This window comes from Subsaximicrobium wynnwilliamsii (assembly GCF_007997225.1).
Taxonomy (GTDB): Bacteria; Bacteroidota; Bacteroidia; order Flavobacteriales; family Flavobacteriaceae; genus Psychroserpens; species Psychroserpens wynnwilliamsii.
The window spans coordinates 288,358-330,395 of the sequence record NZ_VORM01000004.1 but is presented as its reverse complement, the minus strand read 5'-3'; the positions used below and the strand labels follow the sequence as shown (position 1 = coordinate 330,395).

Here is a 42,038-nt window from a genome sequence, read left to right as displayed (position 1 = left end):
ATATATATATATATATAGAGAGAGAGAGAGAGAGAGAGAGAGAGAGAGAGAGAGAGAGACGCGATTCATCGCGTCTTTGTATAGAGAGAGACGCGATTCATTGCGTCTTTGCAGAGAGAGAGTCGTGATTCATCGCGTCTCTTTTTTTTGTGATGATTTCCATCCTAGCAACAGTGTTTTCAATCGAATAGTTTGTAGCCCCCACCCCAGTATTCAATTTTGTCAATGAGATGTTTGTCACAATAAAATCATTCCAAACCACAAATCCCCGTAGAGATGCGATTCATCGCATCTACACGCAGATATTGGATTCATCCCATTCCAAAATATTTATTATCAATGTAATTTGAACAGTTTTTTTATGTAATTTTCTGATATGAAATTGTTTAAGAATAAATACCGAATTGATTCCACGAGATTAAAATCATGGGATTATGGTAGCGACGGCTATTATTTCATAACAATTTGTACTAAGGGGCGTAGGCATTTTTTTGGCAAGATAGATCGGCAGCACATGCACTTATCGGCCATTGGTCAATTGGCTGAAATATTTTTAAATGAAATCAAAACCCAATTTTCATACGCAAGAATGGATGAATATGTGGTTATGCCAGACCACATTCATTGCATCATCACCATCAACAATCCATCCCGTAGAGATGCGATTCATCGCATCTCCCAGAATACAGAACATCAACATACAGAACATCAACATACAGAACATCAACATACAGAACAGCAACATACAGAACAGCAACACACAGAAGACCAACGCACAGAAGAGAAACAAACAGAAGAGAAACAAACAGGAGATCAACATATAGAAGACCACCAAACAGAAGCACATCAAACAGAACAGCAAACAGAACAGAATCAACTGGAAATCAAAGAACTGAAAAATACAAAAAAGATGCTCATCGTAAATGAGATAAAAATGGACAAAGGGGGTTTCACAAAGGAGCAAAATCCAATGTTGCATGATAATGTATCTAAAATCGTAAGATGGTACAAAGGCAGAACCACCTTCGAATCCAGAAAATTAGGCCTTGATTTTGCATGGCAACCCCTGTTTTGGGATCACGTTATCCAAAATGAAAGGGCATTGAATAACATCAGAGATTATATCCAAAATAATCCCAAGAAATGGGAAAAGGACAAACAGAACAACCCCGGATTGAAAATGTAGAGACGCGATTCATCGCGTCTTAGACATTGAATAAACATCAGAGATTATATCCAAAATAATCCCAAGAAATGGGAAAGGACAAACAGAACAACCCCGGATTGAAAATGTAGAGACGCGATTCATCGCGTCTTTGACATTGGTCAACATCAGAAGTTATATCCAAAATAATCCCAAGAAATGGGAAAAGGACAAACAGAACGACCCCGGATTGAAAATGTAGAGACGCGATTCATCGCGTCTTTGACATTGAATAAACATCAGAGATTATATACAAAATAATCCCAAGAAATGGGAAGAGGACAAACAGAACAACCCCGGATTGAAAGAGACGCGATTCATCGCGTCTTTGACATTGAATAAACATCAGAAGTTATATCCAAAATAATCCCAAGAAATGGGAAAGGACAAACAGAACAACCCCGGATTGAAAGAGACGCGATTCATCGCGTCTTTGACATTAAGGCGTACACATTATCTTTATAAAGATGACGTTATTTTTATAAAGAGGATATAATGTTTTTTTAAGAGTATGAAGGCAAAGGGTCGTTTTTTTAAGAGATAGATGAATCGCATCTAATTTGCGAGGGAGTTGTTATAAGCCAAGGTTTATCAAGTGCTGATAACTAGAATTTTGTACAAAAGCTGCTACAAGGCAGAATTTGTCAACAGGCGAATTCGATTAATCGCCACTTTATTAATAGTTGCCATCAATCGTAACTGCATGCCAACACTTAGATATCAAGCTAATGCTAATGCGAATTTTGGCTTATCATTCTCGACTTCAAACAACTTGGTGTAATCCATGACATTTGGCACATGGTCCAATTTGCATAAAAAGGAAATAACTGCACACAGTCCCTTAAAAAGTAAATCCTTATCGGTTGGATTTTTTGGTTTTTTATGGTTGTGTCTAAATGGTAGCTCATAGTCGCAAGCTGCCAAAAAGCTAGCTTCAACCTGCAATAATTCTTGAGGCGTATACCCGTTGAATCGTCTGCCTAAACCCTGATGTACTTTACCCAGATAGTTGAGTTGTAATGACCCATGGTCGTCAGAAAGGTGTTTCCAGGAATCCTTATTGTCTAAAATATTTCCCACAGCACAACTTTTGCAACATTCAGGATGCAATGTATTATTATGAAAGGCTACGTAGAGTTTTTCAATGGCTTTTTCCAATCGATTTGACATAATTCAGAAGGTTTAAAACCTAAGATAATAAAATTATAGATGTTGAAGTCTTAAAATGCTATTAAAATATCATGAGCGCTATTTTATTTTGCCCCACTTGTGCTAATGATGCTTGGAAACTTCCAACTTGCCAATTTTCGTTATTCCCCCCAAAGCTTCGGGATATATGGGGGCATCAATTTCCACAGTGGTTTTTTAATGCTCATATTTAAGCGTAAACAATGTCTAATACATCTTTCCTTAAATGTATAAGAAAAAAAACAACTTTTACCGATCACTCTTAGCCGCTATCGGTTTGTAATCCTGTTGTGATCAATCATCTGTAACATTAGTAATTTCGGCAGTTTATAAAATTGATATGTAATAAGAAGCGAGTAGCGCTGAATGGTTGAATCGAGAATGTCATTAAAATTGCAAATCGCCATGCTCACAATTTGGAACTAACTCGATGTAAGCATATAATCATTTAAATCGCTATTAATCATGAAACACGTATTACTAATTTTCACACTGTTCTGTGCCTCGTACATGACAGTGAATGCCCAGACCAACACATGGACAGGTGCTGGTGCCAACACCAATTGGAATACCGTTGCCAACTGGAGTCTGAATGCCATGCCTACGGCAGCCAATGACGTGGTGATTCCCACGGGATTTACGGTTAATTTGAATGTTGCCGGAGACACCAAGTCGATTGTGGTGCAGGGAAATTCTACCTTTAATATGTCGAACACTTTAAGTATTCTCAACGCGTCGTCGGTGGCTGCGAATGCTACTTGCGCCTGGACCCTTGGGTCTCTCACAGGTGGCGGAACCTTAACAAACAATGGGACATTTAACTTATCTTCAGGAAATACAAAATCTATTGTAGGTGTGACCACTTTTAATAATACTGGAAATTTCAACATTCTTGACGGTGGCGATTTAAATATTACCGACGGTATCTTTAACAATCTGGCTTCAGGTATCATCGACCTGCGCGGCAACGAAGGCAATATTTCTTATACAGGTTCTGCGAGCCGTATTTTGAACAATGCAGGTCTCATAAAAAGTACCGCAACTGGGGGAAATGTTAGAATCCAAACCGTTTTGAACAATAATGGTGGTGCGATAACCGTATCAAATGGCAATCTGATTTTTGATTTTCTTGACAAAAACCTAAACGGTGGCGTCTTAAACGTTTCGGTTGGGAGTGTTTTGAGATTGACATCAACTACCAATCTTACGGGAACTTTGACTGGCGCTTTGAACGGAGACTTGGAATGGTCGGGTAATGTATCCTCAGCCGGCACAAGCACTTTCAATTTTTCAGGAAGCAGTGGCGTGAGATGGACCGCTGGAAATCTTACAGGGGGAGGCACTTTGGTGAACAAAAACCTGATTTTCCTTTCAAGCGGAAACACCAAATCAATTATTGGTGTGACCACCTTAAACAATGAAGGGGATTTCAATATCCTTGACGGAGGCGATCTAAACATTACCGATGGTATTTTCAATAATCAATTGACCGGAACCATTGACATGCAATGGGCTGAAGGCAATATTTCTTATACAGGTTCTGCGAGCCGTATTTTGAACAATGCAGGTCTCATAAAAAGTACCGCAACTGGGGGAAATGTTAGAATCCAAACCGTTTTGAACAATAATGGTGGTACGATAACCGTATCAAATGGCAATCTGATTTTTGATACTCTTGACAAAAACCTGAACGGTGGCGTCTTAAACGTTTCGGTTGGGAGTGTTTTGAGATTGACATCAACTACCAATCTTACGGGAACTTTGACTGGCGCTTTGAACGGAGACTTGGAATGGTCGGGTAATGTATCCTCAGCCGGCACAAGCACTTTCAATTTTTCAGGAAGCAGTGGCGTGAGATGGACCGCTGGAAATCTTACAGGGGGAGGCACTTTGGTTAAAAAAAACCTGATTTTCCTTTCAAGCGGAAACACAAAATCCATCATTGGTGCGACAACCTTAAACAATGAAGGCGATTTCAATATCACTGACGGTGGCGATTTTAACATTACCGATGGTATTTTCAATAATCAATTGACCGGAACCATTGACATGCAATGGGCTGAAGGTAATATTTCTTATACAGGTTCTGCGAGCCGTATTTTGAACAATGCAGGTCTCATAAAAAGTACCGCAACTGGGGGAAATGTTAGAATCCAAACCGTTTTGAACAATAATGGTGGTACGATAACCGTATCAAATGGCAATCTGATTTTTGATTTTCTTGACAAAAACCTGAACGGTGGCATGTATAATGTTTCAGTAGGAAGCAGTTTACAATGGAACAGTAATACTGTAATTTCAGGAACATTGACGGGAAACTTAACTGGTGAAATCGATTGGTTAAATGACATTACGATACCGAATGCAACTACTGGGACATTCAATTTTACAGGAAACAGCGGGGTAAAATGGTCATCTGGAAATCTCACAGGAGGGGGAACCCTTGTAAACAAAAGCCTTATTTTTCTCAGAACCGCAAACACAAAATCCATCATTGGTGCGACAACCTTAAACAATGAAGGCGATTTCAATATCACTGACGGTGGCGATTTTAACATTACCGATGGTATTTTCAATAATCAATCGGCCGGAACCATTGACATGCAAGGTGCTGAAGGTAATATTTCCTACACAGGAAGTGCTTCCCGTATTTTGAATAATTTCGGAATGCTTAAAAGAACAACTACTGCTGGAAACGCACGAATTCATACCTTCTTAAACAATAGTGGTAGTATTGATGCACAAGCTGGAACCCTTGTTTTTTCAGAATTCCTTGCATTTACCAATGATGAAGAAGGTGTTGTCAAGGGTGTCTCTACGGTAACTATTGCCAATACCGCAAATTACACCAACAATGGCACATTCTCGCCAGGCGGTTCCCCAGGGACGCTTACTTTCAATGGGGTATTTAAGTCATCAACAACCTCTGTTCTGGATGTAGAACTAAACGGCCTAACTTCAGGCACACAATACGACGTCCTCGCCATCACTGGCACAAATGCCATTTTTGATGGCGATGTGAATGTCACTTTAGGTTTTGAGCCTGTCGTTGGAAATACGTTTACCGTAGCCACCACCACAGGAACAATCACGACTAAAAGTTTGGCGACTCCCTTTACGTCAGACTATTTAGGCAAACGCTATACATTTAATGTGACCTATCCAAATGACAATGTGGTGCGATTGACAATTTCGAATATTCTGGATATTGAGGCACCAAATGTCATCACTCAAAATGCAACAGTCCAACTCAACGCATCAGGTAACGGGAGCATCACAGCGGCACAAATCAACAATGGCTCTAGCGATAACTGTTCGCTCGTAGCCGATTTGACCTATACCTTAAGCAAGTCCACATTCAACTGTTCTAACTTGGGTGCAAATACAGTAACCTTAACTGTTACAGACGAAGCAGGAAATTCTGCAAACCAAACAGCAACCGTTACGGTTGTAGATGCCATTAATCCAACGGTAACTTGCGGAGGCGATTCTACCATTGATAGCAACGGTAACTATGCCTTACCAAATTATGTTACCAATAGTACAGCATCTGCATCTGATAACTGTAGTGCAACCGTGGTTCAAGCACCAGTCGCAGGAACGTCTTTGGCAGATGGAACCTATACCATTTCTTTTGTGGCAACTGATAGCAGCGGCAATACCGCCAACTGTTCTTTTAGCCTTACTGTTGTTGATACTACTTTGGGAATCGATGATTTTGAATTGTCAGAATCAAGCATACAATTGTATCCGAATCCTGTTGGCAATGTGTTGACCATCAAAAATGTCAACAACCTGGAATTGGACAATGCACAGATTACAGATGTCACAGGAAAAGTCATCACGACTTTTGATCTTAAAAATATGGGATTGACCAAGGAAATTTCTTTGGAAGACCTTTCCAGCGGCATGTATTTTTTAAAAATCAATGGGCTCAACAGTTCGGTTACGAAACGGGTTATCAAACAATAGTGCAATTAGTTTTAGTTAGTTATCAGGTTAAAGCCATCAATGCATGTTGGTGGCTTTTTTATAGCAATATATCGATGAATCCGAAAACACCTTCATTTAATTTAAAATCTTAAAAACATGAAAAAATCAACTACATTTTTTGCAATCCTGTTGCTCACGATAAGTACTGGTTTTGCACAAACTATTGATTTTGTGAACTCCTTTGGTAGTCTTGGCTTTGAACGTCCAACAGGTTTGGCTTTAGACTCAGATAAAAATATCTATAACACCGGACTTTTCCTACAGACAGTTGATTTTGACCCTGGAAGCGGTGTTTTTGAATTAACCTCCAATGGTAGTGAAGATATCTACATCACAAAGTCTACGCCCGATGGCACTATTATTTGGGCAAAACAAATAGGTGGCACCCAATCTGATGAAAGCTCGCAATTAACGCTCGATGACCAAGGTAACATCTATCTTACAGGAACGTTTTCAGGTACTGCTGACTTTGACCCCAGTAGTGCTGTTACAGAACTCACTTCGGCAGGATTTTTTGACGGATTTATTTTGAAACTTGATACAGACGGAAACTTTATTTACGTAAAACAGTTTAGTAGCCCAATATCTTCTTTAAGAACCTCAACGATTACGATAGATGCTTCGGGAGACCTCATAGTATCTGGAAGGTTTCGCGACACGGTTGATTTTGATCCTGGTGCCGGCGTATTTGAATTAACAGCTTCTACTGCATCGGATGGAATTTTTATATTGAAGTTGACTTCAGACGGAAATTTTGTTTGGGCCAAGGGTATATTGGGTAATGGGCAGGGTAGAATAGCAGCAATAGATACAGATCAAACAGGTAATATCATTGCTTCTGGAGAATATAATAACGGTAGTAGGGATTTTGACCCAAGCTCCAATGTTTTTGTGCTCGCCACTAGGGGTATCGAGTGGGCTATGTTTGTTTTAAAATTAGATACAAATGGTGATTTGGTCTGGGCGAAACAAATTACTGGGACAGCCGAAAATTATGGTGGTGATGTTGTGGTCGATTCGGTTGGAGATATATACCTCAACGGTTTTTATCAAGGAACTTTAGATTTTGACCCAGGCAGTGGCATATTCGAACTTACCAGTAATGGATCTTTTGATATCTACACGATGAAACTCAATGCGAATGGCGATTATATCTGGGCCACATCGGTTGGTGGTCCCTCTTTTGATCTGGGCATTAATCTCGACATCACTCCCGATAACGAACTTTTGAACATCGGAATTTTTCGTGGTACCGTCGATTTTGATTCAAGTAACGATGTAAACGAATTTACGGCATTGGGCAACCAAGATGTTTTTGTATCCCGCACCGATGCCAACGGGAATTACATAGACACCTTTATATATGGAGGGCCTGATTTTGATCATGGTTTTATTATTTTGACCGATGATGTTGGAGACTATTATATTACGGGCTTTTTTGGAGGAACGTCAGATTTTGACCCAGGAATGGGCGAGGTTTTTCTTACCTCCAATGGTAATGCTGATGGTTATGTACTTAAGTTAAACAAGCCTACCCTTGATATTACAAAATCCAATTATGACAATGAAATCCAATTATATCCAAATCCCGTTCGCAGTGTATTGACCATTATAAACACAAGCAATCTAGAACTGGACACTGCTCAGATTACTGATATCACAGGAAAAGTCATCATGTTCTTTAATCTCGAAACTATGGGATTGACCAAAGAGATTTCTTTGGAAAACTTTGCCAGTGGCCTGTATTTTGTGAAAATCAATACCTTGAGTGGAGCATTAACCAAACGCATCTTGAAAAATTAGTTTTTTGATTTCAGTTATTTATTTGAAGAAGAGCCATCGATGGATGTTGGTGGCTCTTTTTTATGTTTTACGAGACTTGTGAATAACTAGTTTAAGAAATAAACGGTTCCGAAGGAATCAATTTTGCGATTATTGATAGAACGAAAGACACAACTATGACCTCAAAATAATAAAAAATTAAAATTTCAGCATTATGAAAACTACAATTACTTTACTCATATTTTTTATAGGCATGGCTTCAGTTTTTGCCCAAGACCCTGCTATACTTTGGCAAAACACCATTGGCGGAAGCGCTTCAGATGAGGTTTTGTCAATAAGCCCAACTAGCGATGGCGGATATATTTTGGGAGGTGAGTCCTTATCTAATATTTCTGGAGATAAAACAGAAGATTCTAATGGCTCTTGGGACATTTGGATCGTGAAAACAAATGAAACAGGTGCCTTGGAATGGGAAAAAACCATTGGTGGCAATAATTTTGATGGCTTGGGCAGTATATGCCAAACCGATGATGGCGGCTACTTGGTTACAGCAGATTCCGATTCTAATATTTCGGGCGACAAGACGGAAAATTCGAATGGATCTAGTGATTATTGGATTTTGAAATTAGATGCTACCGGAACTATAGTATGGCAGCATACCTATGGCGGTGGTAATACAGATTACGGACCCAAAGGACTTCAAACCATAGATGGTGGTTATATGGTTGTTGGTAGTTCAAACTCGGGAGTTTCAGGAGATAAAACCGATCCGTCAAAAGGAGAAGATGATATTTGGGTCCTTAAATTGGATCAAAATGGAGCAATTGTTTGGCAAAAAACCATAGGCGGTAATTCCTTTGATATTTTTAGTTCAATCGCGTTTGCCAATGATGGGGGATATATCATAAATACAGCTTCATCTTCAAATATTTCAGGAAACAAGTCAGAAAATGTTATCGGTAGTGATGATTATTGGGTTATCAATTTAAGCGCCGAAGGAAATGTGCGATGGGATAAAACCCTAGGAGGTACGGAGCTTGATTTTGGGGTTGATGCCATTGCAACATTAGATGGAGGCTTTCTTGTAGGGGGCTATTCAAATTCCCCGATTTCTGGCAATAAATCTGAAGATCCTGTTGGTGACTTAGATTATTGGGTCGTAAAACTAGATAGTGACGGCGCTCTAATTTGGGATAGAACCCTAGGTCGCAACTATGATGATCTTCTAACAGATATAGTAGAATTAGAGGAAGGTAGCTTTTTGATAACTGGTTCTTCTGAAGCGGATGGTACTGGCAATAGAACTGAGCCGTCCATGGGTTTGGTTGACAATTGGTTTGTGAATCTCAATGCTTTGGGAGTTATAACGGGACAAAAAATAATAGGTGGTGATCTTTCTGATTTTCCTGCAAATGTTGCCCTTAGACCAGATGGCGGATTCGTTGTCGCAACTACTTCAAACTCTAATATTGCAGGCGACAAAATGCAGGCTTCGCAAGGAGCTTATGATTATTGGATCTACAAGATGGATTCGGCTTTTTTGGGTCTTATCGATATTGCGGTTACCAAAACCATTTTATGCTATCCAAATCCAAACCAAGGTAATTTTAAAATAGATCTCGGCAAAACATACGCTAAAGTCACATTTCAAATAACAGATATCACGGGGAAAATCATCTCCACTTCAAAATATGCTTCAGTAAAAACAGTTGAGATGGAATTTGATGCGCCGGCTGGAATCTATCTGGTTGATGTAAGCCTTAACCACGGCGGTTCTAAATCATTCAAAATCATTAAATATTGAACTGTACATGAATGGCTGAAACTTACCCAATGGATAAAATGGATGTTGAATCAAAAACGAACATTCAGCCGGCCAGACCCAGCACAGGTAGGCCCTTAGGTAGATGTATACTATTTTTCGATTTTATAAGAAGTATTTTCTAAATCCCTCCAGAATGTTTTACTCCCCAAAGCTTGCCTCGACAAAAAATATCTTTCAATTCATATCTCGTGGGCCGGCCCCGAGCTTATTGATTGGTCTCAAATTAGGGTTTCAAACCCTGCAATTTCATTGCAATACTTTAGTGATTCGAAATAATCTAAAACGAGTGATTCGATACGTTTTCTTATGTTTGACTAATATAGTAGGACTTTCAGTCCTTTTTCAAAAACCTCTGTACTTTCAGTGCAGAGTGGTTTAGTTGAAGTATCATGCTTTGGACCATATCTCCAAAAAATAACCGAAGTTCTTAGGGGGATTTATACTTAAGTTTTTCATAATGCATAAGGGCTAAGCTAAACTTTTATTACTTTTGTAGCATGGGCAAAGCACTAACAAAACAAGAACTTCACAACCTTGCCATGAACCATGTGGGTAAGGATTTGGAGCAACGCGGGTTCGAGTTCATCGCCGTCAACAGTAAGTTGAAGAGGCATCCACAATTTGTGTGTATCGATAAAACCAGTCAGTACTTTTTCGTGATTGTAAAAGCCGTGCTATTACCGGCAAACCCTAACAATTATGACCTGATCTGGATGGAAACGTTCAAAAAGCACGCTTTTGAAAAGGATGCGAAAGTACTCTACGCCGGCGTGGGGATTGGGAATCCTAGCGGTGAACATTTGCCAGTGTATTTAAACGAAGAATATCTTATTGAGTATAACGGCATTCAAGTTATAGAACCCAATCTCAATTAAAGCCTCAATTTTTATGAAACATTTACCTTATTTAGTAGTCATTTTTTTATGCTTCGCTTGCAACAACGAACCCGAAAACACCAAGCTGTCTGGACCTGTTTTTGGGACTTCCTATAATGTGATTTACGATTCTACCGAAGGGTATACGAAGCAGTTTGATAGCCTGTTTACAATCATTAACCAATCCATGTCCACTTACATTCCAGATTCCGATATCTCAAAAATCAATCGCAACGAGGATGCATTTGTAGATTCACATTTTATAAAGGTCTTTGAAGCTTCAAAAGAAATATATCAAAAAACCAATGGCGTTTTCGATCCAACCATTGGTGCAGTAGTTAATGCGTGGAATTTTGGTCCCGAAGGCCGCATCCAAGATCTTGACAGTTTAAAGATTGATAGCCTTATGCTCTCAGTGGGTCTGGATCGTGTGTCGCTAAACGGTAATAAAATAATTAAACCGAAAGCGACTTTTATCGATTTCAATGCAATTGCTAAAGGCTATGGTGTTGATGTGATTGCCGATTTTTTAGAATCACAAAATATCGAGAACTATCTCGTTGAAATTGGAGGTGAAATACGCTGTCGCGGAATCAATACTGAAAAGCAACAAGCTTGGCGAGTAGGATTGGACCAACCGCGTTTTGACGGAGAAAATTCGGTTTATAAAGCCATCAACTTAAAGGATCAAGCCATGGCAACTTCAGGTACCTATAGGAAATTCAAGACGGACGCTCAAGGAAAACGTTATGCTCACATCATCAATACCAAAACAGGTTATCCTTCAAAAACAAATATTTTAAGTGTGTCTGTAATCGCTGAAAACTGCATGGTAGCAGATGCCTATGCCACTGCTTTTCAGGCGATGGAGGTTGGAGCCATAAGCTCATTTTTAGAATACCATCCAGAAATGAAGGCGTTTCTAATCATTGAAAATGAAAGTAACGAATTAGAAAACGTGAGTTTGAATGGGTTTCCTGAATAAACCTTAAAAGTTTCACGTCTAAACTTCCCTTATGGGCAGTAGTCTATAATTCATCTGCGCTTAAAAAGCATTAATTAATACCAGTAACCAGCCAATAACTAATAACATGCCGCCAATTGGCGTGATTGGACCTAAAAACCGAAGTTTTTTTCCTTTGGCACTAGATAGGACCAGCCCGTAAATACTAAATGAGAATAATAGTATCCCTATGGTGAAGCACCAATAGATTGCAGCGCTTATGCCATTGTGATTGAAGCCTAAAACCAGCAATACAATGGCATGATACATTTGGTATTTAACACCAACTTCAAAACTGTGTAGCTGTTCATTAGATAAAATGTTCTTCAAGGCATGAGCCCCAAAAGCACCAAATATTACGGATAGCATGCCAAAAAAGGCAGCAGTGGCAATTATTATTTGTTGTGTCATTGATGTAAGCGCTATTTAGTTATTTATAAACCACAGGAATAATCTCGCCTTTCGCCAAGCAGTATTTTGCTATTTCTGCTTCGGAAAGGCTAGCAGTAAAATCGACTTCATCCACTTTAAAACCAACTTTTCTTAATTTATCAAAATAATCGCGTCCGTAAACCCTTACGTGATCATATTGGCCGAAGATTCTGGCGCGTTCCTTTTCATCGGTAATGGAGTCGTCCTCAAAAGTGACTTCTCGATTAAGATCCTGCGGAATCTGAAAAATTCCAAACCCACCAGGTTTCATCACGCGGTACAATTCTTCCATGGCCTTCGTGTCGTCTGGGATGTGCTCCAAAACGTGATTGCAAAAAATCAGGTCGTAACTATTATCTTTAAATGGGAGGTCACAAATATCGGCTTTCACATCGGCAATGGGCGAAAGTAAGTCGGTTGTGGTATAATCGATATGCTTCAGTTGTCTAAAGCGTTTCAAAAAGCATTGTTCCGGCGCAAAATGCAGGACTTCTTTCTTTGGCTCTGTGCTGCTTTCCGAAGTAAAAAAATTGGTTTCTCTTTTAAGGTACAACCATAACAACCGGTGCCGCTCCAAGCTCAAAGTAGAAGGGGAGAGTACATTGTTGCGCTGGTTTCCGTAGCCATAAGGCAAAAATGTTTTGAAGCTTTTGCCATCTATGGGATCGGTAAATGTGTCTCCTGTCAAAGCTAACGCCAAAACAGGGCGCGCTACATAGCTCAACCTAATGAGGATGGGTCTGGGGATGGTGTTGAGGATGTATTTAAAAAGTTGTTTAGACACGAATTTCACGAATTTTCACCAACCATATTAAAGAATGATGCGTTTATATTTGAGACTATCTTCTCCAAAATTAATTAAAAGTCCTAATTTTAATTTTGAAGCAGCCAGATAATTTAGCGTTTGTTTAATATGGGAATCGGTAAGAGAACTGATCGCTTTGATTTCTAAAACAACTGAATCGTTAATGATAAAGTCAGCTTTGTAATAATGAGGTAAGATATTTCCTTTATAATTTATAGTGTATTTTATTTCTCTAGCATAAATCATTTCATTCTGGACGAATTCGATTTCCAATGCATCTGCATAAACTGCCTCGTTAAAACCGCGTCCTAATTGATTGTGAACCTCCATGCATATTCCAATAATTTTATAGACATCTTCTTTGTAAATTAGATTTGGCATGACGGTCCATTTAAAAAATTGATATAGCTATAAAAATTGAAAATAAAATACACAAATTAGTGAAAATTGGTGGAATTAGTGTCTAAACTCATCCTCTTCCAAAGAACTAATCCCCAAGGCCTCATGCACATAACCAAATGTGGATAAAATTTCGGGTTTCCCATCAATAATTGCCACATCATGCTCAAAGTGCACACTTGGTTTCCCGTCCAGTGTAACAATGGTCCAACCATCACTAAGCTGTTTTACCTTATGGGTTCCCAAATTGATCATGGGTTCAATGGCGACTACCATGCCTTCAATAAATTTTTTGCCTCGACCTCGACGCCCGTAATTTGGCATTTCTGGATCTTCATGCATTTTTCTGCCCAAACCATGGCCTACAAGCTCTCTTACTACGCCATAGCCTTCCGCCTCACAATGGTTTTGAATGGCAAATCCCACATCACCCACGCGATTGCCCAACTTGAGCGCGCGAATACCCATGTAGAGGGATTCTTTTGTGGTTTGTATTAGTTTTTTGGTTTCGGGAGCAACCTCGCCAATTTCAAAAGTATAGGCATGATCACCATAAAAGTCGTTAAGGATAGCACCGCAATCAATGGAGACAATGTCGCCTTCCTTCAAAGGTACATTTGTGGGTAAACCATGCACTACGGCTTCATTGATACTGCATAATAGGGTTGACGGACAATCATACAAGCCCAAAAATCCTGGGATGGCACCTTGGGCTCTTATAAAATCCTCGGCTAGCGTATCCAGTTTTTTCGTGGTCATGCCAACCTTGACTTCTTTTGCCAACATACCCAAGGTTTTGGAAACCACTAGGGCGCTTTGGCGCATCAATTCTATTTCTTCTCTTGTTTTTGCTATGATCATAATCTCAAAAATATGTGCAAAGGTAAGTATTTAAAAAGGTTTGTTAAACTATTATAAAGCCTGATTGTTCTCAGGTTCTAAACCAAATAAACCTTATATTTTTGTGGCAAACTGATTGAAAATTATGAAGAAATATAATCCAATATCGGCTGAAGAAGCCGTCAAAAAAATTAAATCCAAAGACAGAGTTTATATACAGGCAGCAGCAGCTGCACCTCAAGTCTTAATTAACGCAATGTCGGCAAGGCATGAAGAATTAAGAGATGTTGAAGTGTGCCATCTCCATACTGAAGGTGAGGCGCCTTACGCCAATCCTGATTTGAGAGATAGTTTTCACGTCAATTCCTTCTTTATAGGAAAAAACATACGGCATACCCTCAAAGCAGGCAATGGCTCATATACTCCGGTATTCTTGAGCGAATTGCCATTGTTGTTCAAACGCAACATCATAGATTTGGACGTCGCATTGATTCATGTGTCGGTACCAGACCGTCATGGGTATTGTTCTTTGGGCGTCTCAGTTGAAGCCACTTTGGCTGCGATAGACAATGCTCCTTACGTGATTGCCCAAGTTAATAAACACATGCCAAGAACCCATGGTGCAGGCATCATCCACGTATCAGAAATTGATGCTTTTGTAGAAAGTGATGAACATTTACCAGAGCATTTGATGGCAAAACCATCTGCTATTGAAAACAAAATTGGTGATCATGTCGCAAATTTGATTGAAGACCGAAGCACCTTGCAAATGGGCATTGGTAGTATACCCAATGCGGTATTGACGCGTTTGACCAACCATAAGGATTTAGGGCTGCATACCGAAATGTTTTCTGATGGCGTGATTGATCTCATTCAAAACAATGTCATCAATGGCAACTATAAGGAAGTCAATCGCGGTCGTGCCTTGTCAACATTCTTGATTGGGTCGCAACGTTTGTATGACTATGTAGATGATAATCCGTTTGTAGAAATGCGGGCTTCCAATTACACTAATAATGTTGCTGTTATAAAGCAAAACCCGAGGATGGTCGCCATCAACTCAGCCATTGAGGTGGATGTTACTGGTCAAGTTTGTGCAGATTCTATTGGCCCACACATGTATTCTGGTGTTGGTGGTCAAATGGATTTTATGCGTGCTGCCTCATTGAGTGACGGCGGAAAGGCCATAATTGCATTGCCATCCACAACGAAAAAAGGCATTAGCAGAATTGTGCCATCTTTAAATCCAGGTGCAGGAGTGGTAACCACTAGGGCACACGTGCATTATGTGGTCACGGAATATGGCGTTGCCAATCTCTACGGAAAAACCATCAAGCAACGTGTGAAATCCTTGGTAGACATTGCGCATCCCGATCATCAAGAACGTATTGATAAAGACTATTTTGAATTGATCATGCGCTAATTTATTTCCTGAAGAAAGAAAACAGCCCTTTTTTCGGTTTTACTGAAGAGAGGTCTGGTTCTTCCTTAGTAATGAGTTGATAGATTTCTCCCCAACCTAAGACACCGCCAATGTTTCGGTCGTCAATAAATAAATCGGCATTGATTTTTCTGCTGATGTTGCCATCATAAACCTCTTCAGGGAAACTGTGATTCACTGCGTAAAAGTTGATGCCATTATCCTTGCAAAACTGCACTGCTTCTTCTAGGCGGTCGCCACTTCTATAGGTCCACAAAATAAGACGATGTCCATCTTTTTGTAAGCGCTTTAAAGTTTCAAAGGCAAAAATACGGGGTTTCCCTATCCGCGGATAAGCATCATCCACAATGGTCCCATCAAAATCGACCGCAATAACTAGTTTTTCCAAAAAATTCATACTGACTCTAGCTGCTTATGACTTGGCAAAATTAAGATATTTATTCAATTTTTTCCGAAGCAATTAAACCAAAGCTGCTTGGGTCATCACTTTGGGTTGTTCCACGCCCATGAGTTTAAGAATGGTAGGAGCGATATCGCCTAAAACACCATCCTTGATTGCGGTTTTATCATTATCAATCAAAATAACAGGAACAGGGTTCGTGGTATGCGCCGTATTTGGTGATCCGTCGGGATTGATCATGGTCTCACAGTTGCCATGATCGGCAATGAGTATGGTGGCGTAATCATTTTGCAAGGCTGTTTCAATGACTCGCTTTACACAAGTATCAACCGCTTCGCAGGCCTTTATGGCAGCTTCCATAACGCCTGTATGGCCAACCATATCGCCATTGGCAAAATTAAGACATACAAAATCCACCTCGCCTTTTTCAAGTTCTGGCACCAAGGCATCGGTAAGCTCAAAAGCACTCATCTCGGGTTTGAGATCATAAGTGGCCACTTTTGGGGAGTCTCTTAATATTCGGGTTTCACCTTTGAAAGGCGTTTCTTGCCCGCCCGAAAAGAAAAATGTTACGTGGGGGTATTTCTCGGTTTCTGCAATACGGATTTGCTTTTTCTCATTTTTTTCCAAGACCGCTCCCAAGGTTTCAGAAAGATTATCCTTGGTATACACAACCTTGGTTCCTGTAAACGAAGCATCATAATTAGTCATGGTTACATAGTAGAGATCTAATTTATGCATGTTTTGCTCGCGAAAATCCATTTGCGATAAGGCACTGGTCAACTCGCGACCACGATCTGTCCTGAAATTGAAAAAGATGACCACGTCTCCATTCTTGATTGAAGTCACTGGATCGTCATCTGCATTGGTCATGATTATGGGTTCTATAAATTCGTCGGTAATATCATGATCATAACTATTTTCCAAACTTTGGGTAGCGTTACCACTGTGTTTGCCCACTCCATTTACCAAGGCGTCATAGGCGACCTTAATGCGTTCCCAACGATTATCACGATCCATTGCGTAGTAGCGTCCAGTAACTGTTGCCAATTGGGTATTTGTATTTTTGATGTGTTCTTGAAGTGAAGTGACAAAGCCAAAGCCCGATTTGGGATCTACATCCCGGCCATCGGTAAAGGCATGAACGTAAGAATGGTCTATTCCAAAGTCATTTGCAGCATCAATGAGTCCAAATAAGTGTTCAATGTGTGAATGCACACCGCCATCACTCAATAAGCCTAAAAAGTGAACATCTTTAGAGTTGTTTTTGGCATATGTAAACGCATCTACCAAAATTTGTTCATCTTTCAACGTATTGTTTTTCACTGCCAAATTGATTTTGACCAAATCCTGATAAACGATGCGACCAGCGCCTAAATTCATGTGGCCCACTTCGCTATTGCCCATTTGGCCTTCTGGGAGACCTACGTTTAAACCATCGGTTCTTAAAGTGGCATGCGAATATTTAGTGTAAAGGGAATCTATAAAAGGCGTGTTTGCATTATCTATTGCTGAAACTTTTGGGTCTGGTGATAATCCCCAACCATCTAGAATCATTAAAATGACTTTCTTGTTCATCAGTTTTTGTTTTGAATCCCAAATATAAAAAGTTTCTAAGGGGATCACTAATTTTCAAGCTCACAAAATAGCAGTCTTAAACCAATTAGCGCCCTTTTTAGCGATTTGATTTTGGCGCACGTTAATTTACGATGCAGGTTTAAGCAATTTGTTAGCAACTGTTTAAAATACTGTCATTGATTGGCTTTGACTGTAACGCTTTCGAAATTTGATCGTCTTTTTAATAGAATCACAATCAATTAAACCTTTTAAATGTATTCATCATGAAAAAAACAGCAGTAATTATCGCAATCGCATTAGGGTGCTCAATCAACGCCCTCAATGCAACAAATGAAATCGCTACGATTTCCACCAAGGAAGTTGTAGTAAATCAAACAATTAGTCCGTTTTGCCTTTCCATATTGAAAGGCGACTACGAGACCGCCAAAAAGCTAATTGATTTAGGCGCAGATATCAACGCAAAATCTTTGGGTTTAACGCCGGCAATGTATGCAGCGAAGTTTAACCGAACTGATATTCTAAAGTTGCTGGTCGAAAAAGGCGCCAAGCTCAAAGTCAAATCTGATAAGGGCATGACTGCAGAAAAATACGCCGAATTATCAAATGCAACCGATGCCTTATCGTATTTACGACAATTGGAATCTTAAACTTTGTTTGATATTTTAGATTAATTAGAATGAGTTAGCCACAAAAGCGCCTTGAGAAATCAGGGCGTTTTTAGTTCCAATAGCCTCAACATGCGAGCTTTTTTTTGGTTTTAGATATCTAAATTTAGGCTTAGATAATATATTTGGAGTTTGGAGTATGGGATTTGAGATTTGGGAATTCGTTTCTTGGAATTTCACAAACTGGACGATCGGCCTTGAGGACTTGTCTTTAGAGGAGATCAGGATTGATGTCCAGCATATGTTCTTTTAAATAGGCATTGATGAATGCTTCTGAAAAATAATCATGACCCATGAGTTGTTCCTTGCTAATGATGGTTTTAAGATCGAAGGTTTTATAGGTTTGGAGGTAGCCTTGCGAGAGTGCTCTATAGCTATAATGCCATGGCTCATATTTAAAGCCTTTTCGGGACGGCTCTTTGGTATAGACCAGGAAAAACCCGAATGATTTGGCATGGGTTTCCATCCATAGTTTTAGTTTTCGGTAGCACCCATTTTCCTCAAAATGTTGGGCTTGCAAAACTGAAGAAGGTTGTCTAACATGAGCATCGATAATGTCCAGATCTGTGCCCCAATGGTGTCTTGAAGTCCCAGGGATGGTGGAGTATTCAATAATTTTTGCAATGCCAGCCTCTGGCGAAAGACCTTGGTTTTGGTAGCGTTTGTACTTGCGTTCCCAAATGCGGTTTTGATGTTCGAAGCTTCGGTAGCTGGACACCACTTGGATTTTGATATCACTTTTTAAAGCTTCCGCAGCCATTTTTATAAAAGCCTCATTTGTCTCTTTTCGCAATTGGTAACCGGTCCCAAAAAGTTCTGGTTGACCTTTCCCAATAAGTTCTTCGTATGAGATTTCAGTATTGACAGCGAAGGATAGCTGCGGCATCAGCGCGATTCCTAAGCTGCCGAGTAATGATGCTTGAATGAATTTTTTTCTGTCCATGTTTTAGAATTCAAAATTCAAAATTCAAAGTTCAAAGTTCAAAGTTTGAAATGGGTAAGTTCAACAATCAACTTATTTTTCATTATGATTTAATCTTGCCTAATACCTAATACCTAATCCCCAATCCCTCATGCCTAAATGGTTTATTTGTGCAAAAAAAGGTGTTTAGCTGAAAAATTATTATTTGCAGACAACACACAACACACAACAGGTAACAGAAAACAGAGAACAGACAACACACAACACACAACAGGTAACAGACAACAAACAATTAAACGACCTTCGTCATCACATAATGCATCCCGACCTCTGGAATCTCAAAAGCAGTGCCAATAATGCTGTACCCATTCTTTGTGTAAAAACCCGCAGCGCTGACTCTGGCGTTGCACCAAATACGGGCTACCGATTTTAATGCCATCATTTGCTCCGTCTCTTTTAAAAGTAAATCGCCGAGCTTTTGGCCTTGAAAGTTTTCCAAAATGGCCATGCCTCTAAGTTGGTACTGTTTTACTTCGGAAAAACTTGCGTTTCCATTTTTGAAATAGGAGGCAACACCAATGAGTTTGCTGCCTTTCAAAAGTCCGTAATGAAATGTGGTTTCTAAATCATCATTGGAAAATACGCAAGATTCCATAGGTTTTCCTGCTCTCAAGACGGGGTGTCGCACTGCGTAAGTGTCTTTTGCCGAAATATCCTTTACGAAAAAAGTCTCATTTATAATTTTGCTATCCATGTATTTCCAGCGCTGATGAGCATTCAAACTTAAACAAAAAATTCTATCTTCACTCAAAAATTCTTCCGATGGACTTTCAGTTTAAAATTCTTGATGCTTCAGAAATCTTTCAAATCATTCCCATGATTCAAAAGCTTAGCAACGCGAAAAATTCCGAAGCCATTTTAAGAGAACGGTTTAGCGAAATGGTAAACCAGAATTACGAATGTGCTGTGATTTATCATCAAAAGCAGCTTGTTGGTATGTCTGGCCTTTGGTTTTCGACCAGACATTACGTTGGGAAAACGGTTGAATTGGATCACGTCTATATTGAAACGGATTATCGCAATCAAGGACTGGGAAAGCAATTCTTAGCTTGGATTTACGCCCACGTCAAAGCCAAAGGCTGCAATAGCGCAGAGTTGAATACCTACGTCCAAAATTATCCTTCACATAAATTGTATTACAATGAGGGGTTTGAGATTTTGGGGTATCACTTTTTGAAACATTTTTAAGGCTTAGTGTACTTTCGTTTCAGGCGCGATTCACATTTTTTTTTAGCTAATGGTTATTTTAAAATGTTGAGCTCGGTGTCTACCTTAACCTCATAAGCGGCCTTATGATATTCAAAAACACGAGCGTCTAAATTACCTTTTAGTACAATTGATTTGTCTTTGACCTCTAACCAACTGCCTTCCCGGAGCCCCACAACGGGTTGTGAGTTGAACTCATGAAACTCCTTGATGCGCGTTTCTCTGGTTTCGCCTATGTGTTTGCTGTTTAAATCGGGATCTTGATAATGCGGATTGATGTTAAAAGGCACAAAACCAAAGGTCTTAAAACTAGGCGGATATACGATTGGCATATCATTAGTGGTGTTCATTGTAAGGCCGCAAATATTGCTGCCTGCGCTGGTGCCTAAATACGGCGTTCCGTTTTTCACTTCGTTTTTAATGGGTTCCCAAAGTCCGTTTTTGTACAATTGGTTTACGAGCACAAAAGTGTTTCCGCCGCCTATGAAGATGGCTTTGGCTTGCTTTATGGCCTCTTTGGGATCCTCAAACTCGTGGATGCCTTTTACTGTTTTGTCAATGCTTTTAAATGGAACACTTACTTTTTCAGTATAGTCATCATATGAAATCCCGCCTGGTCTAGCGTAGGGAATGAATAAAATTTCAGGAGTGTCCTTAAAAAACAGCTTCAATTCGTCCAGAAGATATTCCAACGGGCCGCCGCCGTGAAGCGCAGAGGTACTGGCGATGATAATATTTTTCATTTGCCTTATTTTGTCGTAAATTTAGGTATATGATTGGCTTTTAACAAAAGTTTAAAAGCAAAAGGTTCAACTTTAAACTGGAATATCTTTTCTTTAACAATGCTAACTAAACGCCCTAACTATGAAACTCAAATTACTTTTATCCATTTTTCTAATGACTTCGATGGTCGCCATATCCCAAACTGTGGGACGTGTTCAGATTAACGGTAAAATTATCGTAGAAGATAGTGACGTCGAAGGTATTACCATTTTTAACACCTCGTCAAATAAAGGAGAAGCCACCGATGAAAACGGTAAATTCAAAATAAAGGCTAAACTGAATGACAATTTGGAGGTAAGGGCCTTGCAATACCAAAATTTTGATATCAAGATCACTCAGGCCATGATAGATTCTAGAAGAATTCGTGTGTTTTTGATTGAGGAAATCAATAAGCTCCCCGAGGTGCTGGTGCTCACATCCAGTTTATCAGGAAATTTAGGCACCGATGTTGAAAAAGTGAAAACCTTTAATCCTAAGCTCGACGCATTGTATTTTGGCATCAAGAAACAGGATGAATATGTGTTTTCTGATGATTACCGCTCTGAGGTTACAAACGAAGCGGTTCATTCTCAAGTGCCGCAAATGGTCAACGGTTTGAACATCGTTAATGTGGTGGACCAATTGCTACTGCCATTGTTTCGATCCAATGCAAAAGCGCAGGAAGGCGTTGAGATGCCACCAGTGCCTAATGCTGCTATAAAATATTATATGGGATCTAATTTTCTTGTCGATAATTTTGGCATTCCTGAGCATCGCGTTGAGGAATTTATTCAGTATGTGGAAGATGAAAATTTTGATTTCAATCTGCTTAATTATGGTAATGAAATGGCCTTTTTGGAAATCTTGAATAAAAAGAGCAAAACATTTCTAAACCAAGCAAGTGAAAAAAAATAGTCTCATTATGCTCTGCCTTGCTTTTCTTGGCACACTGGGAGCCAAGGCACAGCGCAAGACCATTGATGGGCAAATATTCGCCTCTGGTGAGGTGGTTGGTGTGAACATCATCAACAAAACTGCTGGTCGTTATGACATTAGCGATGACGAAGGCCGTTTTGAAATCGCTGCCCAAGTTGGTGATACGCTCATCATTTCAGCATTGCAATACATGATTAAAGAGATAGGGATTGACGCAGGCATTGTGCGTAGCAAGCAAGTGTTGGTTAATCTTGAAGATAATGTCACTGCACTTGACGAAGTGAGGGTAGGTAAGGTGTTGACTGGGAATCTGCTTTTAGACATTGGCAATAGCGAGGCAAAACGCGAACCTAATTTTTATGATTTAGGCATCCCTGGATATACAGGCCGGCGGAAGACCCAAAGCGAGCGTCGACTCAACGAAGCCACAACCGGTGGTGGGATAGTGCCTTTAAACCCGATCATCAATTGGATTACAGGTCGCACAAAACAGCTCAAAAACCGAGTCAAGATCGAGGATCAAGATCTCAGGATGAATCGCACCAGGTCCGAATTGGCCGAGGTGCTCTTTGAAATCGACAATTTGGCTGAGTTAAAACGCAATGAGTTTTTCTTTTTTGCTGCTGAAGATCCTAAGTTTCTGGAGTTAAGTAAACAAGATAATGATTTGGCTATGGTAGAGTATCTCACTGCTAAATTAAAAGAATTCAAAAGTAGGAATGAAGGTCAGTAAAGTCATAGCGATTTCATTTTTTGTGCTGAAGGTGTTGTTACTCGGTGCCCAATCTGTGGAATTACGCGGAAGGATCTCTGCAAATGCCGAACTCGAAGGCATTTATGTACTCAATATTACAGCACAAAAATTTACGGTTAGCAATAGCGACGGAAGCTTCAAGTTGCCAATTAGTTTGGGCGATGATATATTGGTAAGTAGTGTGCAATATGAGCCAGTGACCCTAAAGGTTGATCAACAAATGATGAATTCAAGGTTCTTGGAACTCGAATTAAAGGATCGAATCAATGCGCTGGATGAGGTCATTGTCGGTAAGATTTTGACTGGTAATTTAATATCCGACATTGAAAATAGCGACGCTGAGCGCGACATCAACTTTTATGATGTGGGCATTCCAGGATACACAGGCAAACGAAAAACCCAAACCGAGCGAAGACTCTACGAAGCAGATAACGGTGATTTTGTAGCCTTGTATGTCACACCTATTGGTCCTGGATTGGCCATAAACCTGCATAAAATCCTTAACCGAATTAGTGGTCGCACCAAGGAAATGAAAAACAGGGTGCGTGTAGAGGCCCAAGAGCTTTGTATGACACGTGTACAATCAGACTTTTCAGATATTCTGTTTGGAGAACATGACATCGAAGAAAGACTAAAATTTGAATTTTTTTTTTATGTTTCCGAAGATCCCAACTTCTTGGCGCTCTGTGATACTAACAATGGTATGGCCATGTTTGAGTTCTTGACTCAAAAATTGTTGGTATTTGCAAAAGACGATGAACTGGTCAAGAATTAGATTTCCCCCTATAACTTCGTCTTCATCTTCGTCTTCATCTTCTCCCGATAGCTATCGGGATCGTCTTCATTCCCGGAATTAACATTTTGTTGTTCTAAATTCCTTATAAAAATTGCTACATTTACGCATTCCATCAATTATGACGCAATTAAAAATCTTAGTATTGGCGCTCGTGCTCCCCTTGCTTTCCACAATGACAACTCATAAATATTACGTGAGCGTGACCCAGATGGAATATGTGAAGTCCAAAAAATCACTTCAAATCATCACCCGAATCGATGTATCAGATTTGCAGCTTACACTACGCGAACGTTACGATGACTCAATAACACTTACAGAAGCAGATGAAAAAGCTTCCGTCAATGACTACATTAAAAAATATTTGGCGGCCAAATTGGATATCAAAGTCAATACTAAAGAGCTTACAATCGATTTTGTTGGGAAAGAGTATGATAACGATCAAGTGGTCTGTTATTTGGAGATCCAAGATGTGGCTTCAGTAAAAACAATGGAGATTAGCAATACCGTGCTTTTCGATAAATTCCCCGATCAAAGAAACGTCCTCAAAATCAAGGTCAATGGCGAAAGATTCAATCTCGTATGCGCTGTACAGGACCAAACCCAATATTTAAACTTTTAAACCACTATAACAATTTGCAACACATGAAATTCTTCAAATACCTTAGCTTCTGCTTAGCATTTTTATCTTTAAATGCGATGGCTCAAGATCAAGATGCCGACACAGAAGCCCGAAAGCCCGGTCACACCAATCAAAACAAATTCAAGCAACTTTATGATGAGTTTGCTACGCCCAATATGTTTAGAACAGGATCTGGCGCCCCTGGACCTGGATATTATCAACAACAGGCAGATTATAAAATGGATGTGGAAATCAATGATGAGACGGCTGTGTTAACAGGAGAGGAAACCATTACCTATACCAATAATTCCCCAGACGAATTGAGCTACCTTTGGGTGCAATTGGACCAAAATGTACGTCAAAAGGATTCGCCTTCCAAAGATATCCAATCAAGCAGAATAACACCAGCAATGACCCCTTCAACATACGCTTCAAGTTATTTGGAGAAAGGTTTTGAAGGTGGCTTCAATATCGAAAAAGTGACCACTACCGATGGAAAGGCACTAGCACACATGATCAATCAAACCATGATGCGTGTGGAGTTGCCCAAACCAATGAAGACCGGTGATCAGTTTTCCTTCGATATCAAATGGTGGTATCAAATCAATGACCACGTTAAAGATGGTGGCCGCTCAGGCTTTGAGCTGTTTCCCGATGGTAATAGAAACTATGTCATCGCTCAGTTCTACCCTAGAATGGCAGTGTATAATGATGTGGAAGGTTGGCAGAATTCCCAATTTTGGGGACGTGATGAATTTGCATTGCCCTTCGGTAATTTTGAGGTAAACATTACTGTGCCAGCAGATCATTTGTTGGATGCCACAGGGGTGTTGACCAATAGGAGTGAAGTCTTTTCCAAAGACATGATGAAACGTTATGAAAAGGCGCAAAAATCCTTTGATAATCCGGTTGTGATTTCCACCCAGGCGGAAGCCGAGGTCAGAGAGAAAGGCCGTTCCACAAAGAAACAGACTTGGAAGCTTAAGGCTGAAAATGTTAGGGATTTTGGTTTTGCAACCTCCAGAAAATACATCTGGGATATGATGGCTGTTAAAATTGGTGATAGAGATATCATGGCAGTATCACTATATTCTAAAGAAGGAAATCCGTTGTGGGAAGAATGGTCTACAAGGGCAGTGGCAAGTACCCTCAAATCTTATTCGCGCATGACCTTCGAGTATCCTTATCACAAAGCGATTTCGGTACATGCTAAACGACAAGGGATGGAATACCCAATGATTTGCTGGAATTACGGCAGACCCGACGAAGACGGAAAATACGACGACCGTACCAAGTACGGGATGATAAGTGTGATCGTCCATGAGGTAGGCCACAACTTTTTCCCAATGATCGTAAATAGCGATGAGCGCCAATGGACGTGGATGGACGAGGGTCTAAACACTTTTTTGCAATATGTTGCAGAGCAGGATTTTGGCGAGAGTCATCCAACGGCTTTGTCTCCTGGAGATGTGACCTATCCATCGCGTCGTGGCCCAGCCAAGAACATTACTTATTATATGGGCGGCAACCAAGATTATATCGCACCAATCATGACCAAGGGTTTAAACACCTATCAATTTGGTAATAACGCTTATGGGAAGCCGGCAACAGCTTTAAATATTCTTCGCGAAACCGTTATGGGTCGCGAGTTGTTTGATTATGCGTTTAAAGAATATGCTCAACGGTGGATGTTCAAGCACCCAACGCCAGAGGATTTTTTCAGAACCATGGAAGATGCATCTGCCTTTGACCTGGATTGGTACTGGAGAGGCTGGTTCTATACTACCGATTGGGTAGATATAGGCATCAAGGATGTGAAAAAATATTATGTGAGCTCAGAGCCCAATCAATATGCAAGAAATTATGCAGCCAGTAGAAACATTGATCTCAGCGATATGGATCTGGTTTATATGGCAGAGGAAGGAGATGATGAATATGATGCTAAGCTCAAGGAAGGGTCTGCTGAAGAAAATTCGTCTACTCTGAAGGAATATATGATGGATAACTTCACGCCCGAAGAACGCAAAAACATCGAGCAACCTAAGTATTTCTATACGGTTACCTTTGAAAAACCAGGGGGATTGGTCATGCCAATCATCGTGGAATATACCTATGCAGATGGCAGCGCTAAAACCGAAACCTATCCTGCACAAATTTGGAGATTGAACGATAAGGAAGTGAGTAAGGAAATCGCCTCACAAAAGGAAATCATCTCCATCAAGATAGATCCTAAATTGGAAACTGCCGATATTGATACCGCAAACAACTCATGGCCAAAAGAGGTTGAGGAAAGCGATTTTGATAAGTTTAAAGATAAAGTGAAAGATTAATTTAAAGCATCTAATTTAAAAGAGCCCATTGAAAAATTGGCTCTTTTTTGATTAAACACTTTTTTAATCTGAAACTATAAACACTTATAAAACTTTGAACTTCTTGAAATCCAAAGAGGTTTTTTCCTCGTATGTTTTATGAATCGCACAGGTCTGAGCATATTGTAAAGCCTTTATATTATAAAAATTTAGGACGCGCTTTTCAGCCTTGATGTTGTTTGTTTTCATTGAGAATCTGCAGGAGCGAGTTCAAAATAAAAGATAAGGCGCTTTTCTAAACAATTGGGGAAGTATGATCTAATCGGCATGTTTTCTAGAGAATTGGACAATGTTTTTTGGTAAAAACCAGCATCGGCCGTCGTGTAATTTACAATGTGTTTGACATACGAAAATTGAAAGAGAAGCAGCTGTTATGGATAACCTGTTATTTCTATTTTCTAAGCACAAATTCAAATCAACAATAAAAATTTATGAATGGCTCCCTTAAATTTAAGATTATAAATGTCTTTATTAGGTGTCAACTAATTATATTTGTACCGTGATACAACTAGCAACATTCTTATTTATAGGTACTACGGAAGTGATCTTCATTCTCTTCATCTTAGTCATGGTCTTTGGTGCAGACAAAATACCTGAAATCGCCAAAGGGATGGGCAAAGGCATGCGAATGCTTAGAGACGCCTCGACAGACATTAAGTCTGAAATCACTAAAACGGCCAACAAACAAGGTATCAATACCGATGTCACCAAGGATATTCAAGGTGAGATCACTAAGGTCAAGGATGAGTTGGAAGGTTTTACGGGTTCTGTAAAGCGCCATAGTAAGTAAGCTTCACTTATAACAGTAGTCTTTTTTCTTCGGAAGGCTTTTTTTGCGTCAAATATCAATTTATAGTTTTCTGCTTATCGTCAATCCATCACGAATGGGCAAAATAACGGTTTCAATGCGCTCATCTTGTTTTAAGAGCTCATTGTAAGCCATGACGATTTTTGTTGAATCATCTTTCTCTGCAACCGGGGCAAGCACTTTCCCATGCCACAACACATTGTCTGAAAGGATCACGCCTCCCGGATTGAGCTTTTCAATAATCAAATGAAAATACTTGACGTAATTCGGTTTGTCCGCATCGATAAAGACCAAATCAAAACCCATATTCAATTCAGGAATAATATCTAAAGCATTTCCCAAATGCTGGTGGATTTGCGTGCCATATTCTGATACGTCAAAATACTTCCGCTGAAAATCGAATAATTCCTCATTCACATCTATGGTATGTATTGCACCATCTTTCTGTAAGCCTTCCGCCAAACAAAGTGTGGCATAGCCGGTAAAAGTACCCAGTTCCAATATGTGTTTTGGCTGAATCAACTTAGAAATCATGCTCAACACACGCCCTTGGTATGGCCCGCTCAACATGATGGGTTGCAAGACCTTTTGATAGGTTTCCCGAGTTAACTGCTGTAAAAGCTCGGGCTCTGGTTCAGAATGTGAGACGATGTAGTGGTCTAGTTTTTCGGGTAGGAAGTGCATTTGGTGGTTTTTGAAATTTTAAGTAAAATAAAAATTATAGATGACTCAAGTAATAGATTGTTCTTACATATTTAGGATGTAAGAACATTATAATGCTAATTGCATTTTCTAAGATTTTCATAGGCATTAGTCAACACTATAAGAGTTTTGCAGAAGTGGCCTATTCTCTAAATCCACTATTGAGATCCTGGCCATTTAGGCAGTGCTAGCGCATCAGTTCTTTACACAGCACTTTTTAAGTTGTAGATCCCTTTGTCTTTTTTGTGAGGGGTCAATCAAGCATGATAGAACTATCACTCAGCCTGTACCTTTCTCCTTGTAGTGATATAAAACCAATGAACTTGACTAAGATTTACTTAAAATTCGAGCAATTAGCTTGTCTTTCGCTGCTTGATCATCGCCGCACAACCATTGTATTACGTTATCCTCCCAAATGGCATCGCGCTGTTTTTCGTCAATAATGTCACGTTTCACGGCGAGGTCCAAGATTTTACCGGGGTAGGAAGATTGTTGGGTACTTTCCATTTCTCCTAATGGATATGGGTCGTCTAAGCCCATCAAAACTTGTTTTGAACCTTGGTTTTTGATGAGGAGCTCAAGTCCGCCAGTATCGTGAACTAAAGTATCAAAGAAAATATTTTTATGCCCAACCGCTTTTCTTGGGTGGTTCTTGCCTTCAAAAAGGTCAGGCCTGCCATCAAAACCCTGTATGCGTCGCCCGAGATTTATTTGGGCTAATTGTCCGCCATGGGCGAAGCAGGTGCGCATGTTCGGGAACTTGTCTTGATAGCCATTCAAAGTTAAAAAGTGATAGGCATCGGCACACTGTGCCAACATCCAAATCAAATGAAACCGCCAGGCTGTATTTTCTAATTTGATGAATTTTTCGCCGTCATAAGGATGGATCTCCACCGCGAGATTATATTTATTGGCGAGTTCAAAAATGGGTTCGTTCTCTTCATCAAAAATACAACGCCAGGTGCCAATGGTGTCCATATAGTGGGTTGGAAGGCAGAGTAGCCTTAATCCCAATTCTTCCACACAACGCTCAATTTCCCAACAGGCACCGCGAACAAAACCAGGATGCACGACAAAGCCACAGGTAAATTTACTGGGATTCTCTCGTTGAATCTTGGCATTATAATCATTTTGAAACCGCAAGGCCTGTTTCATTTCTTCCACGCGAAGTCCGTTGCCGTAAAGTTGAGAAAGGTTTAGAACGACCGCATGGTCGATTTTAAAACGCTCCATCCAAGACAATTTTTCATCTAAAAAGAAACTGGAATCGGTCACAGGGCGACTCCAATCTTTTTGCAGCATGAATTTTCGGTCCTTATCAACCCAAAAAATACCCTTGTCTTTCATGTACTGCGGGATTTCCTCAGGATAAGGCAATAAATGGGAGTGACCGTTGATTCTAAGTTTCCGTCGCGTGTTGTTAGGTGCTTCGGAAGTATTCGCATTTTTATCTGCAGTTGACATGGCTATAACAATTTATCTTGGTAGTCAAAGTTGGTTGGTGGTTGATTGGTATTCAGAATGGTGTCTAATAACATAAAAGCCTTCATCTTCATCTTCGTCTTCGTCTTCATCTTCATCTTCATCTTCGTCTTCGTCTTCATCTTCGTCTTCATCTTCATCTTCATCTTCGTCTTCGTCTTCATCTTCGTCTTCATCTTCATCTTGAAAGGCCCATAGTGAGATTGACTTTTAATCCTATGCTCATTTTGGTTTCAGCCGAGAGATTCCTGCCTCTGCCTATCGGCAGACAATTACTCAGGAATTCTATTCTACCTGTACTTTTTTAGGTGCTTGCATCACTTCCCCACAATTGGGGCATTTGCGTTTGTCTGTGTCACCGTAGTATTTATCGAATATTTTTGGCATATCGGTTTCAATATCCTCCACGCTAAAATCTTCTTCGTATAATTTGGTGGTGCAGTTTTCGCAGTACCATAACAAGGCATCTTTCATCCCATCAGGTCGTTTGTATTCAATAACCAACCCTACTGTATTAGCGCCACGTTGCGGGGAATGTGGTACTTTTGGGGGAAGCAGGAAAATCTCTCCTTCCTTTATATGAATGTCCTTAGGCTCGCCCTCATCAATGACCTTCAAAACAATGTCGCCTTCTACTTGATAGAAAAACTCTGGAGTTTCATTATAATGATAATCCTTACGATTGTTTGGGCCACCAACAACCATGACGATAAAATCGCCATCTTTCCAGACCACTTTATTACCAACGGGTGGCTTCAATAAATGCCGATTTTCTTCAATCCAAGCTTTAAAATTTATGGGAGAATATAGTTTACTCATGCTTTCATTATATTTTGGGCGTTACCCGAAATAGGGTCAGGCTTTCAAGGCTCGCTTCCCGATAATCCCGATAACTATCGGGATTATCGGGAGAGCTCAAACAAACCTTTCAATCCTTAACGCAGATTAATCAATTCAATAAAATTAAGTATAATAATTGAAATTACATTCTTTAAAGTAATCCAACTAATATACAAAGACCTAACAGGTTTTAAAAACCTGCCAGGTCTATTTTCTCAACTTGGTAAAAATCAATAAAGCCAGCGCAACTATTAATGTTCTTTTCCTTTGGATTGTCTAGCTCGGGTAGCTATCGTCAGAGCAGTGGCTCCATTCCCTTAGGGAAGGGCCGGGGATGGGCTTTTCTTCTACAGCGATTTAGTTCTTCCGCCATCCACGGGCAGATTAATACCATTGATATAACCAGCTCTGGCGCTCGCTAAAAACGTTATGGCATCTGCCAATTCCTCTGGTTTGGCAAAACGTTTCGCCGGCACAGCATTCTTCATGGCATTGGCAGCTTCTTCTTCGGTTTTCCCGGTTTTATCAGATTTGTTCTTGATGATTTGGCTCAAGCGGCCGGTTCCAGTCGCTCCTGGGAGCACGTTATTTACCGTAATGCCAAATTGTCCCAATTCGTTTGCCAGAGTTTTACTCCAATTGGCAACCGCGCCTCTAATGGTATTGCTTACGCCAAGACCGTCTAAAGGTTGTTTTACGGAAGTGGAAATCACATTGATAATCCTTCCGAAGCATTCGCGCTTCATAAACGGTACAATCGCCTGCGCCAAAATATGATTGCATTTCAAATGTTGGGTAAAAGCAGCTTCAAATTCCTCCACTTCCGCAGAAAAAATGGGACCACCTGCTGGGCCTCCAGTGTTGTTGACCAAGATATGGAACCCGTGGTGTTTGTTGATATAAGCTTCCACTTCCGTTTTTAAGTGCTGCGGGTTCGAAAAATCGGCCACGATATAATCATGATTGCGCTGTTTTGGCAGTTCGTTTAAGGTCGCTTTTAGCTTATCTTCATTTCTAGCCACCAAAGTCACTTGCACGCCTTCCGCAGCCAATGCCATCGCGGTTGCTTTTCCTATGCCTGAGGTGCTGCCGCAGACCAATGCGTATTTGTTGTTGAGTTGTAAATCCATATCCCATCCTAAATCTTTCCCCAAGGGGAGGACTTTTTGTTTTTAGTTACAATTAAATTTTTATTCCTAATCAAATATAAATCCCGAAAATGGCTCTCTCCCTTTGGGAGGGCTGGGGTGGGCTCCTTAATATTTTATACACACATTCTTAGCCTCGGTAAAAAACCGTAAGGCCTCAAAACCGCCTTCACGTCCCACGCCTGAAGCTTTTATGCCTCCAAAAGGGGTTCTTAAATCGCGCATCATCCAAGTGTTTACCCAAACAATGCCTGCTTGCAATTGATTGCTCATACGCATGGTTCGCTTTAAATCATTGGTCCAAAGGGTGGCCGAAAGTCCGTATTTGACATCATTGGCCATAGTTAAAACGTCTGCTTCAGTTTCAAAAGGCATAATGCTTACTACTGGCCCAAAAATTTCTTCTTGGTTGACGCGACAGTCGTTGGTTTGGACTTCAATAACTGTTGGCTCCAAATAATAGCCGCTTTCAAATCCTTCGATTGTAACTTCATTGCCACCACAAAGGATGCTTCCGTGTTCTTCTTTTGCAATTTTGATGTACTGCTTTACTTTTTCGAGGTGTGCTTTGGAAACCAATGCCCCGATATCTGTAGTTGCTTCGGAAGGATGCCCAACACGAAGCTGCTTGACCTTGGCCACAAAATCCGTCTTGAATTGTTCGTAAATGGCGGCTTCCACAAAAATCCTGCTTCCGCAGAGGCAAATCTGACCTTGATTGGCGAATGAAGACCTAACCGTGGTGTCGAGCATATCCTCATAATCGCAATCGGCAAATATGATGTTGGGGTTTTTCCCGCCCAATTCCAAAGATAGTTTCTTGAACATTGGCGCTGCCACTCTAGCAATGTGAGCGCCTGTTGCTGTGCCACCCGTAAAACTAATGGCCTTGATGTTTGGGTGCTCCACAATGGCTTGCCCGGTTGTGCCTCCCAAACCATGAACAATGTTGAGCACCCCTTTTGGAAGTCCGGCTTTGTTGCAGAGGTCGCCTAAAAGAAAAGCGGTCATGGGTGTGATTTCGCTGGGCTTTGCCACCACACAATTACCGGCGGCGATGGCTGGAGCGATTTTCCAAGTAAATAAATAGAGTGGGAGGTTCCAAGGCGAAATACAGCCCACCACACCAATGGGTTGGCGCAAGGTGTAATTAATGGCGTTTTGTCCTATGCTTTCATGGCTTTCGCTGGCGAATTGTGTAATCGCATTCCCGAAAAACCGAAAATTACTCGCTGCTCTTGGGATATCGACCGATTTCGCTACTGAAATAGGTTTGCCATTATCCTTACTTTCGGCTTCAGCAAACGCTTGAAGATGTGCTTCCAACAATTCTGATATCTTGATGAGGATGCGACTGCGCTCGTCTAGGGTTGTTTGTGACCATTTTGGAAATGCCGATTTTGCTGCTTGATAGGCCTGTTCCACATCTTCTTGTGATGAGCTTGGGATTTGCCCATACACTTCGCCATTAGACGGATTATAGTTATCTATCCATTCATTGTTGATGGGGTTTTGAAAACTTCCGTTGATGTAGTTTTTTATGTTGGCCACGGATTCAGTAATTTTTATTGGTCTCAAATAGAGTTAAAACTATGTACTTTAGTGCATTTCGCTCTAGCTTCTAAAAATGTTTTGCCACGAATTTCACGAATCTGCCTAGCCGGTAGGCAGGTTTTCACGAAACCGTTTGTTATCTAAAAGCGTTCACAATGAGATATTATTCATTTCACGAATTCAACAGACTTTCAGTCTGTTTCAAAAAATCTATGGACTTGAAGTCCATAGTGATTGAGTTTGTTAGACCTCACAGGTTTTAAAAACCTGTGAGGTCTTTGATATTTTTACTTTACAATAATATTATTAACTTTAATCATTTACGATATTATTGTTTATAAGAATGAGATTCCTGTCTCTATCCATCGGTAGGCAAGTTCGCAGGAATGGGTTTATAAGCCATGACCTTTATCTCCACCACCAAATCGGGATGTGGTAATTGGTGCACGGCGACTGTGGTTCTTGCTGGTCCTGTTTCTTTATTGAAAAATTCGGCGTAGGCTTTATTGTAGCCCGCAAAATCATTCATATTGACCAAAAACGAAGTCACATCAACCACATCCTTAAGTGAAGCGCCCACTTTTTGAAGGTTTCTATCAATGTTTTTTAGGACTTCGCGGGTTTGCACCTCGGCATTTAGGTGCTTGGTGCCCATGTCGTCAATGAGATCCACGCCCGCAATCGTATTGTCTGCCCGTCGTGAACTGGTGCCCGAAACAAAGATAAAATCGCCTACTTGTTTCACGTGCGGATAAGCGCCTCTTGGCGTTACAACGCTGCCTTCTGATGTTGTGTCTTTTTCATTCATATCTTAAAAAATTAAGCCCTTTCCATAGCTATCGGAATACCCTTCCCAAAGGGAAGGAACACTTACTCGGGCCGGTAAGCATTTTTTATAAAAGTTTTGCCGCAACAGTTCCCTTCCTTAGGTAGGGTTAGGGTGGGCTTCTAAATTAATCCCGCAATCTTATCATCCTCAAGAATCGCGTTGGTAGCGTCTGTGATTTTTTTCAATAGGATGTTCAAATCATCTGAACTTGAAATCAAGCCATCACTTAACATGTTCAATATCGCTTTATCTTGAGCGCGACCTCGCAGCATGGCTTCGCGATAGCCAATGTCTTCGTTAAAAGTAACCAAACTATACTTTGAGGAATAGTCCTGTGGAAATTCTTTTTCCAGAGCCATTTCAATTTTGCGTTTGTCCTGAAAAATAGGATTGGCAACGTGGCCTTTCATCTCATAGAAATTGTCGATGGCTAAATCGGCAATGGCATCGGTGTCTTTTTTACGGTTCGTCTCGTAGGTTTCAAAAATGGCTTCCCATGAGTCTAAATTTTGGTCTAAGACTTGGTCAAATTCCACGACGTCTTCAAAGGAAGCGTTCATGCCTTGTCCGTAAAAAGGGACGATGGCATGTGCGGAATCGCCCATCAATAGGGTGTTGCCTTTGTAATGCCAAGGAGAACATTTAACCGTGCCTAAGGGCGCAGTTGGATTTTCAAAGAAGTCATCCACCAGATTTGGCATGAGTTCTAAAGTGTCGGGAAATTCCTTCTGAAAAAATTCCGTCACTTTTTCAGGCGTCGTCAAATTATTGAAATTGTAGTCGCCTTCATCGTAACTCAAGAATAAGGTTACTGTAAAGCTTCCGTCGAGATTTGGCAGTGCAATAAGCATGAAATTACCGCGAGGCCAAATGTGCAAGGCGTTTTTGTAAGTCTTGTATCCGCCATTTTCCGCAGGGAGAATGGAGAGTTCCTTATAGCCATGGGTCAAATACTCCTGTGAAAAACTGAACAGGAATTTATTTGCCAAATAATAGCTTTTTCTCAAGGCTGAACCTGCGCCATCGGTGGCGATGATCACATCGGCATCTTCAACAAACTCTTTTTTAGTTTGATAATCCTCAAAAAGCACCGTGGTTTTTTCGAAATCAACCGATAAGCATTTCTTGTTGAAGTGAATGTTTACATTCTCATGTTTCTCGGCTTCGGTTAAAAGCAATGCATTGAGTTCTCCCCTGGGAATGGAATTGATATATTCATGCTCGCGCCCGCTGTACTTGGACATAATGGTATCGCCTTTCTCATCGTGGAGCATTCGACCATTCATGGGGATGCAGAGTTTTTCCACTTGGTCTCCCATGCCTACCAATTGAATGGCTTTGCTGCCACGATCGGAAAAAGCCAAATTGATGGAGCGACCTGCCGAAATCTTCGTTTTGCGTAAATCTGGGCGCATCTCATAAACGCTCACATTATAGCCGCGTTGGCCCAATCTCAAGGCGAGCAAGCTTCCGCAAAGTCCTGCGCCAATAATAAGTACATTTTGTTGTTTTTTCATAGCTCTATTCCTGCGAAAGCAGGAATCTTATGTTTTTAGTTTCAATTAAAATCGCGCGATCAATACGTAAGGTTAAATTTGGATAGCTTTATAAATTACCAACCCAATTTTCAAATGATGTTCTTTAGCCTTTCCACTAAGTTAAAGACATCTTCAAACGAATTATAAAGCGGCGTTGGTGCACATCTAATCACATCTGGTTCGCGCCAATCACTGATCACGCCGGCTTCCGTTAATTTTTTATGTAGGTTTTTATTGGCATTTTTTACTTGAATGGACAATTGGCATCCACGTGCATTCGGGTCGCTTGGGGTAATGATTTTTAGTTCAGAATTGTTCAGCTCATTGATTAAAAATTCAAAATAGCCTGTAAGCTCATTCGATTTTTCACAAAGCCTATCAAAACCAGCATCCTTGAAAACATCCAAAGAAGCCCTTATGGCTGCCATGGAAAGAATTGTTGGATTGCTGAGCTGCCAGCCTTCAGCTCCTGTTAATTGGTCAAAATCATCACGCATCTTAAAACGTTTTTCTTTATTATGCGACCACCAACCCGTAAAACGGTTGAGCTCTTTTTTATGGGCATGACGCTCGTGAATAAAAGCGCCAGCCAAACTTCCTGGTCCGGAATTTAAATATTTGTAAGAACACCATACGGCGAAATCTGCACCAGAATCGTGTAGATTCAGCTTTACATTGCCCGCGCCATGCGCGCAGTCAAAACCTACCATGCAGCCATAAGCATGCGCTAATTTGGCAATGCGCTTCAAGTCAAAAAACTGACCAGTATAATAATTAACGCCACCAATCATCACAAGTGCAATCTCGTCACCATGGGTTTTGAGCAGTGTTTCTAAATCCTCATAATTCGCCAATTCCTCGCCTTCGGGGGCTTTCCATTGGATGAGCCCTTCTTGGTCATCAAAACCGTGATGGCGCAATTGCGATTGCACCGCATATTTATCACTCGGGAAGGCATCTGCCTCTATTAAAATTTTATAACGTTTTTTTGTGGGTTGGTAAAAACTTACCATCATCAAATGCAGATTGACGGTAAGTGAATTCATCACAATGGTCTCAATGGGTTTGGCGCCAACGATGTGTGCCATGGTTTCAGTGAGAAGTTCGTGATAGTTCAGCCAGGGGTGTTTTCCATCGGTATGACCTTCTACGCCTAAATTGGCCCAATCTTCCAATTCTTGATGGATATAGTCTTTGGTGATTTTTGGCTGTAACCCTAGAGAATTACCAGTCATATAAATAAGTGCCTTTCCATTTTTATCTTTAGGGATGTGAAATTGGTCCCTGAAATGGCCAAGCGGATCATTTCGGTCTTGTGCTTTGGCAAAATCCAATCCGAGTTTATAGTTGGACAAGTGTTTTGGTTTTAATGGTTTTATCAAAAATAAGGATTATAAACCAAGAAGCATGAAGCAAGAGGCAAGAACCAAGTCCAAAAACGTGAAATTTATGAATATCTGCAATTGGATGATCTCACTTTGATCTTAAGTTCTCTCAAACGGCATGTCGGTAAAAAACACCATCAAGGGCAGCACGTTTATTACGACTAGGTTGAACTTGCAAGGTGTTTTTGCTTCTCCCGATAATTATTGGAGGAGCAATCTCCTTTAAGGTTTAATTAAATTATTCGCAAGACCTACAGAACTTCAAATCTACAAGGTTTCTGAAACCTTGCAGGTCGCATTAACATGTTTTGCATGACGATTTTGAAATTTTAGACTACTGTTTTAGTAAGCATTGATAAGACTGAAAATGTATTGAAAGCTGAAAATCCTTCCGAAGAAAAGCACAACAAAAAAAGCGCTTCAACGGTTTAGGTTGAAGCGCTTTCGATATATAGGCGCGTAAAGCGGAATTTTCAATTGGTATATCTTATATACGTCTATAGTTTCATGCTTGGATTATCGAAACCCTTGGAAATGCTAACTTTAGCATTTCTTTAAGATTTGAACCCTTACTTGATTTTGATGTCACTGAAGAAGAGATTCCAATCGGCATCTGCTTTTTTGTGATCTTTGGCGATTTTAATGCCGTCAAAATCTTCGTGATTCTCAAAGGTCGTGCTCATGGTTGGGGTTTCGCTGTTGCCTTTTCTGTAATTCCACTCTTTGATCATGTAATCATCGTCATAGAAAAAATCGTAAGCGTCGCCTGGTGTGTACCCTTGATCCCCAAGGTAAGTGAGTGTGATTTTGTTCAATTGAGTTTTAGATATTGGAGCAGCTTCTTTAACAGGAACTGAAATGTGTACGTCTTCATCCCAAACCAACTGAAATGGAGAAAGCAACCAAAATTTATCATTGATAAATGCTTGATCGGCCTTTAATGATAAGCTATCCACGGAAGCCCTGTTGTAACGAACGGTGTCTTTTTCGGTCATCATGACGACATCATTTGTCTTTGGCTGCCATTGCCACGCACGTTGAAAATGTTTGCCATCGGTATCCACATTAAAAGTAAAATCGATTTCTTTAACATCCTTCCATTTGTCTATGCCATACGCTTTAGCAATATTCTCGAAAGCAGTGAGTTCTACTTTTTCTTCGGAAGGATTTGCCGATGTGTCATCGGTTTTCTTCGTTTCAGATTTGCAGCCTAGCATTACTGAAAAGAGCGCGATACATGTAAGTGTTCTGATCATTGGTTTGGTGGTTTTAGTGTTGTGTTAATTGTTATTTAAGATTCTTCAAACTCGCTTTCAAGGTTTCTACGGTTGCCAAGGCATCTGCCTCTTTCTTGCGTTCTGAAGCCACGACTGCATCGGGAGCATTGTTGACGAAGCGTTCGTTTTTGAGCTTGCCTTGAACTGATTTCAAGAAGCCTTCAGTATATTTCAATTCTTCGGAAAGCTTTGCGATTTCGGCCTCCACATCGATAGCTCCAGAAATTGGGATGAAATATTCATTGGATAATACTCTGAAGGTCAGCGCGCCTTCAACAGGTTCGGTCACTGATTTTAATGTTGAGATATTGCCCAGCTTTGTAATCACGCTGTTGTAGCGTTCATCCAAATTTTCGTTGTTGAGCGCCATGAGCTCGATGGTATCCTTAAAAGGAATGTTTTTATCTGTTCTAATGGTTCTTATTCCCGAGACCACGTCTTTGACTGTTTCAAAATCGGAGATGAGTTTGGAATCAAAGGCTGTCATTTCAGGATATTTGGCGACGATCAAGGCTTCTTCAGGACTGCGCTCTTTGGTGTACTGCCAGATTTCTTCAGTGATAAAAGGCATAAACGGGTGCAGAATCTTGAGATTGTTTTCAAAAATGGCAGTAACCTCCTTAAAGGTTTTGGCATCAATAGGTTGCTGGTAAGCAGGTTTAATCATTTCCAAAAGCCAAGAACAAAAGTCGTCCCAAACCAATTTGTAGGCAGTCATCAACACGTCGCTCAATCTGTATTTACTGTAATGGTCTTCAATTTCGACCAGGGCACTTTGGAATTTATGCTCAAACCATTCTATAGCCAATTTTGAGGCTTCTGGCTGTTCAATGTTTGCGACTTCCCATCCTTGAACAAGTCTGAAAGCATTCCAAATTTTATTGGAGAAGCCTTTGCCCTGGCCACATAAATCCTCATCAAACATCAAGTCATTGCCAGCAGCGGCACTTAATAGGAGGCCAACTCGAACGCCATCGGCACCGTAATCTTTTATGAGTTTTAAGGCATCGGGAGAATTACCTAGGGATTTAGACATTTTCCGACGTTGTTTGTCACGCACCAAGCCTGTAAGGTAAACGTTCTCGAAAGGCCTTTCGTTTCTGTATTCAAAGCCAGCAACGATCATGCGCGCCACCCAAAAGAACAGAATGTCTGGGCCAGTGACCAAATCGTTGGTAGGGTAGTAGTAGTTGATGTCTTCGTTTTCAGGATTTCTAATGCCATCAAAAACGCTTATTGGCCAAAGCCAAGACGAAAACCAAGTGTCAAGTGCATCGGTTTCCTGTCTCAAATCGCTAATATTTAGTTTCGGATTATTTGATCTTTCCTGTGCCAGTTTCAGTGCTTCTTCTATGCTTTCGGCCACAACGAAATCTTCCTTGCCATCTCCATAATAGTAGGCAGGAATCTGTTGCCCCCAAAGCAACTGTCTGGAAATATTCCAATCGCGAATGTTTTCCATCCAATGACGGTAAGTGTTGTTGAAACGCTTCGGAAACAGTTTTACCGTTTCATCTTCCAAAACAGCTTTAATGGCAGGTTTGGCCAAGTCTTCCATTTTGAGGAACCATTGGTCAGACAAACGCGGTTCTATCACTGCTCTGGTACGTTCGGAAGTTCCTACTTTGTGCGTAATGTCTTCCGTTTTAACCAAGATGGACATCTCATCCAATTCTTGTGCCACAGCCATACGAGCAGCGACGCGGTCCTTGCCTTGGTGATGCATTCCGTAGCTATTTAAGGTGGCATCATCATTGAGAATATCGATAATCTCCAAGTGGTGTCTCTGACCAATCGCTTTATCATTCACATCATGTGCAGGTGTGATTTTGAGACATCCTGTTCCAAATTCCATATCTACATAATCGTCAAAAATAATGGGTACCACGCGATTGCAAATTGGTACGATCACATGCTTTCCTTTTAAATGGGCATAGCGCTCGTCATTTGGATTGACACAAACGGCAGTATCGCCCAAAATGGTTTCGGGACGCGTGGTGGCAAGCGTCACGTAGCCATCATCATCTTGGATTTTATAGTTGACGTAATAGAGTTTATCGGTACGTTCCAAATGAATGACTTCCTCGTCAGACAAGGTGGTTTTGGCCTCAGGATCCCAATTGACCATGCGATAGCCTCTATAGATGAGACCCTTGTTATATAGGTCAACAAAAACTTTAATGACCGATTCATTCATGTCATCATCCATGGTGAATTTGGTGCGCTCCCAATCGCAAGAGCAGCCTAATTTTTTGAGCTGTTCTAAGATAACACCACCGTATTCATTGGTCCAATCCCAAGCGTGTTTTAAAAATTCGTCTCTAGTTAGGTTATTTTTATCAATACCCTGAGCTCTCAATTTTGCGACTACCTTAGCTTCCGTAGCGATGGAAGCATGGTCTGTACCTGGCACCCAACAGGCATTTTTTCCTTGTAAACGCGCCCGACGAATCAAAACATCCTGTATGGTATTGTTAAGCATGTGGCCCATATGCAATACTCCAGTTACATTTGGTGGTGGGATCACAATGGTGTAAGGTTCTCTATCGTCTGGTTTTGAGTTAAAATAACCATGCTGCATCCAGTAGTTATACCATTTGTTCTCAACAGCTTCCGCCGAATACTTTGAAGGGATTTCCATACTTTGGTATTGTTTTTGCTTTATAACCAACAAAAGTACTTACTAATTCTTTTTTTGCGAAATGATTGGAATGAATATTGACTGCGAATAGCTTTTAAATGTTAACAATAGTGGTCATACATCTAATTTATTTTGCAAAACGACCAAAAGAGAGTAATTTTGACTTAATCAATTTTAAAATTAAAAATGATGAAAAATTTAGCGATTGTTTTATGTGTAGCTTTCATGAGCCTTGGTGCTTTTGCCCAAGAGAAAGTAGCCAAAATAGAATTTAAGTCTGATGTGATTGACTATGGCACTATTGAAAAGGGATCTGATGGGGTGCGTGTTTTTGAATTCACAAACACTGGAAATGCCCCTTTGATTATTTCGAATGTGAAATCCACTTGCGGCTGTACGGTGCCTAAAAAACCAGACGGTCCAATCATGCCTGGAGAAACAGGAGAGATCTCTGTAAAATATGATACCAACAGGGTAAATCCCATTAGAAAAACGATTACCGTGAGCTCAAATGCTGAAACTCCAACAGTAGCTTTGAAGATCAAAGGTTTGGTTGTTGATTCAAGTAAGAATAGTGTTTTGGAGAAACGTGACAAAAGCGTTATGGAACAATAAACTACATAGTATTAGATAGCATTAAAAACTCCCAATCATGGGAGTTTTTCTTGTTTGAAGGGGTTTTCCAAGTCAAATTGGAATTTCATTATTTCAGTATCGCGCTCTATGGTAACCCGAATTGTTTTGCCATAATCTGCTTGAAAAAAACCCATGATATCTTCCAGTTTGAGGTTAAGCGTCGACTTCCCGTTGATGGATAAAAGCTGATCGTTAGTCATGAGACCACTTTTTTCGGCTGGAGAGTTTTTCCTGAGATCCACGATTTTGAAGGCGGGTTGCAATTTGTAACTGTAGTAACCTGCTCGATCTATTACAAAAGCAACTCTTTTATCATTGCCGTAAGAATCAAATACAGGCGCGCT

The 42,038-nt window shown here is 40.5% G+C and carries 37 protein-coding genes (1 of these 37 running past the window's edge); 16 read left to right on the top strand and 21 right to left on the bottom strand.

Features of this window, described 5'->3' with window-relative positions; translation table 11 throughout:
• Window positions 1–376 precede the first annotated feature (376 nt).
• Window positions 377–1,186: a transposase gene (locus ESY88_RS05850; protein WP_147085695.1), complete on the top strand. Its 810-nt coding sequence runs from the start codon at window positions 377–379 to the stop codon at window positions 1,184–1,186.
• Window positions 1,187–1,924: 738 nt separating this feature from the next.
• On the opposite strand, the gene ESY88_RS05845 is transcribed toward ESY88_RS05850, so the two are convergent.
• Complete coding sequence (locus tag ESY88_RS05845; RefSeq protein ID WP_147085694.1) at window positions 1,925–2,374, bottom strand: Na(+)-translocating NADH-quinone reductase subunit F; 450 nt, start codon at window positions 2,372–2,374, stop codon at window positions 1,925–1,927.
• A gap of 483 nt (window positions 2,375–2,857) precedes the next feature.
• Here ESY88_RS05845 and ESY88_RS05840 point away from each other — a divergent pair, with 483 nt between their 5' ends.
• The 5 genes from ESY88_RS05840 (at window position 2,858) to ESY88_RS05820 (ending at window position 11,852) form a co-directional block, all read left to right on the top strand.
• Window positions 2,858–6,364, top strand: a complete 3,507-nt coding sequence (locus ESY88_RS05840; RefSeq protein ID WP_147129022.1) for a T9SS type A sorting domain-containing protein — start codon at window positions 2,858–2,860, stop codon at window positions 6,362–6,364.
• 117 nt (window positions 6,365–6,481) lie between these two features.
• Entirely contained in the window at window positions 6,482–8,188 is a 1,707-nt protein-coding gene (locus tag ESY88_RS05835; protein ID WP_147085692.1) for a T9SS type A sorting domain-containing protein, read from the top strand.
• Window positions 8,189–8,381: 193 nt separating this feature from the next.
• Window positions 8,382–9,971, top strand: coding sequence for a T9SS type A sorting domain-containing protein (locus ESY88_RS05830; protein ID WP_147085691.1), 1,590 nt, complete (start codon window positions 8,382–8,384; stop codon window positions 9,969–9,971).
• A gap of 518 nt (window positions 9,972–10,489) precedes the next feature.
• Window positions 10,490–10,867: a Na(+)-translocating NADH-quinone reductase subunit F gene (locus tag ESY88_RS05825; protein WP_147085690.1), complete on the top strand. Its 378-nt coding sequence runs from the start codon at window positions 10,490–10,492 to the stop codon at window positions 10,865–10,867.
• A gap of 13 nt (window positions 10,868–10,880) precedes the next feature.
• Window positions 10,881–11,852 carry an FAD:protein FMN transferase gene (locus tag ESY88_RS05820; protein ID WP_147085689.1) on the top strand — a complete coding sequence of 324 codons (972 nt, stop codon included), beginning with the start codon at window positions 10,881–10,883 and terminating at the stop codon, window positions 11,850–11,852.
• A gap of 60 nt (window positions 11,853–11,912) precedes the next feature.
• On the opposite strand, the gene ESY88_RS05815 is transcribed toward ESY88_RS05820, so the two are convergent.
• The 4 genes from ESY88_RS05815 to map form a co-directional block, all read right to left on the bottom strand.
• Window positions 11,913–12,281: a DUF423 domain-containing protein gene (locus ESY88_RS05815; protein ID WP_147085688.1), complete on the bottom strand. Its 369-nt coding sequence runs from the start codon at window positions 12,279–12,281 to the stop codon at window positions 11,913–11,915.
• Window positions 12,282–12,300: 19 nt separating this feature from the next.
• Window positions 12,301–13,086 carry a class I SAM-dependent methyltransferase gene (locus tag ESY88_RS05810; protein ID WP_147085687.1) on the bottom strand — a complete coding sequence of 262 codons (786 nt, stop codon included), beginning with the start codon at window positions 13,084–13,086 and terminating at the stop codon, window positions 12,301–12,303.
• A gap of 27 nt (window positions 13,087–13,113) precedes the next feature.
• Window positions 13,114–13,488: a GxxExxY protein gene (locus ESY88_RS05805; protein WP_147085686.1), complete on the bottom strand. Its 375-nt coding sequence runs from the start codon at window positions 13,486–13,488 to the stop codon at window positions 13,114–13,116.
• A 75-nt stretch (window positions 13,489–13,563) separates the two neighbouring features.
• Window positions 13,564–14,367, bottom strand: coding sequence for a type I methionyl aminopeptidase (gene map / locus ESY88_RS05800; protein WP_147085685.1), 804 nt, complete (start codon window positions 14,365–14,367; stop codon window positions 13,564–13,566).
• Window positions 14,368–14,491: 124 nt separating this feature from the next.
• Between map and ESY88_RS05795 the strand changes: the two genes are divergently transcribed.
• Window positions 14,492–15,769, top strand: a complete 1,278-nt coding sequence (locus ESY88_RS05795; RefSeq protein ID WP_147085684.1) for an acetyl-CoA hydrolase/transferase family protein — start codon at window positions 14,492–14,494, stop codon at window positions 15,767–15,769.
• A 1-nt stretch (window position 15,770) separates the two neighbouring features.
• Here the strand turns inward: ESY88_RS05795 and ESY88_RS05790 are convergent, their stop codons facing one another.
• The gene (locus ESY88_RS05790; RefSeq protein WP_147085683.1) at window positions 15,771–16,184 is read right to left on the bottom strand and encodes a BT0820 family HAD-type phosphatase; all 414 of its coding nucleotides are present in this window, start codon (window positions 16,182–16,184) and stop codon (window positions 15,771–15,773) included.
• Between the two features lie 63 nt (window positions 16,185–16,247).
• Entirely contained in the window at window positions 16,248–17,765 is a 1,518-nt protein-coding gene (gene gpmI / locus ESY88_RS05785) for a 2,3-bisphosphoglycerate-independent phosphoglycerate mutase (RefSeq protein WP_147085682.1), read from the bottom strand.
• Window positions 17,766–18,028: 263 nt separating this feature from the next.
• On the opposite strand from gpmI, the gene ESY88_RS05780 reads away from it, so the two are divergent.
• Window positions 18,029–18,412, top strand: a complete 384-nt coding sequence (locus ESY88_RS05780; protein ID WP_147085681.1) for an ankyrin repeat domain-containing protein — start codon at window positions 18,029–18,031, stop codon at window positions 18,410–18,412.
• Between the two features lie 229 nt (window positions 18,413–18,641).
• Here ESY88_RS05780 and ESY88_RS05775 read toward each other — a convergent pair whose 3' ends face one another.
• Window positions 18,642–19,373, bottom strand: a complete 732-nt coding sequence (locus ESY88_RS05775; protein WP_147085680.1) for a M15 family metallopeptidase — start codon at window positions 19,371–19,373, stop codon at window positions 18,642–18,644.
• A gap of 271 nt (window positions 19,374–19,644) precedes the next feature.
• A complete protein-coding gene (locus tag ESY88_RS05770; RefSeq protein WP_147085679.1) occupies window positions 19,645–20,106 on the bottom strand; it encodes a GNAT family N-acetyltransferase in 462 nt (153 codons plus the stop codon).
• Window positions 20,107–20,174: 68 nt separating this feature from the next.
• Between ESY88_RS05770 and ESY88_RS05765 the strand changes: the two genes are divergently transcribed.
• Window positions 20,175–20,600: a GNAT family N-acetyltransferase gene (locus ESY88_RS05765; RefSeq protein ID WP_147085678.1), complete on the top strand. Its 426-nt coding sequence runs from the start codon at window positions 20,175–20,177 to the stop codon at window positions 20,598–20,600.
• Window positions 20,601–20,653: 53 nt separating this feature from the next.
• On the opposite strand, the gene pepE is transcribed toward ESY88_RS05765, so the two are convergent.
• Complete coding sequence (gene pepE, locus ESY88_RS05760) at window positions 20,654–21,361, bottom strand: dipeptidase PepE (protein WP_147085677.1); 708 nt, start codon at window positions 21,359–21,361, stop codon at window positions 20,654–20,656.
• A 121-nt stretch (window positions 21,362–21,482) separates the two neighbouring features.
• On the opposite strand from pepE, the gene ESY88_RS05755 reads away from it, so the two are divergent.
• The 6 genes from ESY88_RS05755 to ESY88_RS05730 all read left to right on the top strand — a co-directional run bounded on the left by ESY88_RS05755 (window position 21,483) and on the right by ESY88_RS05730 (window position 27,644).
• On the top strand, window positions 21,483–22,295 hold the full coding sequence (locus tag ESY88_RS05755; RefSeq protein WP_147085676.1) for a carboxypeptidase-like regulatory domain-containing protein: 813 nt from the start codon (window positions 21,483–21,485) through the stop codon (window positions 22,293–22,295).
• On the top strand, window positions 22,282–23,049 hold the full coding sequence (locus ESY88_RS05750; protein WP_147085675.1) for a peptidase associated/transthyretin-like domain-containing protein: 768 nt from the start codon (window positions 22,282–22,284) through the stop codon (window positions 23,047–23,049). The genes ESY88_RS05755 and ESY88_RS05750 overlap by 14 nt, the downstream gene beginning before the upstream one ends.
• Entirely contained in the window at window positions 23,036–23,845 is an 810-nt protein-coding gene (locus ESY88_RS05745; protein WP_147085674.1) for a carboxypeptidase-like regulatory domain-containing protein, read from the top strand. The genes ESY88_RS05750 and ESY88_RS05745 overlap by 14 nt, the downstream gene beginning before the upstream one ends.
• Window positions 23,846–23,984: 139 nt before the next feature.
• On the top strand, window positions 23,985–24,485 hold the full coding sequence (locus tag ESY88_RS05740; protein ID WP_147085673.1) for a DUF6702 family protein: 501 nt from the start codon (window positions 23,985–23,987) through the stop codon (window positions 24,483–24,485).
• A 23-nt stretch (window positions 24,486–24,508) separates the two neighbouring features.
• A complete protein-coding gene (locus tag ESY88_RS05735) occupies window positions 24,509–26,815 on the top strand; it encodes a M1 family metallopeptidase (protein WP_147085672.1) in 2,307 nt (768 codons plus the stop codon).
• A gap of 538 nt (window positions 26,816–27,353) precedes the next feature.
• Window positions 27,354–27,644, top strand: coding sequence for a Sec-independent protein translocase subunit TatA/TatB (locus ESY88_RS05730; RefSeq protein WP_147085671.1), 291 nt, complete (start codon window positions 27,354–27,356; stop codon window positions 27,642–27,644).
• Window positions 27,645–27,704: 60 nt separating this feature from the next.
• On the opposite strand, the gene ESY88_RS05725 is transcribed toward ESY88_RS05730, so the two are convergent.
• From ESY88_RS05725 to ESY88_RS05680, 10 genes are all read right to left on the bottom strand, one after another.
• Window positions 27,705–28,346, bottom strand: coding sequence for an O-methyltransferase (locus ESY88_RS05725; protein ID WP_147085670.1), 642 nt, complete (start codon window positions 28,344–28,346; stop codon window positions 27,705–27,707).
• Between the two features lie 345 nt (window positions 28,347–28,691).
• Window positions 28,692–29,828 carry an amidohydrolase family protein gene (locus ESY88_RS05720; RefSeq protein ID WP_147085669.1) on the bottom strand — a complete coding sequence of 379 codons (1,137 nt, stop codon included), beginning with the start codon at window positions 29,826–29,828 and terminating at the stop codon, window positions 28,692–28,694.
• A gap of 303 nt (window positions 29,829–30,131) precedes the next feature.
• A complete protein-coding gene (locus tag ESY88_RS05715; protein WP_147085668.1) occupies window positions 30,132–30,665 on the bottom strand; it encodes a 3-hydroxyanthranilate 3,4-dioxygenase in 534 nt (177 codons plus the stop codon).
• A gap of 368 nt (window positions 30,666–31,033) precedes the next feature.
• Window positions 31,034–31,816, bottom strand: coding sequence for an SDR family oxidoreductase (locus tag ESY88_RS05710; RefSeq protein ID WP_147085716.1), 783 nt, complete (start codon window positions 31,814–31,816; stop codon window positions 31,034–31,036).
• Between the two features lie 126 nt (window positions 31,817–31,942).
• Window positions 31,943–33,385, bottom strand: a complete 1,443-nt coding sequence (locus tag ESY88_RS05705; protein ID WP_147085667.1) for an aldehyde dehydrogenase — start codon at window positions 33,383–33,385, stop codon at window positions 31,943–31,945.
• Between the two features lie 361 nt (window positions 33,386–33,746).
• On the bottom strand, window positions 33,747–34,196 hold the full coding sequence (locus ESY88_RS05700; RefSeq protein ID WP_147085666.1) for a RidA family protein: 450 nt from the start codon (window positions 34,194–34,196) through the stop codon (window positions 33,747–33,749).
• Window positions 34,197–34,336: 140 nt separating this feature from the next.
• Complete coding sequence (locus tag ESY88_RS05695; protein WP_147085665.1) at window positions 34,337–35,734, bottom strand: FAD-dependent oxidoreductase; 1,398 nt, start codon at window positions 35,732–35,734, stop codon at window positions 34,337–34,339.
• Between the two features lie 110 nt (window positions 35,735–35,844).
• Window positions 35,845–37,110: a kynureninase gene (gene kynU / locus ESY88_RS05690; RefSeq protein ID WP_147085664.1), complete on the bottom strand. Its 1,266-nt coding sequence runs from the start codon at window positions 37,108–37,110 to the stop codon at window positions 35,845–35,847.
• A gap of 599 nt (window positions 37,111–37,709) precedes the next feature.
• Window positions 37,710–38,396 (bottom strand): hypothetical protein, encoded by a 687-nt coding sequence (locus tag ESY88_RS05685; RefSeq protein WP_147085663.1) that lies wholly within the window; start codon window positions 38,394–38,396, stop codon window positions 37,710–37,712.
• A 31-nt stretch (window positions 38,397–38,427) separates the two neighbouring features.
• On the bottom strand, window positions 38,428–41,058 hold the full coding sequence (locus ESY88_RS05680) for a valine--tRNA ligase (RefSeq protein ID WP_147085662.1): 2,631 nt from the start codon (window positions 41,056–41,058) through the stop codon (window positions 38,428–38,430).
• Between the two features lie 189 nt (window positions 41,059–41,247).
• Between ESY88_RS05680 and ESY88_RS05675 the strand changes: the two genes are divergently transcribed.
• Window positions 41,248–41,673 (top strand): DUF1573 domain-containing protein, encoded by a 426-nt coding sequence (locus tag ESY88_RS05675; RefSeq protein ID WP_147085715.1) that lies wholly within the window; start codon window positions 41,248–41,250, stop codon window positions 41,671–41,673.
• 35 nt (window positions 41,674–41,708) lie between these two features.
• Here the strand turns inward: ESY88_RS05675 and ESY88_RS05670 are convergent, their stop codons facing one another.
• Window positions 41,709–42,038: the end of an aspartyl protease family protein gene (locus ESY88_RS05670; protein WP_147085661.1), read on the bottom strand. It continues 1,026 nt past the right edge of the window; the window shows 330 of its 1,356 coding nt (coding positions 1,027–1,356); its start codon lies off the right edge, out of view — the gene reads right to left on this strand; its stop codon occupies window positions 41,709–41,711.

What these genes read in the sequence shown, in the direction of transcription:
- ESY88_RS05695 (WP_147085665.1), bottom strand. Translation starts at nt 35,734, where the DNA reads ATGAAAAAACAACAAAATGTACTTATTATTGGCGCAGGACTTTGCGGA.
- ESY88_RS05850 (WP_147085695.1), top strand. Translation starts at nt 377, where the DNA reads ATGAAATTGTTTAAGAATAAATACCGAATTGATTCCACGAGATTAAAA.
- map (WP_147085685.1), bottom strand. Translation starts at nt 14,367, where the DNA reads ATGATCATAGCAAAAACAAGAGAAGAAATAGAATTGATGCGCCAAAGC.
- ESY88_RS05820 (WP_147085689.1), top strand. Translation starts at nt 10,881, where the DNA reads ATGAAACATTTACCTTATTTAGTAGTCATTTTTTTATGCTTCGCTTGC.
- ESY88_RS05755 (WP_147085676.1), top strand. Translation starts at nt 21,483, where the DNA reads ATGAAACTCAAATTACTTTTATCCATTTTTCTAATGACTTCGATGGTC.
- ESY88_RS05680 (WP_147085662.1), bottom strand. Translation starts at nt 41,058, where the DNA reads ATGGAAATCCCTTCAAAGTATTCGGCGGAAGCTGTTGAGAACAAATGG.
- ESY88_RS05710 (WP_147085716.1), bottom strand. Translation starts at nt 31,816, where the DNA reads ATGGATTTACAACTCAACAACAAATACGCATTGGTCTGCGGCAGCACC.
- ESY88_RS05775 (WP_147085680.1), bottom strand. Translation starts at nt 19,373, where the DNA reads ATGGACAGAAAAAAATTCATTCAAGCATCATTACTCGGCAGCTTAGGA.
- ESY88_RS05720 (WP_147085669.1), bottom strand. Translation starts at nt 29,828, where the DNA reads ATGTCAACTGCAGATAAAAATGCGAATACTTCCGAAGCACCTAACAAC.
- ESY88_RS05745 (WP_147085674.1), top strand. Translation starts at nt 23,036, where the DNA reads ATGAAGGTCAGTAAAGTCATAGCGATTTCATTTTTTGTGCTGAAGGTG.
- ESY88_RS05685 (WP_147085663.1), bottom strand. Translation starts at nt 38,396, where the DNA reads ATGATCAGAACACTTACATGTATCGCGCTCTTTTCAGTAATGCTAGGC.
- ESY88_RS05815 (WP_147085688.1), bottom strand. Translation starts at nt 12,281, where the DNA reads ATGACACAACAAATAATAATTGCCACTGCTGCCTTTTTTGGCATGCTA.
- ESY88_RS05725 (WP_147085670.1), bottom strand. Translation starts at nt 28,346, where the DNA reads ATGCACTTCCTACCCGAAAAACTAGACCACTACATCGTCTCACATTCT.
- gpmI (WP_147085682.1), bottom strand. Translation starts at nt 17,765, where the DNA reads ATGAACAAGAAAGTCATTTTAATGATTCTAGATGGTTGGGGATTATCA.
- ESY88_RS05790 (WP_147085683.1), bottom strand. Translation starts at nt 16,184, where the DNA reads ATGAATTTTTTGGAAAAACTAGTTATTGCGGTCGATTTTGATGGGACC.
- ESY88_RS05835 (WP_147085692.1), top strand. Translation starts at nt 6,482, where the DNA reads ATGAAAAAATCAACTACATTTTTTGCAATCCTGTTGCTCACGATAAGT.
- ESY88_RS05735 (WP_147085672.1), top strand. Translation starts at nt 24,509, where the DNA reads ATGAAATTCTTCAAATACCTTAGCTTCTGCTTAGCATTTTTATCTTTA.
- ESY88_RS05765 (WP_147085678.1), top strand. Translation starts at nt 20,175, where the DNA reads ATGGACTTTCAGTTTAAAATTCTTGATGCTTCAGAAATCTTTCAAATC.
- pepE (WP_147085677.1), bottom strand. Translation starts at nt 21,361, where the DNA reads ATGAAAAATATTATCATCGCCAGTACCTCTGCGCTTCACGGCGGCGGC.
- ESY88_RS05700 (WP_147085666.1), bottom strand. Translation starts at nt 34,196, where the DNA reads ATGAATGAAAAAGACACAACATCAGAAGGCAGCGTTGTAACGCCAAGA.
- ESY88_RS05845 (WP_147085694.1), bottom strand. Translation starts at nt 2,374, where the DNA reads ATGTCAAATCGATTGGAAAAAGCCATTGAAAAACTCTACGTAGCCTTT.
- ESY88_RS05830 (WP_147085691.1), top strand. Translation starts at nt 8,382, where the DNA reads ATGAAAACTACAATTACTTTACTCATATTTTTTATAGGCATGGCTTCA.
- ESY88_RS05840 (WP_147129022.1), top strand. Translation starts at nt 2,858, where the DNA reads ATGAAACACGTATTACTAATTTTCACACTGTTCTGTGCCTCGTACATG.
- ESY88_RS05805 (WP_147085686.1), bottom strand. Translation starts at nt 13,488, where the DNA reads ATGCCAAATCTAATTTACAAAGAAGATGTCTATAAAATTATTGGAATA.
- ESY88_RS05825 (WP_147085690.1), top strand. Translation starts at nt 10,490, where the DNA reads ATGGGCAAAGCACTAACAAAACAAGAACTTCACAACCTTGCCATGAAC.
- ESY88_RS05795 (WP_147085684.1), top strand. Translation starts at nt 14,492, where the DNA reads ATGAAGAAATATAATCCAATATCGGCTGAAGAAGCCGTCAAAAAAATT.
- ESY88_RS05780 (WP_147085681.1), top strand. Translation starts at nt 18,029, where the DNA reads ATGAAAAAAACAGCAGTAATTATCGCAATCGCATTAGGGTGCTCAATC.
- ESY88_RS05770 (WP_147085679.1), bottom strand. Translation starts at nt 20,106, where the DNA reads ATGGATAGCAAAATTATAAATGAGACTTTTTTCGTAAAGGATATTTCG.
- ESY88_RS05740 (WP_147085673.1), top strand. Translation starts at nt 23,985, where the DNA reads ATGACGCAATTAAAAATCTTAGTATTGGCGCTCGTGCTCCCCTTGCTT.
- ESY88_RS05715 (WP_147085668.1), bottom strand. Translation starts at nt 30,665, where the DNA reads ATGAGTAAACTATATTCTCCCATAAATTTTAAAGCTTGGATTGAAGAA.
- ESY88_RS05675 (WP_147085715.1), top strand. Translation starts at nt 41,248, where the DNA reads ATGAAAAATTTAGCGATTGTTTTATGTGTAGCTTTCATGAGCCTTGGT.